The sequence below is a fragment of the Micromonospora sp. CPCC 206171 genome, assembly GCF_036906755.1.
Classification (GTDB): Bacteria; Actinomycetota; Actinomycetes; order Mycobacteriales; family Micromonosporaceae; genus Micromonospora; species Micromonospora purpureochromogenes.
This window is the reverse complement of sequence record NZ_JBAKHT010000025.1, coordinates 1-57,671: the sequence shown is the minus strand read 5'-3', so window position 1 is coordinate 57,671 and position 57,671 is coordinate 1. Positions and strand designations below refer to the sequence as shown.

At 72.7% G+C, this 57,671-nt stretch carries 47 protein-coding genes; 24 read left to right on the top strand and 23 right to left on the bottom strand.

Translation table 11 applies throughout. The annotated features are described in order from the left end of the window. Positions 1-97: 97 nt before the first annotated feature. Positions 98-2,974: an AfsR/SARP family transcriptional regulator gene (locus V6U89_RS24225; RefSeq protein ID WP_334573762.1), complete on the top strand. Its 2,877-nt coding sequence runs from the start codon at positions 98-100 to the stop codon at positions 2,972-2,974. A gap of 42 nt (positions 2,975-3,016) precedes the next feature. On the opposite strand, the gene V6U89_RS24220 is transcribed toward V6U89_RS24225, so the two are convergent. After that, positions 3,017-6,340 carry a S8 family serine peptidase gene (locus V6U89_RS24220; RefSeq protein ID WP_334573761.1) on the bottom strand — a complete coding sequence of 1,108 codons (3,324 nt, stop codon included), beginning with the start codon at positions 6,338-6,340 and terminating at the stop codon, positions 3,017-3,019. A gap of 246 nt (positions 6,341-6,586) precedes the next feature. Between V6U89_RS24220 and V6U89_RS24215 the strand changes: the two genes are divergently transcribed. Together V6U89_RS24215 and V6U89_RS24210 are read left to right on the top strand one after the other, a co-directional pair. Continuing rightward, positions 6,587-7,336, top strand: coding sequence for an SDR family oxidoreductase (locus V6U89_RS24215; RefSeq protein WP_334573760.1), 750 nt, complete (start codon positions 6,587-6,589; stop codon positions 7,334-7,336). Positions 7,337-7,442: 106 nt separating this feature from the next. Beyond that, positions 7,443-8,216, top strand: a complete 774-nt coding sequence (locus V6U89_RS24210) for a hypothetical protein (protein ID WP_334573758.1) — start codon at positions 7,443-7,445, stop codon at positions 8,214-8,216. Between the two features lie 11 nt (positions 8,217-8,227). Here the strand turns inward: V6U89_RS24210 and V6U89_RS24205 are convergent, their stop codons facing one another. The 6 genes from V6U89_RS24205 to V6U89_RS24180 form a co-directional block, all read right to left on the bottom strand. Further along, positions 8,228-9,169, bottom strand: a complete 942-nt coding sequence (locus V6U89_RS24205) for a TerC/Alx family metal homeostasis membrane protein (protein WP_334573755.1) — start codon at positions 9,167-9,169, stop codon at positions 8,228-8,230. A gap of 241 nt (positions 9,170-9,410) precedes the next feature. Then, positions 9,411-10,160 (bottom strand): cellulose binding domain-containing protein, encoded by a 750-nt coding sequence (locus V6U89_RS24200; protein WP_334573753.1) that lies wholly within the window; start codon positions 10,158-10,160, stop codon positions 9,411-9,413. Between the two features lie 56 nt (positions 10,161-10,216). Next, on the bottom strand, positions 10,217-10,597 hold the full coding sequence (locus V6U89_RS24195; protein ID WP_334573751.1) for a DUF742 domain-containing protein: 381 nt from the start codon (positions 10,595-10,597) through the stop codon (positions 10,217-10,219). A 63-nt stretch (positions 10,598-10,660) separates the two neighbouring features. After that, positions 10,661-12,523: a sensor histidine kinase gene (locus tag V6U89_RS24190; RefSeq protein WP_334573749.1), complete on the bottom strand. Its 1,863-nt coding sequence runs from the start codon at positions 12,521-12,523 to the stop codon at positions 10,661-10,663. Continuing rightward, positions 12,520-15,075 (bottom strand): helix-turn-helix transcriptional regulator, encoded by a 2,556-nt coding sequence (locus V6U89_RS24185; protein ID WP_334573747.1) that lies wholly within the window; start codon positions 15,073-15,075, stop codon positions 12,520-12,522. Before V6U89_RS24185 ends, V6U89_RS24190 begins: the two co-directional genes overlap by 4 nt. A gap of 5 nt (positions 15,076-15,080) precedes the next feature. Continuing rightward, a complete protein-coding gene (locus V6U89_RS24180) occupies positions 15,081-16,355 on the bottom strand; it encodes an Hsp70 family protein (RefSeq protein ID WP_334573745.1) in 1,275 nt (424 codons plus the stop codon). 296 nt (positions 16,356-16,651) lie between these two features. On the opposite strand from V6U89_RS24180, the gene V6U89_RS24175 reads away from it, so the two are divergent. From V6U89_RS24175 to V6U89_RS24165, 3 genes are all read left to right on the top strand, one after another. Next, the gene (locus V6U89_RS24175) at positions 16,652-17,560 is read left to right on the top strand and encodes an IniB N-terminal domain-containing protein (RefSeq protein WP_334573743.1); all 909 of its coding nucleotides are present in this window, start codon (positions 16,652-16,654) and stop codon (positions 17,558-17,560) included. A 114-nt stretch (positions 17,561-17,674) separates the two neighbouring features. Next, positions 17,675-19,528, top strand: a complete 1,854-nt coding sequence (locus tag V6U89_RS24170) for a dynamin family protein (protein WP_334573741.1) — start codon at positions 17,675-17,677, stop codon at positions 19,526-19,528. Beyond that, positions 19,525-20,994, top strand: a complete 1,470-nt coding sequence (locus V6U89_RS24165) for a hypothetical protein (protein ID WP_334573739.1) — start codon at positions 19,525-19,527, stop codon at positions 20,992-20,994. The genes V6U89_RS24170 and V6U89_RS24165 overlap by 4 nt, the downstream gene beginning before the upstream one ends. A 67-nt stretch (positions 20,995-21,061) precedes the next feature. Here the strand turns inward: V6U89_RS24165 and V6U89_RS24160 are convergent, their stop codons facing one another. The 6 genes from V6U89_RS24160 to V6U89_RS24135 form a co-directional block, all read right to left on the bottom strand. Then, positions 21,062-25,354: a GH92 family glycosyl hydrolase gene (locus V6U89_RS24160; RefSeq protein ID WP_334573737.1), complete on the bottom strand. Its 4,293-nt coding sequence runs from the start codon at positions 25,352-25,354 to the stop codon at positions 21,062-21,064. A 124-nt stretch (positions 25,355-25,478) separates the two neighbouring features. Next, on the bottom strand, positions 25,479-25,649 hold the full coding sequence (locus tag V6U89_RS24155; RefSeq protein ID WP_334573735.1) for a hypothetical protein: 171 nt from the start codon (positions 25,647-25,649) through the stop codon (positions 25,479-25,481). Between the two features lie 108 nt (positions 25,650-25,757). Further along, complete coding sequence (locus V6U89_RS24150; protein ID WP_334573733.1) at positions 25,758-25,946, bottom strand: hypothetical protein; 189 nt, start codon at positions 25,944-25,946, stop codon at positions 25,758-25,760. Continuing rightward, positions 25,913-26,308 (bottom strand): hypothetical protein, encoded by a 396-nt coding sequence (locus V6U89_RS24145; protein WP_334573731.1) that lies wholly within the window; start codon positions 26,306-26,308, stop codon positions 25,913-25,915. Before V6U89_RS24145 ends, V6U89_RS24150 begins: the two co-directional genes overlap by 34 nt. Before the next feature lie 35 nt (positions 26,309-26,343). Then, positions 26,344-26,715 (bottom strand): hypothetical protein, encoded by a 372-nt coding sequence (locus V6U89_RS24140; RefSeq protein WP_334573729.1) that lies wholly within the window; start codon positions 26,713-26,715, stop codon positions 26,344-26,346. Between the two features lie 187 nt (positions 26,716-26,902). Further along, the gene (locus tag V6U89_RS24135) at positions 26,903-27,673 is read right to left on the bottom strand and encodes an SDR family NAD(P)-dependent oxidoreductase (RefSeq protein WP_334573727.1); all 771 of its coding nucleotides are present in this window, start codon (positions 27,671-27,673) and stop codon (positions 26,903-26,905) included. Between the two features lie 207 nt (positions 27,674-27,880). Between V6U89_RS24135 and V6U89_RS24130 the strand changes: the two genes are divergently transcribed. Continuing rightward, complete coding sequence (locus V6U89_RS24130) at positions 27,881-28,357, top strand: MarR family winged helix-turn-helix transcriptional regulator (protein ID WP_334573725.1); 477 nt, start codon at positions 27,881-27,883, stop codon at positions 28,355-28,357. Positions 28,358-28,626: 269 nt separating this feature from the next. Here the strand turns inward: V6U89_RS24130 and V6U89_RS24125 are convergent, their stop codons facing one another. Then, positions 28,627-29,223: a TetR family transcriptional regulator gene (locus V6U89_RS24125; RefSeq protein WP_334573723.1), complete on the bottom strand. Its 597-nt coding sequence runs from the start codon at positions 29,221-29,223 to the stop codon at positions 28,627-28,629. A gap of 169 nt (positions 29,224-29,392) precedes the next feature. Between V6U89_RS24125 and V6U89_RS24120 the strand changes: the two genes are divergently transcribed. From V6U89_RS24120 to pdxY, 11 genes are all read left to right on the top strand, one after another. Next, positions 29,393-30,163: an SDR family oxidoreductase gene (locus V6U89_RS24120; protein WP_334573721.1), complete on the top strand. Its 771-nt coding sequence runs from the start codon at positions 29,393-29,395 to the stop codon at positions 30,161-30,163. Next, positions 30,163-30,945 carry an SDR family oxidoreductase gene (locus V6U89_RS24115; protein WP_334573718.1) on the top strand — a complete coding sequence of 261 codons (783 nt, stop codon included), beginning with the start codon at positions 30,163-30,165 and terminating at the stop codon, positions 30,943-30,945. Before V6U89_RS24120 ends, V6U89_RS24115 begins: the two co-directional genes overlap by 1 nt. Beyond that, positions 30,942-31,925 (top strand): NADPH:quinone oxidoreductase family protein, encoded by a 984-nt coding sequence (locus V6U89_RS24110; protein WP_334573716.1) that lies wholly within the window; start codon positions 30,942-30,944, stop codon positions 31,923-31,925. Before V6U89_RS24115 ends, V6U89_RS24110 begins: the two co-directional genes overlap by 4 nt. Beyond that, a complete protein-coding gene (locus V6U89_RS24105; RefSeq protein WP_334573714.1) occupies positions 31,922-32,635 on the top strand; it encodes an HAD family hydrolase in 714 nt (237 codons plus the stop codon). The genes V6U89_RS24110 and V6U89_RS24105 overlap by 4 nt, the downstream gene beginning before the upstream one ends. After that, on the top strand, positions 32,632-33,387 hold the full coding sequence (fabG, locus tag V6U89_RS24100) for a 3-oxoacyl-ACP reductase FabG (RefSeq protein WP_334573712.1): 756 nt from the start codon (positions 32,632-32,634) through the stop codon (positions 33,385-33,387). Before V6U89_RS24105 ends, fabG begins: the two co-directional genes overlap by 4 nt. A 17-nt stretch (positions 33,388-33,404) precedes the next feature. After that, a complete protein-coding gene (locus V6U89_RS24095) occupies positions 33,405-33,857 on the top strand; it encodes a MaoC family dehydratase (RefSeq protein ID WP_334573710.1) in 453 nt (150 codons plus the stop codon). Further along, positions 33,854-34,882 (top strand): phosphotransferase family protein, encoded by a 1,029-nt coding sequence (locus tag V6U89_RS24090; RefSeq protein ID WP_334573708.1) that lies wholly within the window; start codon positions 33,854-33,856, stop codon positions 34,880-34,882. The genes V6U89_RS24095 and V6U89_RS24090 overlap by 4 nt, the downstream gene beginning before the upstream one ends. Then, on the top strand, positions 34,882-36,114 hold the full coding sequence (locus V6U89_RS24085; RefSeq protein WP_334573706.1) for an acyl-CoA dehydrogenase family protein: 1,233 nt from the start codon (positions 34,882-34,884) through the stop codon (positions 36,112-36,114). The genes V6U89_RS24090 and V6U89_RS24085 overlap by 1 nt, the downstream gene beginning before the upstream one ends. A gap of 223 nt (positions 36,115-36,337) precedes the next feature. Then, positions 36,338-37,561: a multidrug effflux MFS transporter gene (locus tag V6U89_RS24080; protein WP_442933977.1), complete on the top strand. Its 1,224-nt coding sequence runs from the start codon at positions 36,338-36,340 to the stop codon at positions 37,559-37,561. Between the two features lie 106 nt (positions 37,562-37,667). Continuing rightward, positions 37,668-37,970, top strand: a complete 303-nt coding sequence (locus V6U89_RS24075) for a GNAT family N-acetyltransferase (RefSeq protein ID WP_334573701.1) — start codon at positions 37,668-37,670, stop codon at positions 37,968-37,970. A 128-nt stretch (positions 37,971-38,098) separates the two neighbouring features. After that, complete coding sequence (pdxY, locus tag V6U89_RS24070; protein WP_334573699.1) at positions 38,099-38,950, top strand: pyridoxal kinase PdxY; 852 nt, start codon at positions 38,099-38,101, stop codon at positions 38,948-38,950. A 46-nt stretch (positions 38,951-38,996) separates the two neighbouring features. Here the strand turns inward: pdxY and V6U89_RS24065 are convergent, their stop codons facing one another. After that, the gene (locus tag V6U89_RS24065; protein WP_334573698.1) at positions 38,997-39,656 is read right to left on the bottom strand and encodes a TOPRIM nucleotidyl transferase/hydrolase domain-containing protein; all 660 of its coding nucleotides are present in this window, start codon (positions 39,654-39,656) and stop codon (positions 38,997-38,999) included. A gap of 167 nt (positions 39,657-39,823) precedes the next feature. Between V6U89_RS24065 and V6U89_RS24060 the strand changes: the two genes are divergently transcribed. From V6U89_RS24060 to V6U89_RS24045, 4 genes are all read left to right on the top strand, one after another. Further along, positions 39,824-41,470: a glycoside hydrolase family 10 protein gene (locus V6U89_RS24060; RefSeq protein ID WP_334573696.1), complete on the top strand. Its 1,647-nt coding sequence runs from the start codon at positions 39,824-39,826 to the stop codon at positions 41,468-41,470. Positions 41,471-41,649: 179 nt separating this feature from the next. Next, positions 41,650-42,954, top strand: coding sequence for a PP2C family protein-serine/threonine phosphatase (locus V6U89_RS24055; protein WP_334573694.1), 1,305 nt, complete (start codon positions 41,650-41,652; stop codon positions 42,952-42,954). A gap of 116 nt (positions 42,955-43,070) precedes the next feature. Beyond that, positions 43,071-44,012, top strand: coding sequence for a sensor histidine kinase (locus tag V6U89_RS24050; RefSeq protein WP_334573692.1), 942 nt, complete (start codon positions 43,071-43,073; stop codon positions 44,010-44,012). Between the two features lie 143 nt (positions 44,013-44,155). Beyond that, positions 44,156-44,626, top strand: a complete 471-nt coding sequence (locus V6U89_RS24045; RefSeq protein WP_334573690.1) for a phage holin family protein — start codon at positions 44,156-44,158, stop codon at positions 44,624-44,626. Between the two features lie 88 nt (positions 44,627-44,714). Here V6U89_RS24045 and V6U89_RS24040 read toward each other — a convergent pair whose 3' ends face one another. From V6U89_RS24040 to V6U89_RS24025, 4 genes are all read right to left on the bottom strand, one after another. Further along, positions 44,715-46,058 carry a glycoside hydrolase family 18 protein gene (locus V6U89_RS24040; protein WP_334573687.1) on the bottom strand — a complete coding sequence of 448 codons (1,344 nt, stop codon included), beginning with the start codon at positions 46,056-46,058 and terminating at the stop codon, positions 44,715-44,717. Positions 46,059-46,268: 210 nt separating this feature from the next. After that, positions 46,269-47,642 (bottom strand): permease prefix domain 1-containing protein, encoded by a 1,374-nt coding sequence (locus V6U89_RS24035; protein WP_334573685.1) that lies wholly within the window; start codon positions 47,640-47,642, stop codon positions 46,269-46,271. Then, positions 47,639-48,013 carry a PadR family transcriptional regulator gene (locus V6U89_RS24030; RefSeq protein WP_334573683.1) on the bottom strand — a complete coding sequence of 125 codons (375 nt, stop codon included), beginning with the start codon at positions 48,011-48,013 and terminating at the stop codon, positions 47,639-47,641. Before V6U89_RS24030 ends, V6U89_RS24035 begins: the two co-directional genes overlap by 4 nt. A gap of 123 nt (positions 48,014-48,136) precedes the next feature. After that, entirely contained in the window at positions 48,137-48,688 is a 552-nt protein-coding gene (locus V6U89_RS24025) for a DUF5872 domain-containing protein (RefSeq protein WP_334573681.1), read from the bottom strand. A gap of 540 nt (positions 48,689-49,228) precedes the next feature. Here V6U89_RS24025 and V6U89_RS24020 point away from each other — a divergent pair. After that, positions 49,229-50,419 carry an MFS transporter gene (locus V6U89_RS24020; RefSeq protein ID WP_334573678.1) on the top strand — a complete coding sequence of 397 codons (1,191 nt, stop codon included), beginning with the start codon at positions 49,229-49,231 and terminating at the stop codon, positions 50,417-50,419. A gap of 21 nt (positions 50,420-50,440) precedes the next feature. On the opposite strand, the gene V6U89_RS24015 is transcribed toward V6U89_RS24020, so the two are convergent. The 4 genes from V6U89_RS24015 to V6U89_RS24000 all read right to left on the bottom strand — a co-directional run bounded on the left by V6U89_RS24015 (position 50,441) and on the right by V6U89_RS24000 (position 56,660). Continuing rightward, positions 50,441-51,403 (bottom strand): alpha/beta fold hydrolase, encoded by a 963-nt coding sequence (locus tag V6U89_RS24015; protein WP_334573676.1) that lies wholly within the window; start codon positions 51,401-51,403, stop codon positions 50,441-50,443. A 14-nt stretch (positions 51,404-51,417) separates the two neighbouring features. Next, complete coding sequence (locus tag V6U89_RS24010; protein WP_334573674.1) at positions 51,418-52,185, bottom strand: DUF1223 domain-containing protein; 768 nt, start codon at positions 52,183-52,185, stop codon at positions 51,418-51,420. 298 nt (positions 52,186-52,483) lie between these two features. Continuing rightward, entirely contained in the window at positions 52,484-56,041 is a 3,558-nt protein-coding gene (locus V6U89_RS24005) for a glycosyltransferase (RefSeq protein ID WP_334573672.1), read from the bottom strand. A 154-nt stretch (positions 56,042-56,195) separates the two neighbouring features. Then, on the bottom strand, positions 56,196-56,660 hold the full coding sequence (locus V6U89_RS24000; RefSeq protein WP_334573669.1) for a MarR family winged helix-turn-helix transcriptional regulator: 465 nt from the start codon (positions 56,658-56,660) through the stop codon (positions 56,196-56,198). Positions 56,661-56,797: 137 nt separating this feature from the next. Here V6U89_RS24000 and V6U89_RS23995 point away from each other — a divergent pair, with 137 nt between their 5' ends. Continuing rightward, a complete protein-coding gene (locus V6U89_RS23995) occupies positions 56,798-57,358 on the top strand; it encodes an NADPH-dependent FMN reductase (protein ID WP_088963056.1) in 561 nt (186 codons plus the stop codon). Positions 57,359-57,671 lie beyond the last annotated feature (313 nt).

Below are 57,671 nucleotides of genomic sequence, written 5' to 3'. Positions count from 1 at the left end.
GGTCCGACCCGCTGAGTCGAAGCTCACATTGCCGCAGCGCGCTCGTCGGGCGGAGCGGGCCCTGCCATGCTATGGCGACCGTGGCAACCAGCCCTGTATGGATCGCATCGAGATGACCAGCCCGCTCTCCTTCGCAGTTCTCGGCCCGGTGCGGGCCTGGCGCGGCCAGTCCGAGATCGACCTGGGCACCCGGCAGCAGCGGCTGATCCTGGCGCTGCTGCTCGCCCGAGCCGGCGGCGCGGTCAGCGTCGCCGAACTCGTCGACCTGCTCTGGGAGTCCGACCCCCCACCCAGTGCGGTCAACGTGGTGCACCGGCACATCGGGATGCTCCGGCGGCGCTTCGAGCCGGGCCTGCCGACGCGGGCAGCGGGTTCGGTGCTGATCCGCGACGGCGCCGAATACCGGCTGTGGATCGATGGGGAATCGCTCGACCTGCGGCGATTTCGGCGCCTGGTCGCCCAGGCCGCTGGCAGCTCCGGCGAGCCGGCCGTCGAGCTCTACCGCGAGGCGCTGGCGCTGTGGCGGGACCGGTGCGCCGCGGGCCTGCAGACCGGCGGCCGGGCCCATCCGGAGTTCGTCGCTGTCGACGGCGAGCGATTCGCGGCCGTCCGCGCGGCGACCGACGCCGCCTTGCGGGCCGGCTGCGTCCACGCGGTGCTGCCCGCGATCCGGCTGGCCGCCGAATACGAGCCGCTGGACGAGGCACTGCAGGCGCGGCTGCTGCTCGCGCTCGCCGCGGACGGCCGGCGGGCCGAGGCCCTCGCGGCCTATGCCGACATCGAGCACCGGCTCGCCGACGAACTCGGCATTCAGCCGGGCGCCGACCTGCGCGCGGCCCGGGACAGCCTGCTCGACCACGACGCCCCGGCCGACGGCTCCCGGTGGCGCGGCGTCGGACCGGCCTTCATTCGGTCCGCGGCGCCGCCCAGCGGCGCGGAGGCCGAATTGTGGCCGCCAGCCGAGCTGGAGTTGTCGCAGCCGACCCGGGCCGAGCCGCCGGCGCAGTTGCCGGCCGACCACCCCCACTTCACCGGCCGGCGCGACGTCCTGGCCGCCGCGGAGGAGCTGCTGGCCGGAGACCGGCGGACCAGCGCGCTGGTCATCGACGGAATGCCCGGCGTCGGGAAGACCACCCTCGCGGTGCACCTGGCCCACCAGTTGGCCGCCCACTACCCCGACGGGCAGTTGCACGCGGACCTGCGCGGGTTCGACTCCGGCGACTCCGTGATGGCACCGGCGGAGGCGCTGCGCGGCTTCCTGTGGTCCCTCGGGGTCGCACCCGCCGCCATCCCGGCCGAGCTGCACGCCCAGGCCGGCCTGTACCGCAGCATCCTGGCCGAGCGTCGGATGCTGATCCTGCTCGACAACTGCCGGGACTGGGACCAGATCCGGCACCTGCTGCCCGGCACCGGCGGCAGTCTCGTCATCGCCACCAGCCGCCGCCGGATCACCGGCGTGGCCGGTCAGGCGGGCGCCCACCCGCTGCACCTCGACCTGCTCACCCACGCCGAGGCCCGCGAGCTGCTCACCCACCGGCTCGGCGACGCGGCGGCCGCCGCCCCGGCCGCCGTCGACGAGATCATCGCGCGGTGCGGCCGGCTGCCGCTGGCCCTGGCGCTGGTAGCCACCCGCAGCGTCGGCCGACCTGGGCTCAGCCTGCCCGCGATCGCTGGCGAGCTGGCCGAGGCCGACGGCCGGCTGGCCGGCTTCGGGGACACCCACGCCGACCTGGAGGCCATCTTCTCCTGGTCCTACCGTGCCCTGACTCCCGAGGCGGCCCGGCTCTTCCGGCTGCTGCCCCTGCACCCGGCCGGGGAGCTGAGCGCGGAAGCGGCGGCCGCCCTGGGCGGCCTGTCCCTGCGCTGCGCCCGCGGCCTGCTCGCCGAGCTCGGGTCGCAGCTGCTGGTCCAGCCCGGCAACGGCCGGTGGCGGATGCACGATCTGCTGCGCGCCTATGCCGTGGAGCTCGGGGAGGAGCACGACGACGCGGCCGAGCGGGACGCCGCCGTCGAGCGGGTCTACGACTATTACCAGCTCAGTGCGTACGCGGCGCATCTGCCGCTGCAACCGCAGGTGCCGCTGCCGGAGCCGGAGCCGTCCGAGCGCGGAGTCACCGGGCGCGGCTTCACCGGCCGGGCGGACGCGATGGCCTGGTTCGCCGCCGAGCAGCGGGTGCTGACCGCCATCGTCGCGGGGGCCGAGGAGCGCGGCCGGCCCCGCACGGCCTGGCAGATCGCGTTGGCCCTGCAGAACTTCTTCCAGGACACCGCCCAGTTCCGGCAGTGGGCGGCAACGATGAGCACCGGCCTCGCCGCGACCGGGGACGACCCCGCCGCCCAGGCCCTGCTGCACCGCAGCCTCGCCGGCGCCTGCTACTTCCTGGCCGATCTGGACCACGGGCTGTCGCATCTGCAGCACGCCCGGGCGCTCTTCGAGCGGCTCGGCCGGCGCAACGAGCAGGGCCACGCGGAGAACAACATCGCCGAGATCCGGCTGGACCAGCGGCGCTACCACGAGGCGATCCGGCATGCGGAGGCCGCGCGGGCGCTCTTCCGCGACGAGGGCAACGTGCGGGGCGCCACCAACGCCCTGCTGGTGATCGCCCGGGCACAGGGCTGGCTCGGCCGGCACGCCGAGGCGCTGGGCATGTTCGTCGAGGCGCGCCGGCAGTTCGAGGCCCTCGGCGACCTGTACGGGATGGGCACCACCCAGGCCTGGCTGGCGCACACGTACTCGATGATCGACGACGTGCCGCACGCGATGGCGACCTGGCAGCAGGCGATCGACATCTTCCGTGACGCCCGGGCCACCCACCACACCGCGGAGGTGCTGGTCGCCATCGGCGACTTCCACTCGGCAGACGGCGACCCCGCCCTGGCCGGGCAGGCGTGGAGCGAGGCCCTGGCCGAGCTCGACGGGACGGACTCGCCGATGGCCCGTCGGATCCGCGACCGGCTGCTCTGGCACCGGTGACCCGGACGCGGCGCCGTTCGGGCGCCGCGTCCGGGGCCATTCTCAGTACCGGTAGGCGCGGATGACGGTCTGCTTGACCGTGTTACCGCTGCTGTCCGTCGCAGCGGCCCGCAGCGAGACGAAGCCCGTGCCGGCCGGGTTGCGCACCGAGGCGACGGCCTTCTCGCCGGACCGCCGCACGGTCAGCGGCTGCCAGGTCTTGCCGTCGTCGAAGGACGCCTCGACGGTCAGCGCCGTGGTCTGGCCCGGCGCCGCCCCGACCTGACGGTCGAGCGAGACCGGGATCGCGAACATCCGTCCGGCCGGCGCCCGGTTGTCGATGTCGAGCTCCGGGGTGTACCGGATCGCCGTCATCGGCAGCTTCACCAGTTCGCCGTCGCCCACGTGCCCGGACTTGAAGGTCCACTCCGCGTCGACCACCGTCGACAGGGTGAACGCCGGGTCGCTGCGGAACGTCGCCGCCAGCCGGTAGTCACCCGTCTCCGCCGGCACGTTCCACACCCAGGGCGTCTGGTTCGCGTCGCCGACCTTGACCCCGTTGCGGTAGAGGTTGACCTCCACGCTGCCGCCGCGCACATGCCGGAAGCCCATGTGCCCGGTGCCGTCGCCGTGCAGCGGCCCCGGCCCGCCGATCAGGTCGCCCCAGTAGCGGGTGGCGAACTGCTGGCCGAAGTTCGGCTCCGGGAAGACCGGCCCGGCCACCGCGTTGGCCCACTTCACCGTGTAGGTGCGCCCGGGCCGGAAGCTGGTCCACGGCGACTCGTAGTACGTGTACCTCAGCTGGGCCGAGGTCGACTTCCACACCGCCTGCTTGTCCTGGTTGTAGTACTCGGTGATGGTGCTCGGCGCGTCGTACGTGAAGCTCGGCGGGATGTTGCGCTCGTCGCGGTAGATCGGCGAGTTGCCGGGCGCGTGCGCGACCGCGGTCCGCGCAACCGGTACGCCGGCCACGTCCGCGCTGATCTGGGAGCGAACCGTGGCGAAGTCGCCCGCGCGCAGCTTGCGGGTCAGCCCGGTCATCATCTTCTTCGGCTCGTACAGGTAGACCCGGTAGGCGTACGGGCTGTTGTGCAGGGTGAACTCCGGGGTCACCTGGCCCCACATGCCGTTGACGTAGGAGACGAAGCCGGGCGTCTCGCCGGCCCCGATCTGCGCGGTCCGCAGGTGGTCGAAGGGGATGTTCATCAGCACGCCGTACAGGTCGTTGCTGCCCCAGATCTGCGGCTCCTCGGTCCGGATCGTCCAACCGAACTCCTGGTGGACCGCGGTGGCCTTCGAATTCGGCACCGACACCGCGATGGGCTTCGCCAGGCGGGCGTCCATGGTGAGCGCCTGGTCCGTGGTCAGGTCGAGGCTCGGGCGGACCAGCGTGGTGACGTCGTCGTCGCTCACCAGGTAGGTCTGGACCAGGTAGCGGCCCGCGCGGACCCGGTACCCGGTGGTCGCGGGGTCGGCGAGCACCTGGATGGACTGCCGGTCCAGGTCGGTCAGGACGGTCACCCAGCCCTGCTCGGGCCTGGGCGCTCCGCCGTCCGGCCCGACCAGTTTGAGGGCCAGCTCGTGGCGGGCGACGTCGAGCGCGACCGGGGTCTGCACCTGCGCGCCGCCACCGGTGGCGGTCACCTCACCGCCGAAGTAGTGGTCGGGCAGGTCGGCGCCGGCCTGCACGGTGACGGTCACGGTGGCCGTACCGCCGGCCGGGACCGTCACCGAGGAGGCGCTGAGGCCGAACAGTCCGGCCGGCGCCGGGGCGCCGTCGGCGCCCTTGGCGTCGAGGGAGACGGCCAGGGTGAGGGCGGAGGAGCCGCTGTTCGCGTACGTGATCGTGTGCTGCTGCGCAGCGGTGGTCCGCTCGAAGGCGACGCTGACCGGGCTCGCCGTGACGGTCTGCTGAATGGCCCGGGCGACGTCGAGGAAGCCGGCGCCCTGCTCGTAGACACCGATGCCGGCGTTCGGCTGCGCGGCCGCCATCAGCGTGGACTTGATCCGCTCAGGCGTCCAGTCCGGGTGCTGCTGGGCCAGGATCGCCGCCGCGCCGGCCACGTGCGGTGCCGCCATCGAGGTGCCGTTGAGGCTGGCGTACTGCGGGTTCTCGTCGTTCGGCCACAGGTCGGAGGTCGAGCTCCGAGCGGCGACGATGCCGACGCCGGGAGCGGTGATGTCCGGCTTGATGCCGGCGTCGCCCGCGCGCGGCCCCCGGCTCGAGAACTCGGCCAGCTCGCCCGTCTTGGTCACGGCGCCCACGGTCAGCGCCTCGGTGACACCGCCGGGCGAGCTCACCGTGGACTCCCCGGCCTCGCCGCTGTTGCCCGCGGAGACGACGAAGAGCACCCCGTAGCGGGAGGTGAGGTCGGTCAGGGCCGCCTCGATCGGGTCGATCTCCGGGCCGTCCTGGCCGCCGAGGCTCATGTTGGCGACCTTGACGCCCTGCTCCGCCACCCAGGTCATGCCGGCCAGGATCGCCGACTCGGGGCAGCCCTCCGCCATGCACACCTTGGCGCTGTAGAGGGTCGCGCCGGGCGCCATGCCCTGGTAGCGGCCCTGCGACGCGGCCGCGGTGCCGGCGATGGTGGAGGCGACGTGGGTGCCGTGGCCGACCCGGTCGAGAGCGTCCGGGTCGGGGCTGAAGTTCTCCGCGGCGGCGACGCGGCCGGCCAGGTCGGGGTGGGTCTGGTCGACGCCCGTGTCGATCACACCGACCTTCACCCCCGCGCCCGTCCAGCCGGCCTGCCACGCCTTCGGTGCGCCGGTCAGCGGGACGCTGACGTCGAGGGTCGGCTGGCGCAGCCCGTCGAGCCAGATCTTGTCGAACCCGGCCCGGAGCTGCCGCTCCGCGCCACTCCCGGCGGACGTGACGTTGTTCCAGAAGGACACCGCGTCCGCGCGGTTCTCCGCGACAGCGCTCGCCCCGGAGAGCTGTCGGATGGTCCGGGCGCCGGCGAGGCCGGCGGCGGCGCCGCTGCCGTGCTGGACGATGAGCGGCAGGGTGGCCCGGGTGTCGTCGTAGCCGAACTCGACGAGCTTCGAGATGTCGAAGAGCCGCGTGTCGAGCTTGCCCCGGTTGAGCAGGCCGACGGCGTCCGCGGGGATGACCCGCACGTCCTTGCCGGCGCTGTGGGTGAGGAACGGGATTTTTTCCCGTCCCTTGCCCGGCACCACGTCGACGGTCGTCTGTCCGTTCACGGTGCCGAGATGGACGGTGTCGCCGGTGAGCAGAGTGACCGTCCGGGGCTTGGCCGCGACCTTGGGTGTGGTCGCCGGCTGCGCGGCCGTGGGCTGCGCCGATGCCGGCGCACCCCCCGGAGCCACCGCCGAGACGCCGAGCACCAGCAGTGCCAGCGCCGATATCTTGCGAACTGAACGCATCATTCTCCCTGGATGAACGCGAGAGGTATCCGGGTGCTCCGGACGTGACCTGCGGGTGAAAGTTCATCCGGTGTGACCTGGGTCACTGCTGTGCCCGCACCACGGGCATCCTGATTCGCGCACGCGGCACCTCGACCGCCCCTACCCTGTAGCTCAGGCGAGGCCGTAGACCACCGCGTTGTCATCGCATCGAGCCCGCTCGGACGTCCGCTGCGCCTCGCACCGGTTCTGAGACAGGAGCGCACCATGCGGGTGGCCGTCGCCGGCGCATCCGGCAACATCGGGTCCCACACCATGACGGCCCTGCAACGCCACGGCCACGACCCGGTACCCATCAGCCGGTCGCACGGCGTCGACCTGCTGACCGGTCAGGGACTGGACGAACTCCTCAGCGGCGTCGACGTCGTCGTCGATGCGGTCAGCGCGCCACCCGCTGACCGCGAGGCCACGATGATGTACTTCGCCACCACCACCGAGAACCTGCTGGCAGCGGAGCAGCAGGCGGGTGTCAGACACCATGTGTTGCTCTCGATCGTCGAGGTACACCGCATCGCGGGAACCGCACACTATTCGGGCAAGCGCGAGCAGGAGCGGCTGGTGTCCACCGGACCGGTGCCGTGGACCATCGTGCCCGCCACCCAGTTCTTCGACTTCGCCGTGACGGTGGCCGGCTGGACCGAACGTGACGGCACCGCCTACCTCGCGCCACTGCTCGTCCAGCCGATCGCGCCGGCCGATGTCGGCGAATTCCTGGCCGAGGCCGCCGGTGGCCCACCGCAGGGACGCCATCCGGGTGTGGCCGGCCCCGATCGTCACGACCTCGTGGACATGGCCCGCCGGACCCACCAGGCGATGGGAGCCGACATGAAGATCGTCCCCACCTGGGAGGCGATCCTCGGCCCGGACATGGCGGGAAACGTGCTGTTGCCGGGACCGGATGCCCGGATCGCACCCACGACCTTCGACGACTGGCTCGCCGAGCAGACGGCGGACTGAGTACGGCCGGGACTGAGTACGGCCGGGGCCTGGGGCCGTCACCAGCGCCCGTTTTTCGCTATCGTGCCCTCGTCCGGCCACCCGGCCGGCCCCCGGGGGAATCACCATGAACCATCGCGGCACGCTGTTCACGCTGGGTCTGGCCGGCGTCCTGCTCGTCGCGGGTGGGTGCACCGGGTCGGCGGAGCCCACCCGGGCCGAGCCGACGGTCCGGGCCGGCAAGGCCGCGCCGTCTCCGACGCCCGACACCGCTCGGGCCGAGTTGGTCGAGGCGTTGCGGCGGTCGCAGGGCGTCGCCCACCGGTACGCGGTGCGCGGCGAACTGCCCGAGGGGGAGAGCGTCAGGGGCAGCGTCGTCTTCGACCCGAAGGCGCGTCGCTTCCAGTCGACGATCGCGGTCACCGGCGGAAAGTACCCGTCGGTGGGCAGCCGGATCGTGATCGGAACCGACAGCTACGTACGGCCCTCCGACGAGAAGGACTGGGTGCACGTCGATCTGAAGCGGGTGGAGCGGGACGACCCCTTCCTGCGCTTCGACTGGGCGGACCCGACCGGCCTGAAGACGTTCACCTCGACGATCACCTCGGTGCGGCGGACCGGCCCGCACTCCTGGACCGGCCGCTTCGACCCGGACGGTGCGGACGTGGAGTCGTTTCTCCCCGTGGGCGCGCCGAGCATCGCCTCGATCGGGATGCCCCTGTCGCCGTTCACGATCACGACCGACGACCAGGGCTGGGTCACCTCGCTCAAGGTGGAGCTCACTGCCAGCGAGGGCCCGAAGCTGACGATGACCACCACCATGAGCGGACACGGGAAGCCACCGCAGATCAAGGCGCCGGCGCGGGCCGGGGCGGCCGCCGACTTCTACTACGGCAGGTGACGCGCGCTTCCTCAGCCGCCGGCGTGGCGGCGCCGGTCCCGGCGGGCCGACAGCAGGCTCCAGCCGATCGACACCGACAGGGTCAGCACCACCACCAGCAGGGTGAGCCAGAGCGGCAGCGTGCCCACCGGCGTCTCGGCCAGGATCAGCTTCGCCCCGGCGAACGCCAGCAGCACCGCCAGCCCGTACCGCAGGTGGCCGAAGTGCCGCAGCAATCCGGCCAGGCAGAAGTAGAGGCTGCGCAGCCCCAGCACGGCGAACGCCGTCGCCGTCCAGACGAGGAAGGTGTTGGTGGTGATGGCCAGGATCGCCGCCACGGAGTCGATCGCGAACACCACGTCGGTCGCCTCGATCGCCACCAGCGCCACCAGCAGCAGCGTTGCCCGCCGCCGGCCGTCGACCCGGACGGTGAACCGGTCGCCGTGGTACCGCTGCTCGGTCGGCACCACCCGTCGGAAGAACCGGACCACGACGTTGCGGTCGGGGTCGACGTCAGGTTCGCCGCGCACCGCCAGGCGCCACCCGGTCCAGATCAGGAACGCCCCGAGCACGAACCCGGCGAAGGTCAACCGGTGCAGCAGTTCCGCTCCGGCGAAGATGAAGACCAGGCGGAACGCGAGCGCGCCGACCACACCCCAGAACAACACCTTGTGCTGGTATTCATCGGGTACCCGGAAGTAGCCGAACAGCAGCGCGAAGACGAAGACGTTGTCGATGGAGAGCGCCTTCTCCAGCAGGTAGCCGGAGTAGTACGCGACCGCCGGCTCGCCGCCCCAGCCCACCCAGACGATCAGGCCGAAGGCCAGTCCGGCGGCGATCCAGACGGCGCTCCAGATCAGCGCTTCCCGCAGCTCGATCACGTGATTGTCGCGGTGGGAGAGCACGTCCACCGCGAGCATGACGGCGATGACGGCCCCGATCGCGGCCCAGGCCCAGAGCGGAGCCGGGAACATGCCCGGGTCCATCAGACGCCCTCCGCATCCACCAGAGGAATCGACGGCGGCTGTCGCCGCCGTGCAGCCGGATCAGGCAAGCGGCTGCCGTGCGAGCGGAGCGGTCAGCTGGTGTTCCGTTGCCGCGACGCAACGTCGCTGAGCTTAGCCAGCGATCACGACGCACCGCGTTCTGCTCACTCGGCCGTCACCCGTCCGGGGCGGCCCGCTCGCTGAGGTCAGGAGCCGGCAGCGGCAGCCGTCAGTCGGGCAGGCCGGTGCAGGCCGTTCCATCGATGGTGCAGGCCGTGGGGGTCGAGCTGATCGGCGCGCCGCTGACCCGGAAGGTGACCTGGACGGATCTGCCGGCCGCCACCTCTGCGGTCGTCTTGTCCGGCACGAAGGTCCAGGTCGCGCCCGCGCGGGTGACTCGGGCGCCGCTGACCGAGGAGACTTCGAGGGATTCCCGAGGCAGGGTGATGACCAGGGTCCAGTTCGTCACCCTGGTCCGACCGGCGTTGCTGATGGTCACCTCGGCGCCGTAGCTGAGCAGGGCGCGCTCCTCGATGGCGAAGGCGGCGCGCAACGCGGCCGGGCTGCTCGACCCCGCCGCCGCTGACGGGGTGCGCGCGGAGGGAGCCGTGGCCGGCGGAGCCGCCGCGCCGACCGGCGGGCCCGCCGCCGTCGTCGTCCGCTTCGTCGCCGCCGGGCTGGAGGCGGCCGGCCTGGCCTGCGGGTCTGGCCCGTCGACCGCCGGGTCCGTGGGCACGGCGACGTCCGGCGGCGGGTCGAGGGCCACCGGGGCCAGCCGTTCCGGCGTCCGCAGGACCAGGACGACGCCGGCCGTCGTCGCCACCAGGACGACCAGCGAGGCGGCCAGCAGGACCCGGGTACGCCGGGACGAGGCCCCGAGGCCGCCGATGGCGCGCCGCGCGTGCCCGGCCAGGGCCACGGTCCGGTCGAGCAGGATGACCGCTACGGTCCGCCGTGGCTGGGGCGGTGATGACGGCACGTGCTCTTCTCCCTCAGATCCTTCACCGTACGCGCGTCCCCGGCCCACGCCGTCGGTCACAGCGCCTGGAGCCCGTTGAGCATCGCTTCGAGTAGCTCCCGGGACGGCAGCTCGGACAGCGTCGGCGACACGTGCGTCTCGATCAGCCCGGCGTCCAGCAGTTCACCGAGCAGTACCCGAACCGTACCCAGCGGCAGGTCCAGTTGCGCGCCGACCTCCGCCACCGACAGTGGACGCCGGCACAGCTCGAGGATTCGCGCCTGCTCGGGAAAGAGCGGCATGGTCGCCGGAACCGCGGCCCGGGCCATGACCACGGTGATGAGGTCGAGACGCCGGCCGTCGTCCGCGCCGGCCGCACGGGTCATCACGTACGGCCGGGCCAGCAGCCCGGCGTCGTCGTCGTACCAGGTCTCATCAGGGTCGTCGGCGGTCGGCATCGGTGTCTCCGCTCGTCACCGTCGAGGACCGTTTCCGGTCGTCCCGGGCGCCATTGTGGGGGATCATCTGTCGTCCTCTGCTGCCGTCGTGGTGGGCGTCTGCGTGGGATCGGCGATGTCGAGCCGGGGCGGCGGTGATCCTCCCTGGGCGGGCACCGGCAGTTCGTCGGCGTTCTCGCCCGGCTCGCGCAGCGAAGCCGGGTGCGGCTCGGCGGTTGCCTGCTGCGGCGTGGTCGGCGTGACCAGGCCGGCGGGGAGCAGCACGACCGCCGCCGTGCCGCCGCGCGAACCGGGACGCAGCGAGACCTGGGCGCCGCAGCGCGCGGCGAGCAGCGCAGCGGCGTGCAGCCCGGCCCGGCCGGCGGGCGGGCCGGCGGTCGGCGGGTCGGCAAGCAGCTCGTTCGCCTCGGCCAGGTCGGTCACGCTCAGGCCCGGTCCGTCGTCGGTGACCACGATGGCGCAGCCCCCCGCCTCGGGCTCACCGGCGACCCGCACCGTGGTGTCCGCCGGTGCGAACCGGAGCGCGTTCTCGATCAGCTCGGCCAGCAGGTGGACGACCGGAGTGACGGCGGGCCCGGTGAGTGACCAGGGCCAGTGCGGTGCGACCAGCACCCGCCGGTAGTCCGCGACCTCGGCCATCGCGCCGCGCGCCACCTCGAGCAGCGGCACCGGCCGCCGCCACCGCCGGGCCGGCGTCGCGCCGCCGAGGATGATCAGCTTCTCGACGTTTCGCCGGAGCCGGGCGGCGAGGTGGTCGAGCTGGAACAGGTCGGCGGTCTCCTCCGCCGACGACTCCCGCCGCTCCATCGCGTCGAGCAGGGTGAGCTGGTCGCGCAGCAGGACCTGGTTGCGCTGGGTGAGCCGCAGGAACAGCTCCCGGGTGGCGGGCTCGGTCAGGTCGGGTCCGGCCGGCAGCGCGGCGGGACTCCGCCGCCCGATCAGCCGGCGGACGGTGCCGGTCCAGGTGAGGAGCAGGGCGAGCACCGTGATCAGGCCGAGCCCCAGCACGGCGCCGGTGCGGACGACCACCAGGGCGGCGTCCGACGTGGCCCGCTCGGCACTGTCCCGGGCGGTGTTCCGCACGAACTCGTGCAGCCCGGTCAGGGCCGCGTCCACCGTGGCGCGCCAGTCCTCCTCGGTGACCACCGGCTGGCCGTCGTCGGCGCGGAGCAGCGCGTCCTCCAGAGACAGCAGGCCGGTGAAGCGGGTGCCGTCCACCATCGTCTGGTAGCCGTTCCGGTCGGCCGCCCGCAGTCCGGCGACGGCCTCGCCGCGGGCGTACCGCTGGTTGGCGACCAGCTCGGCGAGGCGGCCCCGGTCGTCGGCGGTGATCCGGTCGCCGGCCAGCGCGGCGGTGAGCAGGGTGTCCTCCCGGGCGAGCAGCTCCCGGGCCCGGGCCAGCGCGACGATCGCCCGGGTCTCGGCGGCCGGCTCGCTGTCCCGCGCGCTCCATTCCGGGCCGTACACGGTGAAGGCGGTGTCGATCAGCCGGTCGTAGCCGGCGACCGCGTCGGCCCGGCCGGCGTCGGCCGCCGCCCGCAGGCCGGCCAACCCGCCCAGCTGCCGGATGAGCTCGTCGGCCCGCTCCCGGACGACGGCGGTGAGCAGCCCGAGGTCGTCGTCGGTGGCGGAGGCGCGGAGCCGGGCGAGCGCACGGTCGGTGCCGTCGCGTGCCCCGGCCAGCGCGGAAGCCGCCCGTCCGCCCCCGGCGACCGTCCGGGCGGTGAGCCGGCGCTCGACCTGAAGTTCGAGGATCAGCCGGTCGGTGGGTTGGCCGAGGGTCTGGGCCAGCGCCCGTACCCGGAGCAGGTCGGCCGCGTCCCGGCCGGTCAGATACGCCGCGTACGACCAGAGCGTGATCAGGACGACCGCCAGCGCGGCGAGCCGCATCCGCATGCCGTGGCCGCCGGTCCGGGTGCGGCTCACGACGCGGACCGCTCCGGCCAGGGCTGCCCGGCCGCCTGGCCCGACCGGTCGGCGAGGATCGTCCGCAGCAGGGCCAGCAGCTCCGTCCGGTTGGCGCAGTCGAGCCGGGACCGCATCCGGGCCACGTGGTGCTCGACGGTCTTGGCGGAGATGAACAGCCGGTCCCCGATCTCCCGGTAGGTCAACCCGGCCAGCACCAGCTCGGCGACCTCCCGCTCCCGGTCGCTGAGCCGGTGCGGGGCCGGACCGGCGAGGGCGTCGACGGACGCCGGCTGTTGCCCGGCCTTCGCCCCCGCCGGCCGCCCCTGCAGCATCCGGGCGCAGTCGAGCAGCGTGGTCATCGCCCGCCGGTCCGAGGTACGGATCGCCGCCTGCCCGGCGAGGCGGGCACCGTCCCAGCACAGGCCGGCGTCGTGCAGACCGCGGGCGGCGGCCTCCACCCGGATCGGGTCGACCGTCCCGCGCAGCACGTCCACCCACGCGGCGGCGGCCGCGGCGACCACGGCCGCGTACCGGTTGTGGTCCGCGGCGGCGAGCAGGGCGGCCACGTGGCCGTCGGCGACCGCCGGCTCCTCGGCCAGGATCGCCGCGTGCAGTCCGCTCCAGTGCAGGGGCGTGCTCCACAGCGGTGGGTCGCCGAGGCGGGCCAGCAGCAGGCGTGCCTCCCGCAGGTACGGCTCCAGCCGGCCGAGGTCGCCCAGTCGGGCCCCGGCGATGGCCAGCTCGCCCAGCGGCAGCAGCGTGAACAGATCTACGGGGTGCCGGACGACGGCCTCCAGCGCGTGCCCCCATCTGCGCTGGAGGGCGCCGAGGTCGCTGTTGCGCCGGGCGATCCCCAGCTCGAGCGCGGAGGCGAAGAGCAGGTCCCGGGACTCGAGCGGCCGACCGTCGCCGGTCACCGCCGCGAGGTGGTCGGCCGCGACGACGGTACGGCCCCGGACCATCGCGATCCACGCCTGCAGCAACCGGTGGCGGCGGGCCAGCAGGGGGCCGCCCGTCCCGCTGGTGGCGGCGCGGTCGAGCACCCGCTCGGCGACGTCCAGTTCGCCGCAGTGCAGGCCGGTCAACGCGGCGAGCGCCGCCGGGCTGTCCGGCAGGAGCGCCGCCCGGCCGGCCGGCTCCAGCAGTGCGGCCGCCTGCACGAGGGTGGAGAGCGCGGCGGTCGGTGGGCCGGCGACGCTGTCCCGGATGCCCTCGGCCATCAGCCGGGCAGCGCTGGCGTGCAGGGTGGGTGGTCGATCCGCCCGGTCGTCCCCGGACGGGGTCGCCACGTCGGCCGGGCGGCCGGCCGCGAGCGCGCCGACGGCGGCGAAGGACTCTGCCGAGGGCGTGCCCGACCATCGGTACAGCTCGACGCTGCGACCGACCTGACCGCGGTGCGCCAGCGCGGTCGCCGCGACCGCCGCCGCCTCCGCCCGGTCGGCCGGGGTGGCCGTGGCGAGGAGTCGGTCGGCCAGCCGGAGGGCGGTGTCCAGGTCGCCAGCGAGGGCCGCGGCCACGGCCTGCCGGACCGCGGCCGGCCGTCCGGCGGCCGTGGCCGCCGCGAACAGTTCCGCCGCGAGGGCCGGCTCGCCGGCGAGGGCCTCCTCCGCCGCGGCCGCCAGCGTCGGTGCCGGACAGTCGGCGGCCACTCCCGCCGCGTACAGCGAGCGGACCAGCGGAAGCACCGGCCCACCGCGGGCGAGCTGCAGCTCGGTGAGCCGGCGCCACACCGCGCCGCGGTCGGCGGCCGGGCTCAGCGCGGTCACCGCGCGCCGCACGATCGGGGCGAGCCGGCCGTCCGCGCCGAGCAGGCCGGCCGCCCGGGTCGCGGCGATCAGCTCGTCCACGTCATCCGGCTCCCGGCCGAGCAGCGCCCCGAGCAGGTCCACCGGCAGCGGTACGCCGGCGGCGACGGCGAGCAGGAGCCGGCGGACGTCGGGCGCCAGGTCCTCCAGGTCCGGTCCGAACTGGAGGACGGCCTGCCGGGGCGGCTCGGTCGGTACGCCCGGCGGGATCTCCGCCCCGCGCAGGCCGCGGACCAGCCGCTCGACGTCGCGGGGAACACCGGCGGTCTGCCGGTGCACGAAGTCGACCAGGTCCGGTCGCCGGCCGACCTCCGGCACGGCGCCCAGGTAGGCGGCGGTCCGCTCCGGGGTGAACGGGGTGAGCAGCACCAGGTGCCCGTCCCGCCGCAGCGCGTCGGCCAGCTCGACCAGCGCCGCCGGCCGGGGCCACGGCCGGTAGCCGACGGCGAGGCGGTGCCGGCGGCTGACCACCAGTTCGCGCAGCGCCCGGAGCCGGGCGTCGTCGAGCAGGTGCGCGTCGTCGACCACCAGCACGGCATCGGGCTCGATCGGGTCGGGACGGTCGGGCACGCCGTCCAGCACGGTGATGCCGGCCCGCCGGTAGACCCGGGCCAGCTCCTGGAGGTACGCGCTGCGGCCGTGGCCGCCCGGTCCGGTCACCCCGAGCGCGAGCGGCGCATCCGGCTCCGTCGCGACCGCGTCGAGCAGGGTCTGCGGCCCCCGGTCCAGGATCAGCCGGGACCCGGCCACACTGCTCATGATCATGGCGGTCATCCTTCACGCCCCCGACTGCGGGCCAGCACCAGGCGAGAGGGCCTCGGCAGCTCCAGCGGGGTGATCCGGACCGGGGGACGCGGTGGTGGCTCGCTGCGGGCGGGACGGTCGTGGCCGGGTCCATGCCGCGCCGGGACGGCCGAGGCGGCGGCGCGACCGGCCTCGACGGCCGGGGTGGGCCGGGGGTCCGGCTCCGGGCGGCGCGGGCGCGGCGACACCACCTGGCAGGCGGCCAGCGCCGCGCCGGTGGCGGCGGTCAGCTGCGGATCGGGCTCCACCTCCACGGGTACCGGGAAGGCCGCGGCGAGCAGCTCGACGACCAGTGGGACACGGGTGGATCCGCCGGCGAGCAGGACGCCGTCGAGCTGCGCCGGCTGCAGCCCGGCTGAGTGGACGGTCCGGGTCAGCAGGTCGACGCTCGCCTGCACGGCCGGCCGGATCATGTCCTCGAACCGCACCCGACTCACCGGCACCCGGACCGGTCCGGTCGGCAGGGTCAACAGCACGTCGGTCTCCGTGCCGACGGTCAGGTCCCGCTTGGCCCGGTCGCACTCGGGCAGCAGGGCGCGCAGCGTGGCCTGCGTCTGCCGCGGTCCGGCCGCGGCGAGTTCCCGGGCGAGCACGGTACGCACGTGCTCGGCCAGCGCCTCGTCGAAGTCGGCGCCGCCGATCCAGTCCAGCCCCTGCGGCAGACCGAACGTCTCGTACGTGCCGCGGGGAGTGCGGCGGACCAGGGCCGCCTCGAAGGTGTTGCCGCCCAGGGCGTAGACGGCCGCCGCGCTGCCCGGGAAGCCGCGTGCCGCGTGGCTCTCGGCCACCGTGACCGTGCGGGGCAGCAGCGTCGCGTTGTCCAGGCCGAACTGCCGCAGCGCGTCGTGCAGCAGCTCGCGCCGGTGCCGGCCCCAGCCCGCCGGGTGGCTGATCACGACGGCCTCGGCCGGCTCACCCTCCTGGTCGAGGACCCGTTCCGCCACCCAGGCCGCCAGCAGCGCGGTGAGCATCTGCGGCGGGCAGGCCTCGCCGCCGATCAGCAGGGGAACGTCGTCGCCGATCCGGCGGACGAACCCGCGCGCGATCCGGCTTCCGTCCTCGACGTGGGGTTCACCGACCACGAGCGTCCCGTCGGCTGCCAGGTGCACCACCGACGGTACGGTCGCCGACCCGCCGTCCAGCGCCACCACCTCGGGTCGCGTCCAGGTCGGACCCCGTCGCCGCGCCACGGTGGCCGCGGTGTTGGTGCTTCCGATGTCGATCCCCAGGACGTACGGCATCCGCAATCTTCCTTCACCGTGAGTTGGCCGGCCGGTGGCGGCGGTGTCGGCACCGTGCGGCGGCCCACCCCCGGCGACACCCCGTGGGCTCCTACGTTCGTACCAGAGATCGCTCCGGAATCGGGACCCTAACTCTGGCCGGCCCGGTTCCCCCAGTCCCCCTAACGTACGACGCGGTGAGCACCCTAATCCGGCGGGGCGGATTGCGGGCTGATCCCCGATGACCGATGCGGCCCGCGGCCATAGCGTTTTAGTCGACGATCACCGGTCGCCGACGTTCGAGGAGAAACCGGCACATGGACCAGACCCTGCACGACTTCGTGCTCAACCTGCTGACCAACCCTGACGCCAAGTCGGCGTTCGATCTCGACCCCGAGGGCGCGCTCCAGGCCGCCGGGCTCACCGACATCACCGCCGCCGACGTGCAGGACGTCGTCCCGCTGGTCGTCGACTACGCCCCGGTGCACGGGCTCGCGCCGGTGGCCCCGGTCGCCGGGCAGCTCGGGCTCGACCCGCTGCTGGCCGACACCACCGACGTGGTCGCCCAGCTCCAGACCGTGCCGCACGACATCACCATCAGCAGCTCCTACTCCGGGGTGGACGTCAAGGCCGGCGTGCTGGTCGCCATCGCCGTCGACCCGACCGGCATCGCCGCCGGGGCGACGGTGCTGCCCGGGATCGGCCTGGGCGTCGGGCCGAACGGCATCGAGACCGACCTGATCGGGGTGCACGACGTGGCCCACACCCTCGACGCCGACGTGGTGGGCGCGGTGGACACTGTGGCCGACCCGGCGGTCGGTGACGTGGCCGGCGTCGGCGGCACCCCGGACGCCCTGCTCGACGGCACCGACGCCGGCCTGCTCGGCACCCCGGACGCCCTGCTCGGCGGCGCGCTTCCTGGCACCTACGGTCAGGTCGGCGGTGTTGTCGACTCGCTCGGCGTCGACGACACCCTCGGCGGGCTCGGCGTGACCGACACCCTCGGCGGGCTCGGCGTCACCGGCTCCGGCGGCCTGGTTCCGCATGTCGACGTGTCGACCGCGGTGGGCGGCGTGACGCACCAGGTGGACGGCGTCGTCTCGGGCGTGACCGGCACGGTGGGCAGCGTGACCGGAGACGTCACCGGCGGTGCGAACGACGCCGGCCACTACGCCGACGGGGCGGCCGACGGCGGGCTGCTGGGTCTCGGCGACGGCCTGCTCTGATCGGGTTTTGCGGAGGCGGAAAGCCGGATCGCCACGGGTGATCCGGCTTTCCGCCTGTTCTTGCTCGATCCGCCACTTGCTAATTGCTCCGAAATCCGCACACTTGGTGCAGTGATGGCGGGGATCTGGCTGGACGTGCTCGACGGGATCGCCCGCACGTGCCGCGAACACGGGCGGGCGGACCTCCTTCAGGCGGTCCGGCAGAAGCGCGCCCAGCTGCTCGACCCGAAGCTGCGCGTTCTGGTCGTCGGCGAACCGCACCAGGGCAAGAGCCAGCTCGTCAACGCGATCGTGAACGCGCCGGTGTGCCCGGTCGGCGACGGCCGCACCACCGTGCTGCCGACCGTGGTGCAGCACGCCGAGGTCGCCTCGGCCACGGTGGTCCAGGCGACGTCCGCCGCCGGGCGACCCGCCGGCACACCCACCCCGGCGACCGCCGGGCGCACCCCGGTACCGCTGGACCAGATCGCGGCGGGAGTGGCCGGCACGCTCGGGCGCCGGTCCGGCGGCGGCCCGGCGTACGTCGAGATCGGACTGCCGCGCGCGCTGCTCGGCGCGGGGCTGGTGCTGGTGGACACGCCCGGCACCGACGAGGTGGCCCTGATCCGTGCCGGCGCCCCGGTCGCCGCGCTGAACCGCGCCGACGCGGTGCTGGTCGTCTCCGACTCCACCCGGGAACTCTCCGTCGCCGAGCTGAACATGCTGCTGCACGTCAGCCGGTCGCACCCGAACGTGGCGGTGGTGCAGACCAAGATCGACCTGGTGCCGGACTGGCGCGCGGTCGCCGAGCGCAACCGGCAGCACCTGGCCGAGGCCGGCGTACCGGCGGCGCTGATCCCGGTATCGGCGGCGTTGCGCCTGCGCGCGGCGGTCGACGACGACCACGGCCTCAACGCGGAGTCGGGCTTCCCTCAGCTGATCGCCCGTCTGCAGCGGGACCTGGCCGGGAAGGGCGACGTGCTGGCCCGGGCCTCGGTCGCGGTGATCGCCCGGACCGTGGTGGAGCAGCTCGCCGCGCCGCTGCGCGCCGAGCTGGAGAGCCGGGAGTCGGAGGAACAGTCCGGCCCGATCTCCCGGCTGCACGCGGCCCAGCGCGAGGTCGACGAGCTGCGCCGCTGCTCCACCCGCTGGCAGAACACCCTCGCCGACGAGATGGCCGACCTGCTGTCCGACATCGAGTACGACCTGCGCGACCGGACCCGGCAGATCCTGCGGATGGTCGACGAGGCGTTCGACACGGCCGACCCGCTGGTCTCCTGGGACACCTTTCAGGAGTGGTTGCAGCGCAGCCTGGTCGAGGCCGCCGAGGCCAACCACGAGTGGTTGGCCCAGCGCTGCGACTTCGCTGCCCGGCGGGTCGCCGGCAACTTCGCCCGGTACGGCTACGACGTGCTGCCGCCCTGGTCCATGACCGTGCCGGCGGATCTCGTGGACCGGCTGCCGGAGATGGAGCGGCCGACTATCGACCGGTTCACCGCGAGCCAGAAGGTGATCACCGGCATGAAGGGCTCGTACGGTGGCCTGCTGATGTTCGGCCTGGCGATGACCCTCGCCGGCATGCCGATGATCAACCCGGTCTCGATCGGCGCCGGCGCGCTCTTCGGCGGCAAGAGCATCCGGGACGAGAGCAGGCAGCTGCTCCGCCGCCGCCAGGCGAGCGCCAAGACGGCGATCCAGCGGCACGTCGACGACTTCTTCGTCCGGACGACCAAGGACTGTCGGGACACGGCTCGGCAGGTGCAGCGGATGCTCCGGGACCACTTCACCGCGCTGACCGAGGAATTGCAGGAGGCCATCGTCCAGTCGTTCCGTACCGCGAAGCAGGCCGCCGACACCGACGCGGCCGCCCGCGAGCAGCGCCAGCGTGAGATCCGGCTGAAGATGAGCCGGTTGGCCGCCGTCTACGAGCAGGCCCAGCAGTTGACGGCCGCCCGGCCCGCCCCGGCACCGTTGGAGCCTCGGGCATGACGGTCGGCCTGCGGCTGGACGAGGCGGTCTGGGGGCTGCTGCACCAGGCCCTCCAGGTCTACCGGGACAACCCCCGCGCGACCGGTCACCTCCGGCACCAGTTGGCCCGGCTGGAGCAACCGCTGCGGGTCGCGGTCGCCGGCCCGTGGCGGTCCGGCAAGTCGACCGTGCTGAACGCGATCATGGGTGAGGAGGTCGCGCCGATCGACGGCCCGGACGGCGGCGGCGTCTTCACCTGGTACGAGGACGGTCCACAGCCGCGCGCCACCGCCTACTCCAGCAGCCAACCCCCGCAGGAGCTGACGGTGCTCAAGTCGCCGACCGGAATGCGGGTGGACCTCGTCGGCTGGCGGGAGGGCGAGCTGCGCGACATCGTGGTGCAGTGGCCGACCCGGGCGCTGCGGCAGGTCACCCTGATCGACACGCCCGCGATCATCGGCGCCGACGAGCACGGCCGGGCGCCGGTCATGGACCGGGTGCTGCGGGACGCGGACGCGGTGCTGTACCTGACCCGCGACGGTCGCGGCACTGACCTGCGGGTGCTGGAGTCCACCCGGGACAGCCGGGTCGGGCAGGCCGCCCCGGTGAACGTGATCCTGGTGCTGTCCCGGGTGGACGAGACCGGCGGCGGACGGATCGACGGGCTGCTCACCGCCCGCCAACTCGCCCGACGGCAGCACCGCGACCCCCGGGTGGACGTGCTCTGCGTGAACCTGGTGGCGTGCAGCGGGCTGCTCGGCCTCGCCGGACGGGTGCTCAGCGAGTCGGACTTCGCCGCGCTCGCGCAGCTGGCCCAGGTGTCGCGGGAGGAGCTGGACCGGCACCTGCTCTCCGCCGACCGCTTCGTCCGCGCCGAGCTACCGGTACGGCTGGACACCGAGGTACGCGCCGCGCTGCTGAACCGGCTCGGCCTGATCGGGGTCCGGCTGGCGGCCACCCTGGTCCGTACCGGCTGCGACAGCCGGGGCAAGCTGGCCGCCGAACTGATCCGGCGCAGCGGCCTGACCGAGCTGCGCGAGTCGATCAGCCGGTTCTTCGTCGACCGACGGGACACGCTCAAGGCGCGCTCCGCGCTCGCCGCGGTGGAGGCGCTGCTGCAGGCCGAGCCCGGCCCGGGCACCGGGGAGCTGCTCAGCGCGGTGGAGCAGATCCTCGCCGGTGCGCACGAGTTCCGGGAGCTGCGCCTGCTCGCGGCGCTGCGGACCACCCGGCTCGGGTTCGACGCCGAGCTGGCGGCGGAGGCGCAGCGCCTGGTCGGCGGGGACGGGGTCGGCCTGGCCGCCCGACTCGGCCTGGAGCACGACGCGCCCGTACAGCGGCTCTGGGAGGTCGCCGCCGAGGCGCAGTGGCAGTGGCGCGACCGCGCGGAGGATCCGCTGCTCCGGCTCTCCCAGCGGCGGGGCGCGCAGGTCGTCGTCCGCAGCTGCGAGGGGATGCTCGCCGAGCTGGCCGAGGGCGGCCGGTGACCTGTCACCGGCCGGCGGGTGGGGGTCGGGGCGCCCGGCGGTTCGCCCGGCGCCCCGATTTCGCCGGTCAGCGCGGGGCGCACTGTCCCGAGGAGCCACCGGTGACCGTGCTGGGCAGCCCGTTGTCGCGGGGCGCCGGTTCGTTGTCGGCGCAGGAGAGCGCGCCGGTGACCGTGCTGGCGGCGAGCACCGGATCCGCATTGCCGACGAGGTCGACCGCGCCGGCGACCTGACTTGCCTCGATGGCGACCTCGCCGGTGGTACCGGCCACGGTGACACCACCCCGCACGGTCACGCCGCGCAGCACCACCGCGTCGGCGCCGCTGGCCGACACCCCGCCGGAGAGCACCCCACCCCGCACGTACAGCGCGGCCCCGGGCTGCACCGTCACCGTCCCGTTGATCGTCGCGCCGGTCAGGCACGTCACACCGGACGTGACGGTCAGCGCGGCGTCCCGCCGTCCGGTGATCGTCGAGGTGCAGGCCGGCGACGGCTTCGCCAGCAACTCCACCTCCGCCAGCGTGGCGGCCGGGTCGGCGGCGGTCACCTCCAGCCGGTAGTGGGCGTACCGGCCGGGCTGGTCGACCTGGAACGACCGGGTCTGCGACCGCCAGGGGAACGACTCCCCGGACCGGTCGTCGAGCACCGTCCAGTTACGGCCGTCGTACGACCCCTTGAGCTGCCAGCCGTGCGGGTCTCCGGCGACCTTGCCCGAGGTGAGCGTGTAGTGGGTGACCTTCTCCGGGGTGCCGGAGACCTTCCACTGCACCGGGTCGTCGACCGCGACGGAGGTACCCGAGCTGTCGTCCCGCAGCGCGGCGGGCCCGCCGGTGACGGTGATGTCCGCCAGCGGCCGGGCGACCGGGCCGGGCTTGCTGAGCGAGGTCGGCAGGTCCTCGGCCGCGGTGGCCCAGGACGACGGGTACTCGCCCATCTCGAAGTCCAGCACCGCGCCGTCGGCCAGCTCGCCGTGCGAGATCGAGGACGTCCGGTGGGCCTGCCCGTCGACCCTCAACCCCTGCACGTAGACGTTGCGGGCGTTGTTCCCGGGTGCGTTGACGACGATCTGCCGGCCGTTGGGCAGGTGCACCGTGGCCTTGCGGAACAGCGGTGAACCGATCACGTAGTCCGCGCTGCCCACCTGGAGCGGGTAGAAGCCGAGCGCGCTGAAGAGGTACCAGGCGGAGGTCTCGCCGTTGTCCTCGTCGCCGGCGTAGCCCTGGCCGATCTCGCTGCCCAGGTACATCCGCGACAGCGCCTCCCGGACCTTGGCCTGCGTCTTCGCCGGCTGCCCGGCGTACGTGTACATCCACGGGATGTGGTGGGCCACCTGGTTGCTGAAGCCCCACATGCCCATCCGGACGTCCCGCGCCTCGATCATCTCGTGGATGGTGCCGCCGTAGGAGCCCGGGAACTTCGCCGTCTCCGGGGTGCGGAAGAACTCGTCCAGCTTGTCGGCCAACTGCTGCCGACCGCCGTACAGGTTGGCCAGGCCCTGGCCGTCCTGCGGGACGTGGAACGCGAAGTTCCAACCGTTGGTCTCGGTGTAGTCGTGCTCGTGGCCCCAGACCCGCGGGTCGTACTCCGCCGGGGTGGACTTCCACTTCCCGGCGGCGTCCCGACCCTGGAAGAAGTCCACCTGCGGGTCGAACATGTGCACGTAGTTCTGCGCCCGGTCGCGGAAGTACTCCGACTCCTCGCGGTAGCGGGCCCGGTCCGCCGCCGGGGTGGCGGGGTCGTCGGCGAGGGCCGCGCCCATGTTCGCGATGCCGAAGTCGTTGATGTAACCCTCCAGCGCCCAGGAGACCCCTTCGGACACGTCCGACGCGGTGTATCCCTGGAAGATCGACGTCTGGAGTCCCTTGCGACCGACGCTGGTGTTGTTCGGGTTGCTGCCCGGCGGGCTGACCGTGGCGTTCTTCACCGCCGCCTCGTACGCGGCCTTGACGTCGAAGTCGCGCACCCCCTTGACGTACGCGTCGGCGAACGACACGTCCGAGCTGGTGCCGGTCATCAGGTTCGCGTACCCGGGCGACGACCAGCGCGACACCCAGCCGCCGTCCTTGTACTGCTGCACGAACCCGTCGACCAGTTCACCGGCGGTGTCCGGGTCGAGCAGTGTGTACGCCGACCAGGTGGTGCGGTACGTGTCCCAGAAGCCGTTGTTGACGTACACCTTGCCGTCCACGACCGGGGCGCCGGTCCGGGTGGGGGTGGTGCCGGCCGGGATCGTGCTCGACGTGGTCGACTGCACCGCGTGCTTCCAGACCGGCGCCTCCGGTGTGCCCACGTTCTCGTGCCCGGAGTTGGGGTAGAGCGAGAGCCGGTAGAGGTTGGAGTACAGGGTGGTGAGCTGGTCCTCGGTGGCCCCCTCGACCTCGATCACCCGCAGCTTGTCGTCCCAGAGCCGCTGCGCGCGCTCCCGGACCGTCTCGAGGGTGTCGTCGCGGCCGATCTCGTTCTCGAGGTTGCGCCGGGCCTGCTCCACGGAGATGAGCGAGGTGGCGATCCGCAACTCGACCGTCCTGGCCTGCCGGGTGTCGAAGGCCAGGTAGCCGGTGACGTTGGCCCCACCGCCGCCGGCGAGCCGGCCGCTGGCGCTGACCGGGGCGTCGACGACGCCGTAGACGAACATCCGGCCGGCGCCGTTGGACAGCCCGCTGCGCACGTCCGAGTAGCCGCTGACCACGCCGTCGGCGCCGAGGGTGAGGCCGCCGTTGTTGTTGACGTTGTCGAAGATCAGGTTGCCCTGGTCGCCGGTGAAGGTGAACCGGAACAGCGCGGCGTGGTCGGTCGGTGCCAGCTCCGTGCGGAGGCCGTTGTCGAAGGTGACGCCGTAGTAGTGCGCCTTCGCCACCTCGTTCTCGTGCCCGAACGGCAGCGCCCGGGCGGACCGGCCGGCGGCGGGCACCCCGGTGGCCGGTGACGGCATCACCTGGAACGTCTGCCGGTCACCCATCCACGGGCTGGGCTCGTGGCTGACGGTGAACGCCTGCAGGGCCGGGCGGTTGGTGGCGGTGTTGCGGCTCTGGTAGTCGTACAGCCAGCTGATGGAGCCCGCGTTGGTCATCGGGGTCCAGAAGTTGAAGCCGTGCGGCACCGCGGTCGCCGGGATGTTGTTGCCCCGGGAGAAGCTGCCGCTGGAGTTGGTGCCGCGGGTGGTGAGCACGTGGTCGGAGGGGCGCGGCTTGGCCACCTCGGCCGGGTTGCCGGTGATCCGGATGTCGTCGACCCAGCCGTTGAACAGGCCGGTCCCGGTGGTGCTGTCGTAGGCCAGCAGGACGCGGTCGACGCGCTTGCCGGCGGCGACCGCGCCGATCCGGGACCGCTTGACGTTCCACTGGTCGGCGTAGAGCGACTTGGACTCACCCTGCGCCTGCGGGCTCAGGCCGAAGCCGTGCTGGTCCACCGCGCCCAGCTCGCTGAGGTAGGTGCCGTCGTCGAAGGCCAGGTCCACCGCCGCGTAGGTGCTCGGGTAGTCCAGGTCCTGCCCGGTCAGCTCCGGGAAGATGACGTACGACAACTCGGTCCGGTCGGTCACCGTGAGGTCGACGTCGAAGACCTTGTTGTACGCGTACCCCCGCCCGCTGACGGTCTGCCCGCCGGAGTACTGCAGCGCGCGGACCCCGGTCCAGCCGACGTTCGGCTTCATGGTCGGGCCGTTGACCGGGCCACCGCTGCTCATCGTGCGCATGTTGCTCGGCGGCGGGGGAGTGGTGTCGCCGTTGGAGAGCTGAAGCTCGGCGAGCTGGGTGATGCCGCCCCCGACGATCGCGGTGACGTTGAGCCGGTAGTAGGGGTACGCGGTGGCGTTGTCGAACCGGTACTCCCTGGTCTGGAAGCGTTCGGTGAACTGCTGCCCGGTCCGGGTGTCCAGGGTGGTCCAGTTCTCCCCGTCGGCGGAGCCCTGCAGGGTCCAGTCCCTCGGGTCGCGTTCCGGCGCGTCGTTGGCGGAGGTCAGCGCATAGTGCACGACGGCGACCGGGGCGTCGAGTCGGACCCGTACCCAGCCGGTCGGCGTGAACGCCAGCCACTTGGTGCTGACGTTGCCGTCGATGACCCGGTCCACGGTCTCGCTGGGCGGGTTCTCCGCGTTGGCGGTGACCTCGGTGATCCGGCCGGCCAGGTTGCCGGGAATTCCCTTGACCGGGCTGCCGGTCACCCCTGAGGTCTTCTCGGCGCCGCCGGCGTCGGTCTCGGTGGTGTTGATCCAGGTCGGCTGGGGATCGCCGGCCTCCAGCGAGGTGGAGAAGTCGGTGGCGGGCGCTTCGGCCGCCAGCGCGGGCGGCGGTACGGCGGGGACCGCGAGGCTCACCACCACCACGAACGGCACCAGGAGCCTGCGTCTACTACGCCTCATGCGGAAACCTCCAGAGGGGACGACCGAATGCGACGGTCGCGCACCCGGTTGGAGATTGCGCCAGCGTTCGCGGCGGATGACGAAGCTGTCAAGAGCCCTTACAAAAGTCCCCGACGCGAGCCGGTCAGGCTGGCTGCCGGCCGCGACCGATCGACAGCAGTAGACCGGCGGCGGTCAGGCCGGCGCCGGCCACCGCGGCGTACGCCGGGAGGCCGGCGGGAATGCCCAGGTAGACGGTGATGCCGAGGATGCGGGACAGGCCCCAGGGCAGCAGCGCCATCTGGTCGTTCCACACCGTCAGCGCCCGCTCCAGGCCGACCGCCGCGACCAGCCCGGACAGCAGCCCGAGTGGAACACCCGCGGCGGTCAGGGTCAGCCCGACGGCACTGCGGCGCCGCAGACCCTACCGGTCGCGCAGCACGACGGCCGTGGCCGCAAAGAGCCAGCAGAACGCCGCGAACGCGACGGTGACGTAGACCGTGCGCAGGGTGGGCGCGGTCCAGAAGGCGAACCAGTGCCCGCCCGGCCCGCGCACGCCGAGCAGCACCACCACCAGGATCAGCCCGAGCAGCACCCGGGCCGCCCAGGCCATGGCCGGGTGACCGCCTGCCGGGACAGCGCCATGGCCTGCCCGATCGCGCCGACGGTGGCCGGGTCGGCGGAGAACGTGCGGTACGCCCAGTCCGCCGTGACCTGGGCCGGATCGGCGTCCGGATCCCAGGCCAGCCGAGCGACGGCGTACGTGTTCAGGTCGTACAGCTGCCAGAATCCGATGCGCAGGTAGAGCGACATCGGACCGGCGCGCAGCGGGCCGCCGTCCTGGGTCCAGTTCCAGACGCCCTCGACCTTCGGGTTGACGGCGAGGAACTCGCGCAGCGCCTGGCGGTGCAGCGGGCCGAGGTCGTTGGGGAGCGAGCCGAACGCCTCGAACTCGCGCCGGGCCTGGAACTCCACGATGCGGCGGTGCTCACCGGCCAGCAGGGTGGTGTTCAGCGGCAGGTGACTGTAGAAGTCGCCGAGGGTGTACTTGTGGAGACGATGAGGTGCGGGTCGTCGAACCCGCCCAGCACCTGCGCGTACGACTCGGGGTTGGTGTGCAGGTCACGGACGGCGCCGACGGTCCAGGTGCGGAAGATGACCTCCTTGCCGGCCTTCCCGGCGGTGTCCAGCAGTGCCCGCAGCATCGTCCGCACGGACGCGTCGGTGGTGACGGCGAGCTTCGACGAGTAGTCCCAGCCGTCCTCGGCGTACACCTCGCCGCCCTCGCCGATGCGGACCATCAGGCCGTCGACGAACGGCATGTTCTCGAACAGCTCGGCCAGCCCGGCCTGGTAGACGGCCCACAGCCGGGGGTCGGCCACGTCGAGCGGCCCGGCACGGCCGGGTTGACGACCGGGCGGGGCAGGCCGCGGGCGACGAGCGCGTCGGCGACGGCGGCCGCCGCCTTGATGGTGCGCCGCTCGTCCGGCACGACCATGGACGCCAGCGGCGGCGCCGGTGCGACCACGGCGCGCACTCGGATCGGGCGCGCGCCGGCATCTGGTGGGATCAGGTGAAGTTGGCGCCGCCGTCGACCAGCAGCGACTGGCCGTTGACGTAGGCGCCGTCGTCGGAGAAGAGGAACGCCACCATCGCGGCGAGGTCCTCCGGCTTCCCCAACCTCGGCGAACGGACCATCGCGAGCATCTGCTCACGGAACTCGACGGTCGTGGTTTCGAGCGCGGCGCCGGTGAGGATCACGCCGGGCGACACGAGGTTGGTACGAACGCCGTGCTTGCCGCCGAGGGTGGCGGTGTGCCGGGTGAGGCCGATCAGCCCGCTCTTGGCCGCCTGGTAGGCGACGCGCTCGGTCTCTCCCAGCCACACCGCGCTCGACATGGTGTTGACGATGGCACCCTGGCCTTGCCTGATCATGATCGGCAGGGCGTGCCGGAGACCGTACATGTAACCGGTGAGGGTGACGTCGATGGTGTGCTGCCAGACATCGAGCGGCACCGAGGTGACGTCGCTGTCGCGCCCGATGTTGTTCGGCGAGAGATCCGCGGCCACGTTGAACAGGCCGTGCAGACCGCCGAACCGCTCGACGGTGAAGTCGATGAGGCCTCGGTAGGACTGCTCGTCGGCGATGTCGAAGCCGCGGGCCACGGCCGTTCCGCCGGCCGCGGTGATCTCGTCGACCACCGTCTGGGCGGCGGCCTGCTTCAGATCCGCCGCGACGACCAGCATGCCCTCCTCGGCGAGCCGGATCGCGGTCGCGCCGCCGATGTTGCCCGGCGCCGCACCGGCGACGAGGGCGACCTTGCCTGTGAGTCCACGCATTGTCCTGTCCCTTCCCCATGCGAAGTTCAGTTCCGGTAGCGACGGCTACCGGTACCTGCGGTCGATCACTTGGTGCGCACCGGCTCCAGGGCCCTCGCTCCAGGCCACGACCTGGTCGAGGGTCGGGGTGACACCCTCGGGATGTCCTTGTTTCGCGAAGCAACCATAGCGCGAGTAATTGCTTCGTCAAGCAAGTATGGTTGGGGCATGTCCACCGTCACATCACAGCCGCCAGGCACGCCGCACGGCCCGAAACCTCTCAACCCGGACGAAGAGGCCGTCGTCCGGGCGCTGCCGCGGATCATTCACGCCCTACCCCGCGCCATCGACGCCGACCTCGTTCGTGAGCAGGGACTGCCCAGCATCGAGTACGAGGCCCTGATGCATCTCTCGGAGGCGCCCGACCGGCGACTGCGGATGAGTGAACTCGCCGCCGCCTGCGAGATGTCGCTCAGCGGCATGAGTCGCGTCGTGCAGCGGCTGGAACGGCAGGGGTACGTCCAGCGGGTCAGGTGCGCGCAGGACGCCCGCGGCTGGAACGCCGTCCTCACCGACGCCGGCTTCGCCCGCCTGACGCAGGCCTGGCCCACCAACCTGGCCGCCGTACGCCGGCACTTCCTCGACCACCTGGCGGGCCTCGACCTCAAGCAGCTCGCCGAGGCCCTGGGCAAGGTGGGCAGCTGAGCCGACGGTCGGCTGCGCGCTACCCACCGTGGTCGGCGCGGACACAGACCTGGCTATGAGCGATATACCCCTGAGTCATATTTATGCCTCTGGGGTATATCGCCCATCAGGCATACGCGCTCTCCAACCCGACACGCCTCCTGGCGCTCACCCGATCGCCAGCGTGGCGCGACCGCCGTCACCCAAAGGAGGTCGGAGGCGGGCCTCGGTAATCAGGACCGGCCCGCACGGACGCCGACGGCAACGCCTACTCCGAACCTCGGTGCCGTTCAGCGGGCGCCGACGATACGGAGCGCCATTTCGGCGTACTGGGTGGCGATGTAGTCGGGGCTCCAGCCGCCGTCGTCCCGGTACCACCGACCGAGGTCGACGCCGAGGGACAGCAGGGCCGCCCCCGCGATCCGCGGATCCGGGGTGTCGAAGGCGCCGGCGGCGACGCCCGCCTCCACGAGCTGGCGGAACGCCTGCTCGATCCGGTGGCGTACGGCACGGATCTCGGCGAGATGCTCGGGGCTCAGTGCGGCCAGCTCGTAGTTCACCACGCGGGTGCGGGTGTGGTCGCGGGCGTGCGAGACGACGAAGTCGTGGACCGCCCGCCGCAGCGCCGTGGCCGGGTCGTCGGACGACGCGATCGCCTCCTGCACGAGGCGCAGCACATGGTCGTGTCCTGATCGCGCGATCAGGTAGAGCAGCTCCTCCTTGGATTTGTGGTGCACGTAGAGCGCGGCCGGGCTCAGCCCGGCCGCAGCGGCGATGTCGCGTGTCGTCGTGCCGTGGAAGCCTCGCTCGGCGAACGCGTCGACGGCCGCCTCGAGCAGCCGGGCGCGGGTCGCGTCGGCGCGAGAGTGATCGGCGGTGTAGGTCAACCCGCGTCCATCCTTCCTTCTGCCTGGCCGGCATTGATACCACAACGCCCCGGTGGGCCGGCCGGATGTCGACCGCCGGGCCGGACCTGTTGACGGCGGCCGCTGCGGCGTCGCACACTTCATCGAGCCTAACGTAAGCAAGCGCTTAGTAACCCTGAAGGGGAGGCCCGTGTCCCAAGCTGCAGCGACGTCCACGAGATTCACCGGACGAACGGCGATCGTGACCGGTGCCAGCCGAGGCATCGGCCTGGCCATCGCCGAGCGACTGGTGGCCGAAGGCGCCAAGGTCGTCATCACCGCCCGCAGGCAGGAGGCGCTCGACCAGGCCGTCGCCCAGCTGGGCCCGGAGCACGCGATCGGCATCGCCGGCCACGCCGACGACGCCGACCACCAGGCCGAGGTCGTCACACGCGCGATCGACACCTTCGGCAGCGTCGATCTGCTGGTCAACAACACCGGCATCAACCCGACGTACGGCCCGATGGTCGAGCTGGACCTGGCCGCGGCCCGCAAGATCGTCGAGGTGAACTGCCTGGCCGCCCTGTCCTGGGTGCAGCAGGCCCATCGGCGCTGGATGAAGGAGCACGGCGGCGCCGTGGTCAACGTCTCCTCGGTCGCCGGCCTCCGGCCCGCGCCCGGCATCGGCTTCTACGGGGCCAGCAAGGCGATGCTCATCCACCTCACCCAGGAACTCGCCGTCGAGCTCGGCCCCGACATCCGGGTGAACGCGGTCGCCCCGGCCGTGGTGAAGACGAAGTTCGCCACCGCCCTGTATGAGGGTCGGGAGGAGCAGGTGGCCGCGGCGTACCCGCTCAAGCGACTCGGCGTCCCCGACGACATCGGGAGCGTCGTCGCGTTCCTGCTCTCCGCGGACGCCGCCTGGATGACCGGCCAGCTGCTGGTGGTCGACGGCGGCGTCACCCTGACGGGGGGTGTCTGATGCCGGTACGGGACTCAGGCGTCGTCGTCACCGGCGCCGGCCAGGGCATCGGCCGCGCGCTGGCCACCCGACTCGCCGCCGAGGGCGCCCGGGTCGTCGTCAACGACCTCGACGCCGAGGCGGCCGTCCGGGTGGCAGGGGAGATCGGTGGGTACCCGGCTCCCGGTGACGCCGCCACCGAGCAGGGGGTTGCCGCGCTGGTCGAGGCGGCCCGAGGCCACCTGGGCAGCATCGACGTCTGGGTCGGGAACGCCGGAATCGACCGGGGCACCGGGCTGCTGGCCAGCGAGGAGGACTGGGCGGCCAGCCACGAGGTGAACGTCCTGGCCCACGTACGGGCCGCGCGACTGCTGGTCCCCGGCTGGGTCGAGCGCGGCTCGGGTCGGTTCGTGGTGACCGCGTCGGCGGCCGGGCTGCTCACGATGATCGGGAGTCCGACGTATTCGGTCAGCAAGCACGCCTGCGTGGCGTTCGCCGAATGGCTGTCGTTGACCTACCGGCACCGTGGCGTCGTGGTGCAGGCGATCTGCCCGCAGGGGGTGCGGACCCGGATGCTCGACAACGCCCGGCCGTTGCAGGAGCTGCTCAGCCACGATGCGGCGCTCACCCCCGAGGACGTCGCCGAGGCGACCTGGCAGGCCCTCCACGACGACCGGTTCCTCGTCCTGCCGCATCCCCGGGTCGCCACCTACTACGCGCACCGCGCCACCGACACCGACCGCTGGCTCCACGGGATGAACAAGCTCCAGCGACGACTCGAGGACCAGGAGGAAGCCCGATGAAGGCATGGCGGGTCGCCGACCTCGGTGAGCCCCGCGACGTGCTGCGGCTCGTCGACGTCGCCGACCCGGAGCCGGGTCCCGGCCAGCTCGTGGTCCGGGTCCTGGCCGCTCCGGCCAACTTCCCGGACGTCCTGATGTGCCGTGGCGAGTACCAGGTCAAGCCGGAGCTTCCGTTCACCCCGGGGGTCGAGCTGTGTGGCGAGGTCGTCGCGCTCGGCGAAGGTGTCGGCGGGTTCGCTCTCGGCGACCGCGTGCTCGGCGGCGCGACCCTGCCGTACGGCGGGTTCGCGGAGTTCGCGCTGCTGGCTGCGGCGGCCACGTTCCCCGCGCCCGCGGAGCTCGACGACGCCGAGGCGGCCGCGCTCTACATCGGGTACCAGACCGGCTGGTTCGGCCTGCACCGGCGGGCCGGGCTGCGCGCGGGCGAGACGCTGCTGGTGCACGCCGCGGCCGGCGGTGTCGGCAGTGCCGCCGTCCAGTTGGGCAAGGCAGCCGGCGCCCGGGTGATCGGTGTCGTGGGCGGTCCGGAGAAGGCGGCGGTGGCCCGCGCGCTCGGCGCGGACGTGGTCGTGGACCGTCGGGAAGAGGACTTCGTCGCGGTGGTCAAGGCCGAGACCGGTGGTCGGGGCGCCGACGTCGTCTACGACCCGGTCGGCGGCGAGACCTATCAGCGTTCGACCAAGTGCGTCGCCTTCGAGGGGCGGATCCTCGTGGTCGGCTTCGCCGGCGGTCAGATCCAGTCCGCCGCGCTCAACCACGCCCTGGTGAAGAACTACTCGATCGTCGGCCTGCACTGGGGCCTGTACCACCGTTACGACCCGGCGGCCGTGGCCGACTGCCATCGGGCCCTCAGCGCGTTGGCCGCCCAGGGCGCGGTACGGCCCCTGGTCAGTCAACGCCTCGCGCTCGACGAGGTGGCCGACGGGGTGCAGGAGCTCGCCGACGGCGTCACCGTCGGCCGGGTGGTGTACGTCTCGTGAGCAGCGCGAACCAGGTGGACGCCGTGGTCTTCGACTACGGCGGCGTGCTCACCGGACCGGTCCGGGACTCGATCGCCGGCTGGCTGCACGCCGACGGCATCGACCCGGCGTCGTTCTCGCGCACGCTCAAGGCCTGGCTGTCCCGCGACGCCCCGGACGGCACCCCCGTCCACCGGCTGGAGACCGGGGCGCTGGACGTCGACGAGTTCGACGCGCTGCTCGCCGCCGAGCTCACCACGCTCGACGGGCGTGCGGTCGATCCGGTCGGCGTGCTGGCCCGGCTCTTCGCCGGGATGCGCCCCGACCCGGCGATGGTCGACCTGGCCCGGCAGTTGCGCGACGCCGGCGTGCGCGTCGGCCTGCTCTCCAACAGTTGGGGCAACACGTACCCGCGCGAGCTGATCGACGGGCTCTTCGATCCCGTCGTCATCTCCGGCGAGGTCGGCCTGCGCAAGCCGCTCGCCCCGATCTACGCGCTCACCCTGGAGCGGCTCGGGCTGCCGGCCGACCGGGTGCTCTTCGTCGACGACGCCGAACCGAACGTGCTCGGCGCCCGCGCGGTCGGCCTGCGGGCGCTGCTGCACACCGACGCCGACACCACGCGGGCCGCGATCGCCGAGCTGCTTCCCGCCTGCCGCGCCGGCCTCGCACGGCCGCGGCCCGGAACCGACCTGCCACATCCCGCCCGTACCGAGGAGTTGACCCCATGACCGTCACCCGCACCGCAGTCGTCACCGGAGCGGCCCGTGGCATCGGCGCCGCCGTCGCCAAGCGCCTTGCCCGGGACGGCTTCGCCGTCGCCGTCGTCGACCTGGACGAAGCGGCGGGCAAGCCGGTCGTCGAGGAGATCCAGGCCGGCGGCGGCCGAGCCCTGGCCGTCGGCGCCAACGTCGCCGACGAGCGGGCGGTGCAGGCCGCCGTGGACCGGATCGCCGAGGAACTGGGCGAGCCGACCGTGCTGGTCAACAACGCCGGCATCACCCGGGACAACCTGCTGTTCAAGATGACCGCCGACGACTGGGACGCGGTCCTGAACGTGCACCTGCGTGGCTCGTTCCTGATGAGCCGCGCCGTGCAGGGCTACATGACCAAGGCCGGCTGGGGGCGGATCGTCAACCTGTCCAGCACCTCGGCTCTGGGCAACCGGGGTCAGGCCAACTACGCGGCGGCCAAGGCCGGCCTGCAGGGCTTCACCAAGACGCTGGCCCTGGAACTCGGCAAGTTCGGCGTCACGGCGAACGCGATCGCCCCCGGCTTCATCGAGACCGAGATGACCGCCGCCACCGCGGCGCGGGTCGGGATGGCCTTCGATGACTTCAAGAAGGCCGCCGCGGCGCAGATCCCCGTCGCCCGTACCGGCACGCCGGCGGACATCGCGCACGCCGTGTCGTTCTTCGCCAGCGAGGGAGCCGGTTTCGTCTCCGGCCAGGTGCTGTACGTCGCCGGCGGGCCGAAGGCCTGACCGGGAAAGGAGAGATGATGAAGGTCTTCCACGGCATCGGGGAGCTGGAGCAGGCGGTCGGCACCCACCTCGGCTACTCCGACTGGCACACCGTCACCCAGCAGCAGATCGACGCCTTCGCCGAGGCGACCGGCGACCGCCAGTGGATCCACGTCGACCCCGCGAAGGCGGCGCACGGCCCGTTCGGCAGCACCATCGCGCACGGATACCTGACCTTGTCGCTGGTGCCGATGCTGGTCTGGCAGGTGTACAAGGTCGAGGGGCTCAGCATGGGCGTGAACTACGGCGCCAACAAGCTCCGCTTCCCCGCCCCGGTCCCGGTCGACTCCCAGGTGCGGGCCGGGGTGGAGCTGCTGTCGTTGGTGCCCGGCGGCGGTGGCTACCAGCTCACGGCGAAGGTGACCGTCGAGCTGGCCGGCGCCGGGAAGCCGGCGTGCGTGGTCGAGACCGTCAGCATCCTGGTGCCGTGACCGCCGCCGACCGCCCCGACCCGCCGGGCCTCGACCTGGCCCGGCTCGCCGACTGGTTCGCCGCCTCGGTTCCCGAGGCGGCCGGGGAGCTGAGCGGCCGGCTGATCGCCGGCGGCAAGTCCAACCTCACCTACGAGGTCGGTGACGGGCGGCGGACCTGGATCGTCCGGCGGCCGCCACTGGGGCACGTGCTGGCCACCGCGCACGACATGACCCGGGAACACCGGGTCATGTCGGCGCTCTGGCCGACCGACGTGCCGGTGCCGAGGACGTACGCGCTCTGTCCCGACGCCGACGTGCTGGGCGCCCCGTTCTACGTGATGGAGCGGGTCGACGGTACGGCGTACCGGTACGCGGCCGAGCTCGAGCGGCTCGGCGCGGAACGTACCCGGGTCATCTCGGCCCGGCTGGTCGACACCCTGGCCGCCCTGCACGCGGTCGACCCGGTGGCCGTGGGGCTGGTCGACTTCGGCCGGCCGGACGGCTTCCTCGCTCGGCAGGTGGGTCGCTGGAAGAAGCAGCTCGACGCGTCGTACTGCCGGGACCTGCCGGCCGCCGACGAGCTGTACGCCCGCCTGGCGTCCGGCGTGCCGAGCGAGTCGACGCCGGGCATCGTGCACGGCGACTACCGCCTCGACAACGTCCTCACCGACGACCGCGACCACCTCGCGGCCGTCATCGACTGGGAGATGGCCACCCTCGGCGACCCGCTCACCGATCTGGCGCTGCTGGTGCTCTACCAGCGCCTCGGGCGGCTCGTCGGGGTGGCGGTCGCCGACGCCTCGTCCGCGCCCGGCTTCCTGACCGAGGACGAGATCCTCGACCGCTACGCGGCGAGCAGCCCCCGCCCCCTGCCGCCACTCGGCTTCCACCTCGGGCTGGCAGCCTTCAAGCTGGCCGCGATCCTCGAGGGCATCCACTACCGGCACCTGCGCGGCCAGACCGTCGGCTCCGGCTTCGAGCGCCTCGGCGAGGTCACCGAGCTGCTGCTCGACGCGGGCCTGACCTACCTCAAGGAGCACTGATGGACTTCGCCCTGGACCCGAGGACCGAGGGGCTGCGGGACAACCTGCTGGACTTCATGGACAGCCATGTCTACCCGGCCGAGCACGCCTTCCACGAGCAGCTCGGGCAGCTCGGCAACCGCTGGGCCTGGGACGCGGTGCCGATGCTGGCGGAGCTGCGTGCCGCAGCCCGGAAGCGTGGGCTGTGGAACCTCTTCCTGCCGGGTACGCACGGAGCCGGCCTGACCAACCTGCAGTACGCCCCGCTGGCGGAGATCACCGGACGCAGCCACCTGGCGCCCGCCGCCCTGAACTGCGCCGCCCCGGACACCGGCAACATGGAGGTGCTGGCGATGTTCGGCACCGAGCAGCAGCGCAAGCAGTGGCTGGAGCCGCTGCTGGACGGTCGGATCCGGTCGTCGTTCGCGATGACCGAGCCGGACGTGGCGTCCTCGGATGCCACGAACATCTCGACCCGGATCGAGCGGGCCGGCGACCAGTACGTGATCAACGGCCGCAAGTGGTGGATCACCGGCGCGATGAACCCGAACGCCCGGATCCTCATCGTCATGGGCAAGACCGACCCGGACGCCGAGCGGCACCGCCAGCAGTCGATGGTGCTGGTCCCACGGGACACCCCGGGTCTGGTGATCAAGCGGGGCATGGAGGTGTTCGGGTACGACGACCACGACCACGGCGGCCACGCCGAGCTGGAGTTCCACGACGTACGCGTGCCGGTGGAGAACCTGATCGGCGGCGAAGGCGACGGCTTCGCGATCGCCCAGGCCCGGCTCGGCCCCGGCCGCATCCACCACTGCATGCGCTCCATCGGCGTCGCCGAGCAGGCCGTCGAGCTGATGTGCGCCCGCGCCGAGCAGCGGACCGCGTTCGGCAGGCCGCTGGCCGAGCAGGGGGTGATCCGCGACTGGATCGCCGAGTCCCGGGTGCGGATCGAGCAGCTGCGACTGCTGGTCCTCAAGACCGCCTGGCTGATGGACACCGTCGGCAACAGGGGCGCGCACACCGAGATCCAGGCCATCAAGATCGCCACCCCCGAGACCGTCCTGTGGATCCTCGACAAGGCGATCCAGGTGCACGGCGCCGCCGGCCTCTCCCAGGACTTCCCGCTGGCCGGCGCCTACGCCCGCATCCGCACCCTGCGCTTCGCCGACGGACCCGACGAGGTGCACAAGAACGCCCTGGCCCGTCACGAACTGCGGCGCCAGGCGGCGAGGCAGGTCAAGCCCGCCTGACCCACCGGAATCCCTGCCGGCTCGGCGGCTGGTCCGCCGCGGCCCGGCTGTGACCTGCGTTACCTGTCCGGCGATGGGGAATCAGATCACCGGATCCGGATTTGGATCCAGGTGTGACTACTGCCCCGCACCCGGCCCGGTTCCGTGACGGCCGATCGGAGACGACCCGATGACCGTCGACGCCCCGGAGGGGCGGGCGGTCCCGCTGACCCCCGGCGACCTGATGACCCCCCGACAACGCCTGCGGCTCGTCCTGGTGCTCGGGTCGCTGATCGCGGTGGGTCCGCTGACCATCGACATGTACCTGCCCGCGCTGCCGGCGATCGTCGCCGATTTCCGGACGACGCCGGCGGCGGTCCAACTGACCCTCACCGGCACGCTGGCCGGCCTCGCCCTCGGCCAGTTGCTGATCGGCCCGCTGTCCGACGCCGTCGGCCGGCGCGCGCCGCTGATCGCCGGCATCGCGCTGCACGTCGTGGCGTCGCTGCTCTGCGTCGTCGCACCGAACGTCATGGTTCTCGGCGGCCTGCGGGTGATGCAGGGCCTCGGCGTGGCGGCGGCCACGGTCGTCGCGATGGCCGTGGTCCGCGACCTGTTCGACGGCGCGGCCTTCGCCAAGCTGCTCTCCCGGCTGCTGCTGGTCATGGGGGCGGCGCCGATCCTCGCGCCGACCCTCGGTGGCGGGTTGCTGCGCTGGACCGACTGGCGTGGCGTGTTCGTGGCCCTGGCCGCCTTCGGTGTGCTGCTGGTCGTGGTCGCCGCGCTCGGCCTCCGCGAGACGCTGCCGGCCGAGCGGCGCCGGCGCGGCGGGGTGGTCGCGACGATGGTCGTGTACGGCGCGCTGCTGCGGGACCGGACGTTCGTGGGCCTGGTGCTGGTCGCCGGGCTGGCCATGGCGGCGTTGTTCGCCTACGTCGCCGGCTCCTCGTTCGTCCTGCAACAGCAGTACGGGCTGGACGAGCAGCAGTTCGGGTTGGCCTTCGGCGCGGGCGCGGTCGGACTGATCGCGGCGACCCAGTACAACGTACGGCTGCTGCGCCGCCACTCGCCCCAGCGGATCCTCGTCGTCGCCCTCGGCGTGGGGACCGTCGCCGGACTGGCGCTGCTCGCCTTCGCCGCCACCGGCCTCGGCGGGCTGCCGAGCCTGCTGGTGTCGTTGTGGGTGGTGCTCGCGGCGGCCGGCCTGGCGATGCCGAACGCGCCGGCCCTGGCCCTGTCCCGGCACGGGGAAGCCGCCGGTACGGCGTCCGCCCTGCTCGGCGCCGTGCAGTTCGGCGTCGGCGCGCTGGCCGCGCCCCTGGTGGGCGTGCTGGGCACCGGCGCGGTGGCGATGGCCCTCGTCGTCGCCGGTGGCATGGTGGCGGCGATGGCGGTGCTGCTCCTCGTCGTGCGGCCGGCCCGGCTCGCCGGCCTGGCGCCCGAAGCCGTGGTCGTGGCAGCGCACTGACGCCCGGTGAGCCGGCGCCGACGACCCGGTTCGTCCGGGCCGAGGTGCCCGGAAGCGTTGCCGGCCTCACACCCGGTTCCGCGGGCAGCCGTGCTTCGATGGTGGGGTGGAGTTCACCGTGAATGACGCGCCGGAGCGGGAGCGGTTCGAGGCGCGGGACGAGTCGGGTGCGCTGGCCGGGCTGGTCACCTACCAGTTGACCGGCAACATCATCGCCTACACGCACACCGAGGTCGATCCGCAGTTCGAAGGCCGGGGCCTCGGCTCGACCCTCGCTCGCGCGGTGATGGACGACGCGCGGGCCAGGGGCCGGACGGTGGTGCCGATCTGCCCGTTCCTCGACAAGTGGCTGGGCAAGCACCCCGAGTACGACGACATCGTGGTGCGATCGACGCGTAAGGTCCGATAGCCCGCGCCCGGCAGGGCTGCGCGCCGGCGAACAGGTCCTCGGTGCGGCAGTCCGTCCGGTGACTGGGTCACCCGACAGAACCGGTGGGCCGTACGCGCGGTGCCGGCGGGAAGCGCCATGATGAGCTGGTGAAGATCCTGTCCATCCAGTCCTCGGTCGCCTACGGTCACGTCGGCAACTCCGCGGCCGCCTTTCCCCTGCAGCGCCTCGGGCACGAGGTGTGGCCGGTGGTGACGGTCCACTTCTCCAACCACACCGGGTACGGCGCGTGGCGCGGGCCGCTGCTGGCGCCGGCCGACGTGGCCGAGGTGATCGCGGGCATCGGCGACCGCGGGGTCCTCGGCAGCGCCGACGCGGTGCTGTCGGGCTACCAGGGCGACCCGGCCATGGGTGCGGTGATCCTCGACGCGGTCGACAAGGTCAAGGCCGCCAACCCGGACGCGGTCTACTGCTGCGATCCGGTGATGGGCGACGCCGGCCGCGGGATGTTCGTCCGGCCGGGCATTCCGGAGTATCTGCGGGACACCGTCGTCCCGCGCGCGGACATCATCACCCCGAACCACTTCGAGCTGGACTTCCTCGCCGGCCGTGCCACCAACTCCCCGGCGGAGCTGCTGGACGCGGTCGACGTGGTACGCGAGACGGGGCCACGGCACGTCCTGGTCACCAGCGTGCTCCACGGCGACGTGCCGGTGGGGTCGCTGGAGGTGGTGGCCGTCTCCGACGAGGGCGCCTGGGCGGTGACCACCCCGCTGCTGCCGATCAGCCCCAACGGCGGCGGCGACGTCACCGCGGCGCTGTACCTCGCGCACCTGTGGACGACGGGTTCGCCCGCCACGGCGCTGGAACGCACCATCGCCTCCGTCTTCGCCGTACTGGAGGCGACCCTCGCGGCGGGCACCCGGGAGATCCAGTTGATCGCGGCCCAGGACGCGATCGCCGCGCCACCCGCCAGGTTCGCCGCCCGGCGGCTGCGCTGAGGGACGCCCCTCGGGGCGCTCACCGCGCAGGGGGGCCGGATCCGGGTCAGGCGGGGGGCCCGAGTAGGTGATCCAGCGGCCGGGGTACCTGGTTCGGGTCGAGGGCGTCGACGAGCGCGCGGGCGTACCGGGCCTTGCGACCGCTGGTCGTACCCATGAAGCGGCGCAGTTGCCGCTCGATCGCGCGCCCGCGCTGCGCGGGCTGGTTCTGGAAGACCCGGAAGCGGGCCAGATCCTGTTCGGCCGCCAGGACCCGCTCGACCCCGGCCGTGCCCAGCGCGCGAATCAACTCGTCCTCCAGGTCGGCGACGCACACGTAGAAGCCCAACGCCTCCATCCCGGACCGGGTCAGGTCGCTACCGAGGCCGGCCTGCTCCAACCCGCGCCGGAAGTAGCCCTCTTCGGCCTCGTCGCAGAGCCCCCGGATGGTCACGGCCAGCCCCTGCCCGCCGAAGAGCCGCAGGAACCGACCGACGCTCATCGCGCCGCCGATCGGCAGGACGCAGACGCCCTCGCCGGCCAGATCCCGGTTGCGTCGAACGGCCAGCGCCTCCACCGCGCTCCGGTCGCTCACCCCTTCGACGAGGACAACCGTCGCCAGGCCGTCCTGGGCCAGTTCGCGGGCCGCCGCGGCGGCCGCCGCGGCGTCGGTGCCGCCGGCCGCCCACGTGCCGACGGCGGCGCGGAAACGCTCCGGCTCTCGCACAGCTCAGAGTCTCGCAACGGCCGGTCCCGGACCGCCACCGGAAATTGTGGTCGGGCAGCCGCGTGTCGAGGTGACGCAGAGCCCTTCCGACCCCACCGTCTTAGCTGACCGTTAAGTAACCCTCCACCCGGTTCATTCGGCGGGGCGGCACTGGGCAGACTGGGGCGATGCCCGCCACCGATCCGCCCGCTCACCGCCGTCGTACCCGCGCCCTCGTCGCCGTCGTCGCCGCGCTCGCCCTGGCGTTCGCGGTCGGCGCCTGGTCGGTGCGCGAGCGGGTCGTCGACGACGAACGCGGGGCCGTGGCGGCCCGCGGCCCGGCAGCCGACGGTGGTCCGGCGCCCGCCGCTCCCCACTGCGCCGGCCGGGCGGCGCTGGCGCCGCGCGAGTTGCGCGGCATGTGGATCACGACGGTGAACAACATCGACTGGCCGAGCCGGCGCGGGTTGCCGGCCGAGACGGCGCGGGCGGAGTTCCGGGGCTGGCTCGACCTGGCCGTGCGGCGCAACCACAACGCCGTCTTCGTGCACGTGCGGCCCAGCGGGGACGCCCTCTGGCCGTCGAAGTACGCGCCCTGGTCGGAGTGGCTGACCGGACGCCGCGACGGCCGCGACCCGGGCTGGGACCCGATGGAGTTCATGGTCAGCGAGGCGCACGCGCGCAACCTGGAGTTCCACGCCTGGTTCAACCCGTACCGGGGCGGGCAGCCGGCCACCGTCGGGGGACCCGGCCCCCGGCTGGACCAGCTGGCGCCGACGCACCCGTTGCGGCAGCACCCCGACTGGGTGGTGACCTATCCCAGCGCCGACCGGCCCGGCAGTCGCCTCTACTTCAACCCGGGCATCCCCGAGGCGCGCACGTTCGTCGAGGACTCGATGCTGGAGGCGGTCCAGCGCTACGACGTCGACGGCGTGCACTTCGACGACTTCTTCTACCCGTACCCCGAGGCCGGGCAGGACTTCCCGGACGACGCGGCGTTCGCCCGGTACGGCCGGCGGTTCGCGGACAAGCACGCCTGGCGCAGGGACAACGTGAACACGCTGGTCCGCGAGATGAGCGAGCGGATCAAGGCGATCAAGCCGTGGGTCAAGTTCGGCATCAGCCCGTTCGGCATCTGGCGCAACAAGCGCACGGACCCGGCCGGCTCGCCGACCGCCGGACTGCAGAGCTACGACGACATCTACGCCGACACCCGGCTCTGGGTGCGGGAGCAGTGGCTCGACTACGTGGTGCCACAGCTCTACTGGCACATCGGGTTCGACAAGGCCGACTACGCCAAGCTGCTGCCGTGGTGGGCGGCCACGGTGCAGGGCACCCGCGTGCAGCTCTACATCGGCCAGGCCGACTACCGGGTGGGCGAGCGCGGCGCGTGGCGCGACCCGGCCGAGCTGGACCGCCAGCTCGCCCTCAACCGCCGGCACGGGGTGAGCGGCAGCGTGCATTTCAGCGCCCGCCAGGTGCGCGCCGACAAGCTCGGCGCGGTCAGCCGGTACAGCACAGCGCACTACGCCGGCCCGGCGCTGGTGCCCGCGATGGCGCAGCTACCGGCGGCGCCGCCCGCCGTACCCGCGATCACCGGCGTGCGGCGCGACGCCGGCGAGGTGGCGCTGACCTGGCGCGCAGACGGTGCCGCGAGCGTCGCCGTCTACCGGGTGGAGGGCGACGCGGCCCGGCTCGTCGGCACCGCCCGGGGGACCGGCTGGGTCGACCGCACCGCCCCCGCCGACCGCCCGCTCTCCTACTGCGTGTCCGGCCTGGATCGCAGCGGGAACGAGGGCCGACTCAGCGCGCCGATCTCCGTCGAGGTGCGGTAGGACCGGTGACCGATTCGTCGGGATGAGCCACCCCCCGAGATCAGCAGGATGACAGTGGCGCCGCGGTGGGCGACCGGCTGCTCCGGGACGGTAGTCTCGCCGCCGTACCCGAGGTCGACGCCCGACGGGGGTGCTGCTGGGGGGCTGCTCCGGGCCCGGGGAGGACTAGGCTTCTGGCCGTGATTGGCGTGCAGGGTGGCGGGAGCGACGAGCGGTTGCGCCGGATCGAGGCGATCACCGACGCCGCGCTGTCCAAGCTTGACGTCGACGACCTTCTCGACGAACTCCTCGACCGGGTCCGAGAGGTGTTGGGGGTCGACACCGCCGCCATCCTGCTGCTGGACGTGCACGCCCGGCAGTTCGTGGCCACCGCGGCGAGAGGGTTGGCGGACGAGGTCCGGCCGGGCTCCCGAAGCTCCGTGGGCCGCGGGCTCGCCGGCCGGATCGCCCGGGAGAAGCAGCCTGTCGTGCTGGACGAGGTCACGGCCGCGGACGACCCGATGCTGTTCGACAGCGGGGTCAGCTCGCTGTTGGGTGTGCCGATGCTCGCCGGCGGCGACGTGATCGGCGTACTGCACGTCGGTTGCCTCCAGCCGCACCGATTCACCGACGACGACGTGCAGGTGCTCCAACTCGCCGCCGATCGGGCGAGCCTGGCCAGCCGGAGCCGGGCCAGCAGCATCGACCGCACCGCCGCCCTCGCCCTGCAACGCAGCCTGCTGCCCACCCACCTGCCCGATGCGCCCGGCGTGGACATGGCCGCCCGCTATGTGCCCGGCCACGACGCCGGCGTGGGCGGCGACTGGTACGACGTGTTCACCCTCCCGTCCGGCTGGCTAGGCGTCGTCATCGGCGACGTGTCGGGTCACGGGCTGCGCTCGGCGGTCGTGATGGGGCGCCTGCGCAGCGCGCTGCGCGCGTACGCCTTGATCTGCGACGATCCGGCGAGCGCGCTGACGCTGCTGGACCGCAAGATCCACCACTTCGAGGCCGGGAACCTCGCCACGGTCCTGTACGCGATGATCTCCCCGGACCGCACCACCATCCGGATGTCCCTCGCCGGGCACCTGCAACCCGTGCTGGCCACACCGGGACGGCCCGCCGAGACGCTGAACCTTCCAGTCGATCTTCCATTGGGTGTGCGCCCGGACCGACCGGCCCGCCGACACGCCGAGGTCACGTTCCCCGCCGAGGCGGTGCTGGTCTGCTACACCGACGGGCTCGTCGAACGCCGCGGCGAAGTCATCGACACCGGCATCGAGCGGCTCTGCGCGGCCGTCGAACCCGGTGCCGCCGAAGCGGTCTGCGCCCGCATCATGAGCACCCTCGCCGGCGAACAGCCGACCGACGACATCGCCCTGCTCGCCATCCAGGCGACCGGCAGGTCACGCGTGAGCCCGGGCGCCGACCGGCAGGGCGCGGCCGCCGCCGGCGCGACCCGTCCGCTCCGGCAGCGGCGACAGCCGGGGCCGGGTCGGGCCTGACCGGCCGTTACATCGCCCCGCCCGTACACTTCACCTGACCGGTGCCGACCAGGTATCCGGACTGACGCTGCGGTGGCCCGACGAGGCGACTGGACCACGCACTGGGAGGCTGCCGCATGAGCATCTCGGTCGCCACCAGGACCGACAGTTTCGTCCACCCCGCCCTCTTCTACGGCGACCGCGAGGAGTACCTGGCCGGCACGGTGCCGTTCATCCACGCCGGCCTCGCCGCCGACGAACCGGTCATGGTGGCGGTACCGGGGGACAACCTCCACCAGATCCGTACCGCGCTCGGCGTCGACGCGGGCCGGGTGCGGTTGCACGACATGAGCGAGGCCGGGCGCAACCCGGGGCGGATCATCCCCGGCGTCCTGCTCGCCTTCGCCGCCGCGCATCCGGGCAAGCGGGTACGCATCATCGGCGAACCGATCTGGGCCGGCCGCACCGCGGTCGAATACCCCGCCTGCGCCCAGCACGAGGCCCTGATCAACGCGGCGTTCGCCGGCCGGCCGGCCACCATCCTCTGTCCCTACGACACCAGTCGTCTGGACCGGAGCTGGCTCGACGACGCCTGCCGCACCCACCCCGTCCTGCAGAAGGACGGCGCGGAGTGGGTGAGCCCGCACTACGCGGACCCGGTCGCGGTGGCGGCAGGGTTCAACCTGCCGCTGCCGGATCCGCCTGCCCGGGCGGCCACCATCGCGATCGACGTGCACGCGCTCCCGGCCATCCGCCGGTTCGTGACCGCGCACGCCGTCGCCGCCGGGCTGCACCCGGACCGGGTCTCCGACCTGACCCTGGCGGTCAACGAGCTGGCGGGGAACACGGTCAGACACACCACCGGGGGCGGTACTCTCGCGGTCTGGACCGACAGCACGCGGCTGATATGCCAGCTCAGCGACACCGGGCACATCACGAATCCGCTCGCCGGCCGCCTTCCCGTGCCGCCCCAGCAGCCGGGCAGCCGGGGGCTCGTCCTGGTCAACCAACTCTGCGACCTCGTACGCGTCCACACCAGGCCCGGTGCCACCACGATCCGCCTGCACATGCACCGCTGAGCCGGATGACCGCATCCGGGCGCAGCTCGCCTCCGGCAGCCACCTCGTCACCTTTGTCCCAGCTTCCGCCCCGGGCGTCGGGACAGGTATGGCGGTGCGGTTCATGGGTAAGCGGCTGCCCCCAACGGAGGAGGAGCGGGCCCATGAGTGACGCGGCAGCGGGACGGTCCGGCGGAGTCGGACGGGCGGCCGGTCCGACCGACCGCTTGGCTGCCGAGGTGGCGGAGGTGGTGCGGGCGGAGGTCCGCGAGGTACGCACGCACCTGCTGAGGTCGGTTCGTCCGGCGGGGGTCGGCCTGGCGCTGCTCGCCACCGCCGCCGGGTGTGTGGTACTGGGAGCCGGGGCCGCCTCGGCGACCGCGCTGCGCCTGCTGGAGACCTTCCTGCCCCGCAAGCTGGCCACCGCGGGGCTCACCGGGGGCTACTTCGTCGCCGCCGTCGTGCTGGGCCGAGCCGGCCTGACGCAGCTGCGGGCGGCCGGTGGTGGCCCGGCCTGGCTGGCGGACGAGATGGAGGACGCCGTCTCCGCCACCGCGAGCCAGGTGGTGCCGGCCGGTGCCGCCGCCGTTCGCGAAGAATTCGACCGGTGGGCGGCCGACCGGCCGGGCCGCTGACGTCACCTCCCCGTCGCCACCGCCGGCAGCACCAGCCGTACCCGCGGATTGCCGCGGGTAGGAGCGCTACGACCGCCGCGGTGCGCGGCTACGGCGTCGCAAGCCCGAGGCCGATCGTCTTGGTCAACGTGGCGTTGTCGTCGTCGCCGTCCAACGACCAGACCATCGCTCCGGCCAGGCCGGCCCGCCGGATGTACAGCGTCTTCTGCAACACCACCGCAGGATCGTCGTACGTCCAGAAGGTCGTGCCGTCGAACAACCAGGCGTGCCCGGCGCGAAGGTCGCGGTGGACGGTGAAGCCGTTGCCGGCCAGGGTCTTGAGCCGCCGGTAGTCCTCGTACCCGGCCTCGAAGGTGGCCGGCGCGGGCCCGGCCGCGGGCTGGAAGAGCCCGTTGCCGCTCCCGCTGACGCCGGTCCAGCCTCGGCCGTAGTACGGGATGCCCAGGACCAGCTTCTCGCGCGGCGCACCACGGGCGAGCCAGCCGTCGATCGCCACCTCGGCGGAGAAGTCCGGGTTGTCCGGCGCCCCGGACGGCACACGCAGCGCCGACTGCTGGTTGGTCACCGGGTCCCACGCGCCGTGGAAGTCGTACCCCTGCACGGTGGCGAAGTCCAGGTACCGGAAGATCTCGCGACCCTCGTAGCCGGCGTCCATGGTCGCCGGGTTGGCCGGCAGGAAGGCGGTCAGCGGGTGGTGCCGGCGGGTCGTCCGGCCGTACGCGTCGAGTTGCCGGCGGAACTCCGCGACCAGCTCGGTGAAGTTCTGCCGGTCCTCCGGGCGGACCACGTTGCCCGGCTCGCCCGGCCAGTTCGGCCACTCCCAGTCGAGGTCGATGCCGTCGAAGACGCCGGCGGCGGCACCCGGGCCGCCACTGCCACCGTCGAGGACCGGAAGGTTGCCCTTGAGGTAGAGGTCGATGCAGGAGGCCACGAACGCCCTGCGGGAGGCGTCGGTGCGGGCGGCGTTCGAGAAGTACGTCGACCAGCTCCAGCCGCCCAGCGAGATCAGCACCTGCAGGCCGGGGTGTTTGGCCTTGAGCTTGGCCAGCTGGCCGAAGTTGCCGTTGAGCGGTTCGCCCCAGGCGTCGGCGACGCCGTCGACGCTCTCGTCGGCCGGGACGGGACGCTGGTAGTCGGCCCAGGCGTCCCCCTCGCCCGGCCCACCGTCCACGAAGCAGCGCCCGTCCTCGCTGACGTTGCCGAAGGCATAGTTGACGTGGGTGAGGCGGCTTGCCGCCCCGGAGGTGTCGAGCTTCTTCACCGGGAAGGCCCGGCCGTAGATGCCCCACTGGGTGAAGTAGCCGACCCGGTGGTAACCGGCGCGGCGGTTCCTGCCGTCGTCCGCGCCGGCGGCCGTCGGCGGGCCGGCGGTGACCAGCATGGTCGCCAGGGCGACGACGGCGGTGAGGCGGCGGTGGCGCAACGGTCGCATCGGCACTCCCACGACGGTGGAGAGAATTAGTAAAGAGACCTTTCTGATTGATGAACCTAAGCGGCCCGGCATTCCGCGGTCAAGAGCTGACCCATGGCCGTCCCGCCGGGTAGCGGCGGGGCAGCCGTCCATTCCGCGGGTGCGGCACGTCGGCGGAGACGCTCGACCCCGTCCGGGCACCCGGACGGGGTCGAGCGGGCCGGATCCGGCTCAGGCGAAGTCGAACACGAGCGGGAAGGCGAGGACGACCGTCCAGGCCCAGACCGCGTACACGATCACGTACCGGGTCTGCCACCGTTCCAGGCGGGCGAAGGGCATGCGGCCACGGACGAAGCCGAGGAACAGCCAGGCCGACCATGCCAGGTTGGTGAGCAGGATGACGTTCTCGCCCAGCGCGGCGGTCTTGTTCGGACTGAAGCCCCATTCGGTGATCCGGCCGGTGATGGCCAGCAGCACCAGGGCGTCGATGGCCAGGGCGCTGACGACGAGCGCGAGCTGCAGGCGGTCGAAGAGACCGGCCCGGGCCGTGAGGTCACGGGCGGAGATGGCGTACAACAGCAGGCCCAGCACGACGACCAGCAGCAGGTCGAAGAGGATGAGCGCGTCCCGCTCGACGTCGATGCCGTTGCTGGTCCAGACGATGGCGACCAGGAAGGCCAGCAGGGCGGCCGCGAACAGCGGCGTGAAGACGCGGGTCAGCACCGGCGCCATGTTCTCGATGACGCTCTGCTTGGCCTCCACCAGCCAGGCCGCCACGATGACCGCGGCGGTGGCGCCGCACGGCATCAGCCACGACTGGATGAATCCCTCGGCGTCGAGGCCGATGGCGTTGAAGGTGCCCGCCGTGAAGGCGGCGAGCACGCCGCCACCCAGTCCGATGAGGGCGAAGTAGATCAGCCATTCCCCGGTGAACCGGATGAAGTCCATCCGCCGCCGGTCCGAGCGCCAGTCGCCGCCCGCGTAGGCGACGCCGACCACCAGCCACAGCGCGAGCGGCAGGTGGATCGCCGTCAGCACCAGGGTCTGCGAGTCGTCCGCCAGCGGGTACGCGTTCGCCGCGACCGCGCCGAGCGCGAACAGCGCCGCGAGCACCCCGATGACGCGCGGGCCGACCCGGCGTTGCCAGGCGAAGTAGGCGGCCAGCGCCGGCAGCGCGAACAGGCTGACGTTCCGCGCGTAGAAGGCGCCGTGGTCGCCCGAGGCCAGGTCGAGGCCGAACAGGGCCGGCACCTTGATCGAGAGCGCCGCGACGGCCGCGCAGAGCACCATGACGGGCAGTTCCCGCCGGGTACGGGCCGCGGCGGGGGTGTCCGGCTCCCCAGGCAGTACGAGCTGCTTCCACAGCCGCTCGGAATGCTCGCGGGCGAACTCCCGCGACAGCTCGTCGAGGCTGCCCATTCGCTTGACGGCGATGAGGAAGGCCTCGTCGGCGCGCAGGCCGGCCTCGGTCAGCTCGGTGATCCGGCTGCGCAGGTGGTCTTCCAACTCCTCGGCATCGGTGTGGTGCAGCTCCCGGCGGCGCTGCGTGTAGGCCCGCCACTCGGCGATCTGGCCCTCCAGATCGTTGTCGCTGTTGACGCTCATCGTCCCGCCTCCCAGGCCGGTGCCACGATCGGCGTGATGGACTGGGTGGCGTTCCAGACGCCCCGCAGGGCGTCGACGACGGCGGCCCACTGGCGGCGCTGCTCGGCGAGCTCGGCCCGGCCCTGGTCGGTGATGCGGTAGTACTTGCGGCGGCGGCCCCCGGGTGGGGTCTCCCAGGCCGACTCGACGTGCCCCAATCGCTCCAGGCGGTGCAGCAACGGGTAGAGCAGACCGTCGGTCCACTCCAGCTGCCCGCCCGACAACTCGTTGACCTGCTTGAGGATCGCGTAGCCGTAGCTGTCGCCCTCGGCGAGGATTCCCAGCACGAGCGGGGTCGCCGAGGCTGCGACGAGATCCTTGGTGATGTGCATGTGACCACCTAACCCTAGAACTGCAATGCATAGTAGTTCTAGGTATGGCGGCCGCGCAACGGATCCCGGGGGTGGCTCTCGCCGTACGCGATATCGCCGATGTGGTGCGGCGCCCGCCCAGGGTCAGCGGCGCTTGAGTTCCGACTGCAGCCGTTGGACGAGCGTCTTGCGGTTCTTGCCGGCGCGTTCCTGCTTCAGCGCCGCCTTGAGCTCGTCGGTGTCGAGACCACGGACCAGCCCGGCCGCCTCGGCGACCGTCACCTCCGACAGCCGGTCGACCGAGGTGGCCTCCCTGCGCGCGCGTCTGGCGGGCGCGGTGTTGGGGACGAACTGCCGGCCGGACCTGGACGCCTCGCGCTTCTTGGTGTCCGTTGCGCGCTGCTCGTCCGCCGAGAGTCGTTCCCAGGCATGCTTGGGCAGGTAACGCTTGGTTTCGCCGCCCTTGCGGGCCCGGGTGGCGCCGTTGCGGGTCTGCCACTCCTCGGCGCCCCAACGCTGCAGGGACTTCTGCCGCTCATCCTTCGGGCCCTGATAGCCTCCGCCCCGCTTCTGGTACTCCTTGGTGAGCAGCTGCGACTTGCGCGCCGACCACTGCCCCGGCCTGCCGCCCTTGTCGGAAGCCTGCAGCTCTTCCTTGATCTGGTTCCTCAGCTCGGGCTTCGTGTACCTGGCCATAGGCAGCACTTTCCCGAGGTGATCGGGCCTATGCGCTCTGCGGGCCACCGCCCGGCCGACCCGGATCGGCTGCCTTGTCCAACGCCGCGAGGACGTCGTCCACCAGGTCGGGGGTGTCCTCGATGCAGGTGGAGACGCGGACCAGCCGTCGGAGATGCCGATGCGTTCGGTCGACGGCTTTGCACGTTCGTCTATTTTCCGGGGGCCGTGACATCCTCGAACCGCGATGCGGTCAGCGCCTGGGCCGCGACGTCACCGGCGGTCCGCGCCGGTTACCGGCACCGCCTCGATCGTCCGGCTGCCCCGGACGGGCCGACCGGACGGAGGGCTCCGCCACCGGGACCGGAAGAGCGCCCGTCAGGTCGAGCGGTGTCGCCACCGGCCGACGACCCGGGATGCCTCGGCCGAGGCTGAAGAGGTGCGCCATTCACCTCGCGTGCGACGCGGCGCACGGGGTACTCCGCTGCGGCCTTTCAGCGGGAATGCGGCCGGATCGACCGCGCCGGACCGCCGCTCGTAGCTCACCTGAGGAGCACGTCTATGCAGAACGCCGGACAGGGGCGGATCTCGCCGGGTGTCGCCCTGCTTCTGCTCGCCTCGATCCTGGTGTCGTTCCTGGCCGCCTCGGCGGCGCCGACCCCGCTCTACGGGATCTATCAGGAGCGCTGGCACTTCTCGCCGATCACCACCACGGTGGTGTTCGCCGTCTACGCCCTCGCGGTGCTGGCGTCCCTGCTCACGTTCGGCAAGCTCTCCGACCACGTCGGGCGGCGGCCGGTCCTGCTGGTCACGATCGCGATCCAGATGATCGCGCTGGTCATCTTCGTCTTCGCCAGCGGCGTCCCCACGCTGGTGGCCGCCCGCGTCGTACAGGGGCTCGCGGCCGGCGCCGCCACCGGCGCCGTCGGGGCCGCCATGCTCGACATCAACCCCGCACGCGGTACGCTCGCGAACTCGATCGCCCCCGGCGTCGGGACCGGTACCGGTGCCCTGCTCTCGGCGCTGCTCATCCAGTTCTTCCCCGCGCCGACCCGGCTGGTGTACGTCGTCCTGCTCGTCGTCCTGCTGATCCAGGGCGTCGGGGTGGTGCTGATGGGGGAGACGGTCACGCCGATGAGGGGAGCGCTGCAGAGTCTCCGACCGGAGATCAGACTGCCCCGCGCCGTACGCGCGCCGGTACTCGTCGTCGCGCCGGTGGTCTTCTCCGTCTGGGCGCTGGCCGGCTTCTTCGGCGCGCTCGGTCCGGCGCTCACGCGCGCCCTCATGGAGAGCTCGATCGTGGCCGGCGGCCTGGTCGTCTTCGTCTTCGCCGTCTTCGGGACCATCGCCATCCTGCTGCTGCGCAACGCCTCCGCGCGGACGGTGATGCTCACCGGGATCAGCGCACTCATCCTGGGCATGATCATCACGCTGGTGTCGGTCACCGCCGAGTCCGTCGTCGGATTCTTCGTCGGGCTCGCGTTCGGCGGCGTCGGCTTCGGTGCCGGATTCCAGGGCAGCCTCAAGACGGTCGTGCCGCTGGTCGAGGCGCACGAACGCGCCAGCGTACTCTCCCTGCTCTACATCGTCTGCTATGTCGGCTTCGGCCTGCCCACCGTCATCGCCGGCTTCCTGGTGGTCCACGGCGGCCTGCTCCGGACGGCCGAGGGGTACGCCGTCGCCGTCATCGTGCTCGCCCTGGTCGCGCTGCTCGGGCTGCGCAGGGCCGCCAGGTCGCCGGCCGGCCGATGACCCACGGCGGCAACCGTGGCGCTAGGCCCTGGCGCCGCCCGCCGCCCGTCCGTCGCGGTACGGGGCCAGGAACGCGGTCAGCGCCGCCAGCATCTCGTCGGGCGCCTCCTCGGCGACGAAGTGGCCGGCGCCCGGAATGACCAGGCTCTGCACGTCGTCCGCGACCAGCTGCACGTTGTGCGGGACGTGATCCCCGAAGCTCGCCGCTCCGCCGATGGCCAGGACGGGCATGGTCAATTTCCTGGTCCTGCGCTGCTGGTCCTGTTCGATGATCTTGTCGAGCGCCCGGTACCAGCCGAAGCTGCCGCGCAGTGCGTCGGGCTGGGAGAGCAGGCCGACGTAGTAGTTGATCACCTCGTCGGGGAGCTTCCTGGCGGCCGCCTCGAACTCCCAGCGGAAGAAGACGTCCTCCCGTCCCTGGACGAGTTGTTCGTTCACCCTGTCGAGCCGGTTGAAGCTGAGGTGCCAGAGCCGGTCGTTGAGCGGCCCGGGGACGAACAGGGGCGGTGAGGGGGCCGTACCCGGGGACCCGGGGATCTCGGCGAGGACCGCGCGGTCGACCCGGTCCGGGTGGTCCGCGGCGAGCGCGTAACTGATCGCGAATCCGGTGTCGTGGCCGATGACGGCGAACCGCTGGTGGCCGAGTGCGTCCATCAGCGCGACCAGGTCGTTGGCCTGGGTGCCGGTGTCGTACCCGTCCGCGGGCTTCTCGGAGAGCCCCATTCCCCGCTGGTCGACCGCGATGACCTGGAAGTCCCGGGCCAGCGTCGGCATCAGCAGGCGCCAGGCGTACCAGTTCTCCGGCCAGCCGTGCACCAGCAGCAGCGGCGGTCCGTCGCCGCCGATGACCGCGTGCAGGCGTACCCCGTCGGCGTCCACGTACCGGCCGCCGAACGTGTCGGTGAACCCCGCCGGAAGCTGTGGCGCCTGCGCGATGGAGCCGGGGCCCTCGGGAACGGGGTACTGGGTGGAGGACGAGCTCATGATCGGTCTCCTTCTCATCCGGGCGTGACAGCGACCTCGACGGCCGTGGCGCCCACGATCGCCTTGTTGCCGTGGCGCTGCACATAGCCGACCAGCGAGGCATGTCCGGGATCGAGGTCCGGCGGCACCGCCAGCTCGACCCGGCCGCTCGGGGCGTCCAGGCCCACCGACGTGAAGGCGCGCACCACGTTGTCCTGCCGCAGCGTCCGCCCCGCGTTCTCACCCCGGGGGACGTGGTTCTCCAGGCCGCGTTCCACGACCGCCACGTTCAACACCGCCCGCGGCGGCGGCCGTTCGGTCCGGTAGTCCACCACCACCCGGTGCCCGTCGCCCCCGGCGGTGTCCTCGATCGAGAGCGCGAGTGGGGTGGTAGCCGCCTCCGTGAGGGCGGCGGCGATCGCGGTCGCCGCCCGTCGGCGGTCGGAGCCGACGAACTCGACGGTGCCGTTCACGATCATCTGCGGGGTGTACAACCCCCCGGAGCCGAAGGCGCGCGCGTACGCCCCCTGCCGCGCGGTGTACGCCCCGTCGGCGAACGGGTCGGGCCAGCCCAGGTCGTCCCAGTAGTCGACGTGGAATCCGAGGGCGTAGACGGGCTGCCCCTCCTGTCGGGCCTCGCGTTCGATCTCGGTCAGCAGTTCCTCCGCCGGTGGACAGCTGTTGCAGCCCTGGGAGGTGAACATCTCCACGACGGCGAATCCGCCGGCCGGCGCGACGTCCCGGTCCTGCGGCGAGGACTGTGGCCGGGCACTGTTCGACCCGGTGCGCGATGGGTCCGTCATGGCGCGTCTCCTCCGTCGTCCTGCTGGCCGCCCTGCGATTCCCGATCCGGCCGCGACCATGCCCGCTCGCTCGCCGCTCCACGGCGGGTCCGGCGGGCGTGGTTATGGCCGCGACGGCTCGGGTCGGGATGCGATCATGACGGTGGCGAGGGCGGCGACGCCGAACCTCTACTGATTTCAGAAACTGCGGACACTGCGCTCGTCGCCACGACGTGCGCGGACCTTCCCGGGGTGACCCTGACCTTCGGGACGGCCGGTGTGGCGCGGCCCTCCGGACCTGAGGTCCGGCTCCTCGCGGTCAGGCGCGCGGTGCCACCGGCCGCTCGTCCGGCGCATCCTCGGGTGACCGGGGCGCCGGCGGCCCGGTGTGCGCGGTGTGGGTGGTGTGCAGGACGCGGTCCAGCAGGGTGGCGGTCGCCGTGGACCAGGTCAGTTCGCTGGCCAGCCGGGCGCGAAGGTCGGCGATGCCGGGGAACTCCGCCTCCCGGTTGCGCAGCGCGCCGTCGATGGCGTTGCTCCAGTTCTCAACGTCGCGCTCGTCGTCACCCGTCGTCGGTACCACGATCCGGGCCGCCTCCTCCGGCCCGAGCCGCTCCTCCAGCAGCTCGCCCAGACCGCTCTCGCTGCTCACCAGCACCGGCGTGCCGGCGAGGATGGCCTCCACCGCCACAAGACCGAAACCCTCGGCCCGGGAGGGCATGAGGAGCAGGCTGGCCGCGCGCAGGTCGGCGGCCAGCCGCTCCGCGCTGGTCGAGTACGGGCGCACCCGCACCGGCAGCGACGCGTCCTGCGCCCAGGCGCGCATCCGGTCCTCCAGCGTGGAGCACGTCTCGGGCGGAGCGCCGCGGACGAGGAGTTCGACGCGGGGAGTGCCGGCACCGCGCCGGCGTCGCGCCGCGTTGAAGGCACGCGCCGCCAGGTCGAGGCCCTTGAGTCGGTCGTCCTCCGTCCGGCCGACGAGGAGCACCGTCCAGGGCCGGCCCTGTGGTGGTTGGCGGGGAGATCCGACGCCCAGGTCGAAGCCGGGGTCGAAGCGGATCAACCGCGTCGGGTCGACGCCGCGAGCCTCCAGGTCCCGCAGGAACCAGTAGTACATCCGCGGTCCCACCGCCACGGCGTGGTCGGCCTCGGCGCTGAGCGCCAGCTCGACCTCCTGCCGTTCCTCGGCGAGCACTCCCGCGTCGACCCCCCGGTCCGCCTTGTAGCGCTCGATGTCGTCGGGGATGACGTGCAGGAAGTGCAGGCGCTTGGCGTGCGGGAAGTCGTCGCCCAGGTGGTGGGCGGCCGGGCCGGTCCACCGGCCGTGCCCGATGATCACGTCGGGAGCGTCGCCCTCGGGAAGTGGCGGCCGGCGGGACAGTCGGTCGACGTCCGAGGCGCCGGGCGCCTCCGGCGCCTCGATCAGCGTGACGCCCGCCGAGGTGGCGTCCCGCCGTTCCTCGTCGGTGGCCCGCAACACCACGCACGTCACCCGCGCGTGCGCGGTCAGCGAGCCGCACAACTGCCGGTTGAAGGTGCTCAGGCCGCCGAGCGAGGAGGACCACTCGGTGGCCAGTGCGAGGACGTGCGGGCGGCCGTCACGGGTCGCTCCAGCACCGCCCGGCTGCCTCCGGGGCAGGACGGGGTCGCCGTACTGCGGCCTGATGGCGACGGTCGACAGGCCGCTGAGGGCGGGCGGCAGGATCGGAAACACCAACGAGGGCGGGGAGGTGAAGTCCAGGCGGCCGACGCTGGTGTCCCAACTGTGCAGCAACAGCGCGCGGATCTCGTCCGGGGTGGAGGCGGCGACGTCGCTGCCGAGATAGGTCCGGACCAGTTCCGACGCGTCCGAGGTCCGGCCGAGTTCGAGGGCGACGAAGGCCGCGCACCAGGTGGAGGCGGACGAGGTGGAGAAGCCCTTCTGGGCGGGGTAGTTGTCGACGGCCTCCTGGGCCCGGACGGCGTCGCCCAGCGCGAGGTGGCACAACGCCTCGTGCACGGAGAAGTTGATGTATCTCGGGCTCAGCCGCCGGCCGTCGGCGAGGAGCGCCAGCGCCTGATGCCAGCGCTGCCCGCGCTCCAGCAGGTAGACCTGCGCCAACCGGTACTGGACCTCGAGTTCCGGCTTCTCCCGCAACCAGGCGACCACCCCTTCGAGCAGGTCGTCGGTGGGCGCACCGGCCGCGTACTGGGCGGCCAGCGCGGCCAGTCGCTCGGTGTTGCCGCGGGCCCTGTTTACCCCTTGGCGCAGCGCCGCGATGGCTTCCCCGGTACGCCGCCGTTCGTTGAGGTACCCGCCGAGTTGCTGGTACACCGAGAAGAGGCTCTTGGTCGGCGCGACGTGCGCGGTGGCCTTGCGGGCCACCGCGATCGCCGCCTCGGTGCCGTCCACCGCCCGGACGAGCTTGGCCCACAACACCCAGGGGTCGGCGTGGTCCTGGTCCAGGGCGGCCGACTCCGCCTCGGGGACCGCTCGGGAGAGGTCCTCCGGACGGCCGCGATCACGCAGGAGCATCGCCAGGTGGTAGTGGGTGCCCGCGGTGCCCCACCGGCTGTTGTACAGCTCCAGCAGGGCGATGCGGGCGTCTCGTTCCCCGACGGTGTTCACCCGCACCGACATCCACCCGTAGCGCTGACCGAGGTAGCGCCTGGCCGGCTCGATCGCCGTCAGCAGGGCCTCGTCCGCGTCGGCCGCGGTGTAGTGGTACGCCGCGCCGTCCAGGCCGAGCAGGAGGGTCCGGTCGTGGACCGCCGTCCGTCCGGCGGCCTGCAGCTTCCGGGCGTACCAGTCGCCGGCGCGACCGTGGGCGGCCCGCCAGGCGGCCGCATCCCGTCGCAGCTGGACGCCGTCCGCCTCACGGAGCAGCGGATGCACCTGGTACCGCCCGGCGGAACCGCCTCCCGGCCGGTCGGTCTGGGTGCGGGCCTGCAGGAGGTACCGCTCCTGGGCGCCGCGTACCAGCTCCCGGACCTCGCCCCGGCCGCCGCCCATCGCCTCGATGAGGTCCCAGTCGGCCCAGTCGCGGATCACCGACATGTCGCGCAGGAAGGTGCGGGTGGACTCCGGCAGGCCCTCGGCGGCCTTGGCCAGCAGTGTCCGTTCGATCTCCTCGACGAGCTTGGAGTCGAAGGGTTCCTCGGGAGCACTGCCGCTCGGTGGCAACAGCCCGTCCAACAGATGTGACTTGAGCAGGTAGCCGAGCAGCCGCAGCACTCTCGGGTTCCGTCCGAGGCGGCGCACGACCTCCGGCCGCCGGTGGTGCGGAAAGCGGGCGTCGGCCTGCTGCGCGCCGAGGTGGTCGAGGACGATCGTGATGGCGTCGGCGTCGTCGGGCGGCAGCAGCTCGGTGACGTGGAAATGCTCGGTCCAGGTCCAGTCGAGGTGCCGGTTCGACACCAGCAGCAGGCAGCCCCGGTCGGTCGGGCGCCGGGCGAGCTGCTCCAGCATCCGCGCCATGGCCGCCGACGGTGTGCCCTGCGGGTCGAGCAGCCGCTGGAACTCGTCGATGACGATGAGCGCGCCCGCCGCCAGCAGCGAGCGGAGGATGTCGGCGAGGGGGGCGTCGGCCGACACCGTGGCGGCCAGCCCCGCGTGACCCCCGTCCCTCAACTCCTCCAGGATGCGGCCACCGATCGTCGTCGCCACGTCGGCTGTCCCCACGGGCACGTCGACCCAGGCAGTGGGAATGGACTGGCTCGCCGCCCAGTTCCGCAGTGGTCGGACGACCTGGTCCGACTTGCCGACACCGGCGAACCCGAACAGCAGCGCAGCGCCGCGGCCCTCGAACCGCCACTTCTGCCAGAGCTCTTCCGCCACCGCCCGGCGTTCGGCGCCGACCAGATCGGAGATGGCCACGGGGCCCTGCTCGGCTGCCACTGCTCCTTGATACCCCATGACGACGCGGTGTTGTGTCTGCCACCCGAAGTATCGACCATTCTCCGGATGCGGCTCGACCCGGTCGAGAGACCGGGAGGGAGCCGGTGGCGGCTCGGTGTACCTCGGCCCCAGCGGATCGCGACGTCGAGGCGGCTCAGTCGGCCGTGCCGACCCGCTGGAAGGCGCTGGCCAACCGGGCGAGGTCGAAGCCCTCGAAGTGGTTCAGGAACCGGCGCCGCACGGCGGCCAGGTGACTCGGCCAGGACTGCTCCAGGCGGGCGAAGCCGGCATCGGTGAGGACGGCGTTCCAGCCCCGCGCGTCCTCCCCGCTCCGGACCCGCTCGACCAGGCCCTGGGTCTCCAGGCGGCTGATCGTGCGGCTCATCCCGCTGAGGGAGAGTTGGCAGGCGGCGGCGAGTTCGTTCATCCGCAATCGCCGGTCCGGCGCCTCGGAGAGGATCCGCAGGGCGTTGTACTCGGTGAAGGGCAGTTGGTGTGCGCCGACCATGTCGGCGTCGATCGCCCGGGGCAGGACGTAGATCAGCTGGCCCAGGGCGCGGACCAGCGCCTCCTCGTCGGGGTTGAGAGGTCGCAGCGGTGTGGCGGAGCTACCGGACATGCCGCTCATTCTAGTTGCTTGACCGAACAATCGTCGCCGGCGCTGTGACGGTCGGCACGGGCCAAGTAATTGCTTGACCAAGCAAGCAGTGGCTAGCCTTCACGATGCCAGGCAAGGACTTCTGAAAGGCAGCAGCCATGACCAGGATCGGAATCATCCTCGGCAGCACCCGCCCGGGGCGTAACGGAGAAGCCGTCGCCCGCTGGGTCCTCGAGGTCGCCAAGCAGCGCTCCGACGCGGAGTTCGAGCTCGTCGATCTGCTCGACCACCAGCTGCCGCACCTCGACGAGGCGTACCCGCCGGCGATGGGCCAGTACACCCAGCCGCACACGATCCGCTGGGCCAACACCATCGCGTCGTTCGACGGGTTCGTGATGGTCACCCCCGAGTACAACCACTCCACCTCGGGTGCCCTCAAGAACGCCATCGACTTCCTCTACGCCGAGTGGAACAACAAGGCCGTCGGCTTCGTCAGCTACGGCTCCGCCGGCGGCACCCGGGCCGTGGAGCACCTCCGCCTGATCGCCGGCGAGCTCCAGATGGCCGACGTGCGCGCGCAGGTGGCGCTGTCGCTCTTCACCGACTTCGAGAACTTCAGCGTCTTCAAGCCGAGCCAGTTCCAGCAGGACGCGCTCACCACCACGCTGGACCAGGTCGTGGCCTGGAGCACCGCGCTCGCCCCGCTGCGCACCCGCTGACCGCGTCGGCACCCTGAGCCGGCGATCGCCGTGGGCCTGCCCCGCGGCGACCTGTCGAAGCCGCCGGTCCCGCCGGTCCGCCTCCCCTCGAGGTCGGATCGGCGGGACCGCGTCGTCTTTCGCTGGTGCCCGCCGGGAAAGGCCGCGCCGAGCCGGACGACGGTCGGGGCGGCCCCCGGTGCGCCTCGCAGGCTGCGCCGGAGAACGAGCGCCGGCCGCACCGAAGGGCCTCTGCCGCGACCCCGGCGAGCTAGTGCCCCGTCATGCAGCCTTGAACGGGTAATCCGGGTGGCGGATCTTGGAGCCGGCGGCG

Bases quoted from the DNA above. Each gene is read 5' to 3' on its own strand.
- V6U89_RS24225 (WP_334573762.1), top strand. From the start codon at position 98: ATGGATCGCATCGAGATGACCAGCCCGCTCTCCTTCGCAGTTCTCGGC.
- V6U89_RS24115 (WP_334573718.1), top strand. From the start codon at position 30,163: ATGCCGGTACGGGACTCAGGCGTCGTCGTCACCGGCGCCGGCCAGGGC.
- V6U89_RS24160 (WP_334573737.1), bottom strand. From the start codon at position 25,354: ATGAGGCGTAGTAGACGCAGGCTCCTGGTGCCGTTCGTGGTGGTGGTG.
- V6U89_RS24215 (WP_334573760.1), top strand. From the start codon at position 6,587: ATGCGGGTGGCCGTCGCCGGCGCATCCGGCAACATCGGGTCCCACACC.
- V6U89_RS24080 (WP_442933977.1), top strand. From the start codon at position 36,338: ATGACCCCCCGACAACGCCTGCGGCTCGTCCTGGTGCTCGGGTCGCTG.
- V6U89_RS24010 (WP_334573674.1), bottom strand. From the start codon at position 52,185: ATGACGGACCCATCGCGCACCGGGTCGAACAGTGCCCGGCCACAGTCC.
- V6U89_RS24015 (WP_334573676.1), bottom strand. From the start codon at position 51,403: ATGAGCTCGTCCTCCACCCAGTACCCCGTTCCCGAGGGCCCCGGCTCC.
- V6U89_RS24030 (WP_334573683.1), bottom strand. From the start codon at position 48,013: ATGCACATCACCAAGGATCTCGTCGCAGCCTCGGCGACCCCGCTCGTG.
- V6U89_RS24050 (WP_334573692.1), top strand. From the start codon at position 43,071: ATGAGCATCTCGGTCGCCACCAGGACCGACAGTTTCGTCCACCCCGCC.
- V6U89_RS24195 (WP_334573751.1), bottom strand. From the start codon at position 10,597: ATGCCGACCGCCGACGACCCTGATGAGACCTGGTACGACGACGACGCC.
- fabG (WP_334573712.1), top strand. From the start codon at position 32,632: ATGACCGTCACCCGCACCGCAGTCGTCACCGGAGCGGCCCGTGGCATC.
- V6U89_RS24165 (WP_334573739.1), top strand. From the start codon at position 19,525: ATGACGGTCGGCCTGCGGCTGGACGAGGCGGTCTGGGGGCTGCTGCAC.
- V6U89_RS24035 (WP_334573685.1), bottom strand. From the start codon at position 47,642: ATGAGCGTCAACAGCGACAACGATCTGGAGGGCCAGATCGCCGAGTGG.
- V6U89_RS24180 (WP_334573745.1), bottom strand. From the start codon at position 16,355: ATGCCGTACGTCCTGGGGATCGACATCGGAAGCACCAACACCGCGGCC.
- V6U89_RS24095 (WP_334573710.1), top strand. From the start codon at position 33,405: ATGAAGGTCTTCCACGGCATCGGGGAGCTGGAGCAGGCGGTCGGCACC.
- V6U89_RS24025 (WP_334573681.1), bottom strand. From the start codon at position 48,688: ATGGCCAGGTACACGAAGCCCGAGCTGAGGAACCAGATCAAGGAAGAG.
- V6U89_RS24000 (WP_334573669.1), bottom strand. From the start codon at position 56,660: ATGTCCGGTAGCTCCGCCACACCGCTGCGACCTCTCAACCCCGACGAG.
- V6U89_RS24185 (WP_334573747.1), bottom strand. From the start codon at position 15,075: ATGATCATGAGCAGTGTGGCCGGGTCCCGGCTGATCCTGGACCGGGGG.
- V6U89_RS24205 (WP_334573755.1), bottom strand. From the start codon at position 9,169: ATGTTCCCGGCTCCGCTCTGGGCCTGGGCCGCGATCGGGGCCGTCATC.
- V6U89_RS23995 (WP_088963056.1), top strand. From the start codon at position 56,798: ATGACCAGGATCGGAATCATCCTCGGCAGCACCCGCCCGGGGCGTAAC.
- V6U89_RS24085 (WP_334573706.1), top strand. From the start codon at position 34,882: ATGGACTTCGCCCTGGACCCGAGGACCGAGGGGCTGCGGGACAACCTG.
- V6U89_RS24020 (WP_334573678.1), top strand. From the start codon at position 49,229: ATGCAGAACGCCGGACAGGGGCGGATCTCGCCGGGTGTCGCCCTGCTT.
- V6U89_RS24150 (WP_334573733.1), bottom strand. From the start codon at position 25,946: ATGGCCTGGGCGGCCCGGGTGCTGCTCGGGCTGATCCTGGTGGTGGTG.
- V6U89_RS24220 (WP_334573761.1), bottom strand. From the start codon at position 6,340: ATGCGTTCAGTTCGCAAGATATCGGCGCTGGCACTGCTGGTGCTCGGC.
- V6U89_RS24045 (WP_334573690.1), top strand. From the start codon at position 44,156: ATGAGTGACGCGGCAGCGGGACGGTCCGGCGGAGTCGGACGGGCGGCC.
- V6U89_RS24040 (WP_334573687.1), bottom strand. From the start codon at position 46,058: ATGCGACCGTTGCGCCACCGCCGCCTCACCGCCGTCGTCGCCCTGGCG.
- V6U89_RS24170 (WP_334573741.1), top strand. From the start codon at position 17,675: ATGGCGGGGATCTGGCTGGACGTGCTCGACGGGATCGCCCGCACGTGC.
- V6U89_RS24210 (WP_334573758.1), top strand. From the start codon at position 7,443: ATGAACCATCGCGGCACGCTGTTCACGCTGGGTCTGGCCGGCGTCCTG.
- V6U89_RS24130 (WP_334573725.1), top strand. From the start codon at position 27,881: ATGTCCACCGTCACATCACAGCCGCCAGGCACGCCGCACGGCCCGAAA.
- V6U89_RS24110 (WP_334573716.1), top strand. From the start codon at position 30,942: ATGAAGGCATGGCGGGTCGCCGACCTCGGTGAGCCCCGCGACGTGCTG.
- V6U89_RS24060 (WP_334573696.1), top strand. From the start codon at position 39,824: ATGCCCGCCACCGATCCGCCCGCTCACCGCCGTCGTACCCGCGCCCTC.
- V6U89_RS24135 (WP_334573727.1), bottom strand. From the start codon at position 27,673: ATGCGTGGACTCACAGGCAAGGTCGCCCTCGTCGCCGGTGCGGCGCCG.
- V6U89_RS24175 (WP_334573743.1), top strand. From the start codon at position 16,652: ATGGACCAGACCCTGCACGACTTCGTGCTCAACCTGCTGACCAACCCT.